Source organism: Mesorhizobium sp. B1-1-1 (genome assembly GCF_006442955.1).
Lineage (GTDB): Bacteria > Pseudomonadota > Alphaproteobacteria > Rhizobiales > Rhizobiaceae > Mesorhizobium.
In genome coordinates this window covers 1-55,375 of the sequence record NZ_VFWW01000017.1, presented here as the reverse complement: position 1 = coordinate 55,375, position 55,375 = coordinate 1, and the positions used below count along the sequence as shown (strand labels likewise).

Genomic DNA, 55,375 nt, shown 5'->3' with positions numbered 1-55,375 from the left:
TAGGCGTCTCCAAGGTGCAGGCGGACGAGTTGCAGGTCGCGCCGGCCTCCGGTTCGGCGGCGGCCGCGGCCAAGGAACCGACCTTCTACACCGTCCAGAAGGGCGACAATCTCTGGAAGATCGCCGAGAAAAGCTATGGCAAGGGCAAGGGCGCCAAGAACACGGTCATCTTCGAGGCCAACAAGCCGATGCTGACCCATCCCGACAAGATCTATCCGGGGCAGGTCCTGCGCATTCCAGACCTCACCTGATCAAGGGAGACGCGAATTTTTCGGGAACGGCGGCTTTCGGGTCGCCGTTTTCATTTTCAGATGGCATGCTCGAACCGACGAAACGGAGCTAGCGACCGACCTCATGCTCGTTCTGCCCAAGGGCGTCCGCCACATGCCGGCCTATCTGTCCCGCGACGTGCAGGAGGCGCTGGTGGAGGATGTGAGAGGCATCGTCCAGCAGGCGCCGCTATTCGTGCCGGCCATGCCGCGCACCGGCAAGGAAATGAGCGTGCGCATGACCAATTGCGGCCCGCTCGGCTGGGTCACCGACAAGGAACGCGGCTATCGCTACCAGCCGACGCACCCCGTGACAGGGACGCCGTGGCCGCCGATCCCGGATGTGCTGATGCGGTTGTGGCGAGAGGTCTCGGCCTACCCGCATCCGCCGCAGGCATGCCTGGTCAATTTCTACGCGCCGGATGCGAAGATGGGTCTGCATCAGGACCGCGACGAGGAGGATTTCTCAGCACCCGTCGTCTCGGTCTCGCTGGGCGACGACTGCCTGTTCAGGGTCGGCCAGACGACGCGCGAGGGGGCGACCCGGTCGTTCCGGCTGAAGAGCGGCGACGTCGTCGTGCTCGGCGGCGAAGGACGCCTCTGCTTTCACGGCGTCGACCGCATCTACCCCTCGACCTCGGCGCTGCTGAAAAATGGCGGCAGGATCAATCTGACGCTGCGGCGGGTGACGAGGGGTCAGTGAGCACTGCTGCGCCGCGCATAGACCTCGATGTAGTCTCCTAGCGCGATCTCTTCGTAATTGCTCATCAAGGCCTGGAAGTCAGCGTTCTGACGCATCCAGGTAGTCCATATTGGAGGATAATTCGCCGCCAACGACAACACGGATTTCTTCTTGTCCAAGCGATCGACAAGGATGATGTCCGGCTTGTTGTCGCGGATCAAGGAGTTGACATAAAGCGTATAGTTGTCGAGGTCGTGCCGCGCTATTCGTTCGTCTTCGCCGTGATAGTTGCCTTTCATCAAACCCCAAAGCGCATGGGCGCCAACCCAATCATGAGCGTAGGCTGAAAGCCAACGGCCATTGACCATCCTCGCCAGCGGATTCCCGACGGAAAGATCCGAACTGACCTGAACAATGGACGGCGAGGAGTATCGGGCCCTGATTGCATCGACCAGGCTCTTTTCCGGCATCTGGTAAAACTGGTGGTGCGTTACCGTGAGAGCGACAACCACAGCAAAGGCGGCGCTAGAATGAAGTCTCGCATTGGCGCGCTCCGAGGCCGCTTCTTCTCCTGAAAGCGCGAGCACTTTTTGCCGTCGCGATGCAACAGCCAACAGCATCGCGACCAGCAACGCAAGCTGATACGGATACTGGTGATTGGGCCAATATTTGCCAAGATATGCCATTGAGACAAAGAAGCCTGCGCCACTTGTTACCGCAATTGCCACATCACTTCGCCAAGCAGATTTCCGCATCTGGAAGGCTATAAAAACGACGAACACCGCAAAGGTCGGCAGCGCCAACAGAATATTTATGTTGGCCCGCAGACTGACATAGTAGCGCATCAGCAAAGGCAAGAATGTATCAAGAAATTCTGGGAACCATATTCGCACGCTGGCGAGATACCCCGTGCAGATCGCGCCTATGACGATATTCTCAACAGTCAGGCAGGCCAGAAGCGACCGCCTTCGCCAGGCGATGACAAGATAAGGCAGTGCGATGCCAAGTGCCCAGTGGGGCTTAACGAGCAGCAACACGCTTGCCGCCAGCCCAACGGTGAATGCAAGTGCAAATGGTATATGCTGGCCTGGACTATCGTTGGAACGCCACATCATCAGGAACAGCATCGGCATGAACAGCATCATACCGATATGCTCGCGTTGTCCGAAAATATTCCCTGGCATGATCAGAAGCAGAACCGCGAGCATGGGATAGACCCACTGGGTTCTGAGATCGACAAAGATCCTGCCTTTCTCGATCACAAGGGCCGACAACAAAATCGAAACGACGAAGATAAGATAGATGAAATATTCGATCGCCAATTCCGGCGAAATTCCCAACCTATGGGACAACCACACTGGTCCGATATACAGAGCGACCGAAAAAGGCGGGTTGGTTTCTAAAATGTCGACATAGAGTTTCTGACCAGAAAAAATCTTCTCGCAGATAATGATTATCCAACTCACATCGGTGTTGTCACCCGCTGTCCAAGGCATGAAAAAGGAGATCACGACGACCAGTCCAACGAGCGAGAATTGCCGCAGACTGCCGATACGGTACTGGGATGCGACCATCGCATCGAACGTTCTTGCGCCCGACAAGCTCATATGATTGCCTCTAAAAGGACGAGCCTCCGCAAAAGATTAAAGGTCATGATCGAAACTGGGACAGAGGCATAGCTGCTTGCGATCCCATTAAGATTGCATCGGAAACTAGCTCGGATAGCCTAAAGTGCCGTTAATCGCGCCAGCTAAAGCTTGCGCAGCGCCACTTCCTCGACCAGGTGGTCGGCGCCTTTGCGTAGGATCAAGTCGGCGCGGGCGCGTGTCGGCAGGATGTTTTCGCGCAGGTTCTTCAGGTTGATGTTGGTCCACAGGCCTTCGGCAATCGCCCGTGCCGAATCCTCCGACAGTTGCGAATAGCGATGGAAGAACGATTCCGGATTGCGGAAAGCGGTCTCGCGCAGCCGCATGAAGCGGGAAATGTACCATTCGTGGATCAGCTTCTCGTCGGCATCGATGTAGATGGCGAAGTCGAAGAAGTCGGACAGGAAAGGCACGATCTTGCCGTCCTGCGGCAGCTTGCCCGGCTGCAGCACATTGATGCCCTCGAAGATCAGGATGTCGGGCCGGTCGATGGTGACGAACTCGCCGGGGATGACGTCATAGGTGAGGTGCGAATAGACCGGCGCGCGGATATCTGGCAGCGCCGACTTGATGCCCGAGAGGAAGCGCAGCAGCGCGCCGACGTCGTAGCTGTCGGGAAAGCCCTTGCGCTCCATCAGGTTTTCGCGGCGCAGTACCTCGTTGGGCAGCAGGAAACCGTCGGTGGTGATGAGATCGACCTTGGGGCTGGACGGCCAGCGCGCGAGCAGCTCCTTCAGCACGCGCGCCGTGGTCGATTTGCCGACCGCGACCGAACCGGCGATGCCGATGATGAAGGGCGTCTTGACCACGTCCGAGGCGTTGAAGAAAGCCTGGCGCTGCCGGAACAGCAGCTGGCTGGCCTCGACATGCGCCGACAGAAGCCGCGACAGCGACAGATAGATGCGCTTGACCTCTTCGAGATCGATTGGATCGTTCAGCGAACGCAGGCGGCGGAATTCATCCTCGCTCAGCGTCAGCGGCGTGTCGGCGCGGAATTGCGACCATTGCTCGGCCGAGAAAAAGCGAAAGGGGGAATATTTCTCGGTCGGTGCGAGCTGATCCATCGAGATTCCTGCCCTCCTCGCGGTCAGCGCTTGGACCGTGACGCCTTCTCGGCGATACCCGAACGCCCGGTGCGGCTTTCGAGCTCCCTAAGCACGTCGTCCAACGGCACACCCGAAATGCCGAGGACGACGAGCCAATGATATATAAGATCGGCACTTTCCGAAACGAGCGCCTGTTTGTCACTCTTGATGGCGGCAATCACCGTCTCGACCGCCTCTTCGCCGAGCTTCTGCGCCGCCTTCTCGATGCCGCGCGCGTAAAGCTTGGCGGTCCACGAGTCCGGATCGCCGGAATGGGCGCGTTCGCTGACGATTGTCTCCAGGTCGGAGAGTGAAAACTCAGTCATGGCGCCTTGGCCCTGTTTCTTAGCCGCAAGCCTCTAGGGCCGATCGCCCGAGGAGTCCAGCCGCATCGGCAGGCCGGCTTGCGCCATATGGGCCTTGGCCTCGGCGATCGTATAGGTGCCGAAATGGAAGATGGAGGCCGCCAGCACGGCACCTGCATGACCGTCGCGAATGCCTTCGACCATATGGTCGAGCGTGCCGACACCGCCCGAAGCGATCACCGGGGCGCGCACCGCGTCCGATACCGCGCGGGTCAGCGCGATGTCGTAACCGGCCTTGGTGCCGTCGCGGTCCATCGAGGTCAACAGGATCTCGCCGGCACCGCGATCGACCATTTTCCGGGCGAATTCGATCGCATCCATGCCGGTTTTTTCCCGTCCGCCGTGGGTGAATATCTCCCAGCGGTCGGCCTCGCTGGCGCCCGACACTTTCTTGGCGTCGATGGCGACGACGATGCACTGGTTGCCGAACTTGTCGGCGGCCTCGGCGACGAAATCCGGGTTCTTGACCGCCGCCGTGTTGATCGACACCTTGTCGGCGCCGGCCAGGAGCAATTTCCTGATATCGGCGACCTGGCGTACGCCGCCGCCGACGGTGAGCGGCATGAAACATTGCTCGGCCGTGCGGGCGACGACATCGAAGATGGTCTCGCGATTGTCCGATGACGCGGTGATGTCGAGGAAGCAAAGCTCGTCGGCGCCGGCCGCGTCATAGGCCTTGGCGGCCTCGACCGGGTCGCCGGCATCGACGAGATCGACGAAGTTGACGCCCTTGACGACGCGGCCGCCCTTGACGTCGAGACAGGGGATGACGCGGGCTTTCAGCATCAGCGGCCTTCTATCGTGGCTATGAGATCGTTGAGCAGCTGCCCGACCAGCGGCGGCACATCGGCCTGCGCATCGAAAGCCGGATCGTAGGCGGAAACGGTGATGCCGACGATCGGCACCGCAAGCGCCATAGCGCAGGTCGCGTCGCGCAATTGTTCCGGGTTCGGCCCGCCCGGCGCTACATAGCGGTTGGCCTGCAGCGCCTCAGGGTCGTGCACGTCGAGATCGAGATGCAAGTGCACGCGTTTAGCGCCGGCGGCCTTGAGTTTTTCGGTTGCCGCTGCCGCTCCCGGACATTCCGTGCGGATCACCGGCAATGCCTCCAGAAGCTGTTTCTCGTCCGGGTCGAGATCGCGAGCGTTGACGAGCACGCAGCGCGACGGATCGATCGGCTGGAAGCCGGGAATTGCCGCCGCCATCGGGCGCCAGCACAGGCCAAGCACGGTGGCCAGCGCCATGCCGTCGAGAAAGCCATATGTGGATGTCTCGGGCGTGTTGAGGTCGCCATGCTGGTCGGCCCAGATGATCGCGTCCGCGCCCTCGCCGGCGACGGCGCCGGCTGATGTCAGGCAGTTTCCGGCGAGCACGATGGGAAAGCGTCCCCTGTCGCGGGCGATGCGGACCTCGCCAGAGACGGCGTTGCAGACGGCGAAGCCGGTGGCGATCTCGCGTTCCTGAATCTCGCCGACCCTGCCGATATCCTCGACCGCGACATCGTGGCCGGCCATGGTCAGGGCTTCGACCAGTCCGCCCGCAATCAGCGCGTCCGGCCCCTGCCCCATGCCGCCATGATAATGGCCGCTGTCATAGGAGGCCAGGATGATCGAGACTTTCAAGATCGCATCTCCACCGGGGGCGCGCCTTTCAGGATCGCCAATGCTTCGGCCGGATCGATGCGGCCGTCGTAAAGGGCGCGGCCGGAGATCGCGCCTTCGAGCTTTTGCGCGTCGGGCATGGTCATGCGCACGATGTCGGCGATCGAGGCGAGGCCTCCAGAGGCGATGACCGGGATCGACACGGCGTCGGCGAGGCTGATCGTGGCATCCCAGTTGATGCCGGTCAGCACGCCATCGCGGTCGATGTCGGTGTAGATGATGGCGGCGACGCCGGCGCCCTCGAATTTCCTGGCCAGTTCGACGACGCCAAGGCTCGACGCCTGGGCCCAGCCCTCGACCGCCACCTTGCCGCCCTTGGCGTCGATGCCGACGGCGACCCTGCCCGGAAAGGCCTTGCAGGCCTGCCTGACCAGGTCCGGATCGCGCACGGCCACCGTGCCGAGGATGACACGGGCCAGTCCGCGGTCGAGCCAGTCCTCGATCTGCTCGAGCGTGCGGATGCCGCCGCCGAGCTGCACCGGGTTCTTGGTCGCCTTGAGGATGGCGCCGACCGCGGCGCTGTTGACGCTCTGACCCTGGAAGGCGCCATTGAGGTCGACGACATGCAGCCATTCGAAGCCCTGCTCTTCAAATGCCTTTGCCTGGGCGGCCGGGTCGTCGTTGTAGATGGTCGCGGTCGCCATGTCGCCGTGCCTGAGGCGCACGCACTGGCCGTCCTTGAGGTCGATTGCCGGAAACAGGATCATTTTCTCAGGCGCCTTCGACAATGACAAAATGGCCGGTCGAGGCGGCAAGCCGGAATTTCGAGGCCTGCTGATATTCCGGCGAATGATAGCATTCGACCGCCCTGGCGTAGGATTCGAACTCGACCAAGACGTGGCGGTTGCCGGTTGGCCCTTCCGGGCTCTCGTGGCGTCCCGCCCGCACGACGAATTTCGCGCCGTACTTGGCGAAGGCAACGGCATTCGCCTCGATATACCGCTTGTACAGATCGGGATCGCGAACATCGATCATCGCCATCCAATAGCCCTTCTTGCTCATGGCTCCTCAAGGCCTCCAGCGCAGGAAATTGGTGATCAGGGCGAGGCCCAGCGCCTGGCTCTTCTCTGGGTGGAACTGCGTGCCGACGAGATTGTCGCGGGCGACGGTCGCCGTTACCGGGCCGCCATAGTCGGCGATCGCCAGCACCTCGTCGGGCTTGCGCGCATCGAGATGATAGGAATGGACGAAATAGGCGTGCAGGCCGGTTGGCCCGGTTGGAACGCCGGAGAACAGCGGATGCTTGCGCATCAGCTCGATCGTGTTCCAGCCGATCTGCGGGATCTTGAGTGCCGGATCGGCCGGCGTGATCTCCTTCACGTCACCTGATATCCAGCCAAAGCCATCGGTGATCGTCTTTTCGAGGCCGCGCTGCGACATCAGCTGCATGCCGACGCAGATGCCGAGGAAAGGACGCCCCTTGGCGATGGCGACTTCCTCGACAGCTTCCCACATGCCGGGGACGGCACGCAGGCCGGCCGCGCAATCGGCATAGGCGCCGACGCCGGGCAGCACGATGCGGTCGGCCGTGCGCACCCGCTCGGCGTCGGCGGTCAGGTCGATGCCGGCGGCGATGCCCGCCTCGCGCGCCGCGCGCTCGAAGGCCTTGGTGGCCGAGCGCAAATTGCCCGAGCCGTAATCGATGATCGCAACGCGCATGTCAGCGCCTTCCCGGAATGTGGGTCAGCCCCAACGCCATGCCCGGCTGCGCCGGGCGCGCCAGGGCGGCGTCCGGCACCATGCGCGGCACAGGCTCGGCTCCATCCGCATGCCGCTCGGCCTCCAGGGCAAAGCGCGCATCGGCATCGTCGAGCCAACCGGCTTCGACCACCCCCCATTCACGCCAGCCGCGGCGGCGGAGCGCCGCGATGCGCAGCGCCTGCCCTTCCAAGCCGACATAGAGCGAGACAAGCAGGGACAGCAGCGAACCAGCCAACCCGAGACCGAGCCTTTCGCCAAGCATCGAAAGCACCGCCATGACAATGAAGGTGAGTGCCGCTTCGATCCACAGCCGATGCCAGGCGAACCACAGCGGCGGCACCAGCAGGCCGAGCCAGGTGAAGCCGTCGCGGACAAGCGCCGTCGCATCTGCCTTTTCGCCAGGGCCCGGCGGTTCCATCACCACATAGCTGGCCATGACCTATCCCTTCAACGATCCCTTGGTGGAGGGAACCGCGTCCGGCTGGCGCGGATCGCGCTCCAGTGCTGTCCGCAGCGCACGCGCCACCGCCTTGAAGCAGGTTTCGGCAATGTGGTGGTTGTTGGCGCCATAGTGATTGGTGACATGCAGCGTGATGCCGGCGTTCTGTGCCAGCGCCTGGAAGAACTCGCGCACGAGTTCGGTGTCGAAGGTGCCGATCTTGGGCGAGGAAAACGAAACGTTCCACACCAGGAAGGGACGGCCGGAGACATCGATTGCCGCGCGCGTCAGCGTCTCGTCCATGGCAAGATCGATCGAGGCATAGCGCATGATGCCGCGCCGCTCGCCCAGCGCCTTGGCCAGCGCCTGGCCGAGCGCGATGCCGGTGTCCTCGACCGTGTGGTGGTCGTCTATGTGCAGGTCGCCCGTGGCCCGAACGGTCATGTCGATCAGCGAATGGCGCGCAAGCTGGTCGAGCATATGATCGAAGAAGCCGACGCCGGTCACGATGTCCGATTTGCCGGAGCCGTCGACATGGACCGACACGGCAATGTCGGTTTCCCTGGTCTTGCGGCTGATTTCGGCGGAACGGGGCGACATGGCCTTGTCCTTGTCCGTGAGTTTAAGCGCTTCAGGCGTTCGCCTGCTTGAAAACGAAAGCCTTCTAGCAGCATGATCCGGCGATTGCCAGTTGCCATCCGGGTCGGTATCGAGCGTTTGCAATCACCGCCCCCATGCATACATATGGGCCGATCAAAGTCACTCGTACTGCGCCAATCGCCTTTTGAGGGATGGCGCGAATCGGAGCAGCAAATGTCCAATGAACTGACCATGCACGCCACGACTATCGTGACGGTGCGCAAGGGCAACAAGGTGGTGATCGCCGGCGATGGCCAGGTCAGCCTTGGCCAGACCATCATGAAGGGCAACGCGAGAAAGGTGCGCCGCATCGGCAAGGATGGCAACGTGATCGCCGGTTTCGCCGGTGCCACGGCGGACGCCTTCACGCTTCTGGAGCGGCTCGAAGCCAAGCTCGAACAATATCCCGACCAGTTGACGCGCGCCTGCGTCGAACTCGCCAAGGACTGGCGCACCGACCGCTATCTGCGCCGGCTGGAAGCGATGATGCTGGTGGCCGACAAGTCGGTCTCGCTGGCGCTGACCGGCACCGGCGACGTGCTCGAGCCCGAGCATGGCGTCATGGCCATCGGTTCAGGCGGCAACTATGCGCTGGCTGCGGCCCGCGCCTTGATGGACACAGACAAGGATGCCGAGGAGATCGCGCGCAAGGCGATGCAGATCGCCTCCGACATCTGCGTCTACACCAACAACAATTTCGTCGTCGAAACACTCGATGCCGCCTGAAACAGGCCGGCGTCCATGATCCCGATCCGAAAGACCGCGCAAGCGAAAAATGGAGGCCGGCTTCGGAGAAGATCATGGAAAGACACGAACATAGCTACGATTTTCGGCCGGTGACCCAGAAGGACCTGCCGATGATCGCCGGCTGGCTCGCCGAACCGCATGTCGCTCAATGGTGGGACGATCCAGAGACGGAAATCGCCGAGATTCGCGATCATATCGATTCAATTTCCGTCGAGCCGCTGATCGTGGAACTCGACGGCACGCCTATCGCTTACCTGCAAAGCTACGATCCACACCTGGAAGAAGACCACCCTTATGCCGACCAGCCGTTCGGGACGCTCGGCATCGACCTGTCGATCGGCCGGCCGGAACTGGTCGGCATCGGCCATGGCTCGGCGATGGTGCGCCAGTTCGTCGAGCAGTTGTTCGAGGAAGGCGTGCCGCGCGTCATCATCGATCCCGACCCATCCAATGGCCGCGCCATCCGCGCCTATGAAAAGGCGGGATTCCGCGCAATTGATCGCCGGCAATCCAGATATGGCGACGTCTTGCTGATGGCAATCGATGCGCACGACACGCAAGCGGACAACGGGGAAGCGGGGAATTAACGGATGAACGCAGTTGGCGAGGACAGCACGCTCTCGGCCTATGAAGACAGCTGGCGGATGGGGCTTCTGCTCGTGCTCGCCCTAGTCATTTTCCAGGCCGGAGCCCTCTATGGCATGGGGCATCCGCCGATCTGCACCTGCGGCTATGTCAAGCTCTGGCACGGCGTGGTGAACAGTTCCGAGAATTCCCAGCATATATCGGACTGGTACACGTTCTCGCACATCATCCACGGCTTCCTGTTCTATGCGCTGGCCAGGTTCCTGTTTCCGCGTTCGCCGGTTGGCTTGCGGCTGGCTTTCGCCGTCTTCATAGAAGGCGGCTGGGAGCTGATCGAGAACAGCCCGTTCATCATAGAGCGCTACCGCGCCGGCACCATCTCGCTCGACTATTACGGCGACAGCATCATCAATTCGGTGTCGGACACGCTGGCCATGGTGCTGGGATTTGTGATGGCGCGAAGGCTACCTATATGGGTGATCGTCAGCCTCGCCATCCTTTTCGAACTGGGTACGGGCTACCTTATCCGGGACAATCTGACACTCAACGTGATCATGCTGCTGCATCCGTTCGAGGCCATCAAGCAGTGGCAAAGTGGAATTTAGTGATATGAGCACATTTTCTCCCCGCGAAATCGTTTCGGAACTCGACCGCTTCATCATTGGCCAGAAAGACGCCAAGCGTGCCGTGGCCATCGCCTTGCGCAACCGCTGGCGCCGCCAGCAGCTGGAAGGCCAGATGCGCGAAGAGGTGATGCCGAAGAACATTCTCATGATCGGGCCGACCGGCGTCGGCAAGACCGAAATCTCGCGCCGCCTGGCGCGGCTGGCCGGTGCGCCCTTCGTCAAGGTCGAGGCAACCAAATTCACCGAGGTCGGCTATGTCGGCCGCGATGTCGAGCAGATCGTGCGCGACCTCGTCGAGGTCGCCATCGGCCTGGTGCGCGAGAAGATGCGTGAGGACGTCAAGGCGCGCGCCCATGTCAACGCCGAGGAACGCGTGCTGGAGGCGCTGGTCGGCAAGACTGCCAGCCCTGCGACGCGCGATTCTTTCCGCAAGAAGCTGCGCGAGGGCGAACTCGACGACAAGGAGATCGAGATCGAAGTGTCCGACACCGGCAATGGCGGCATGCCCGGCTTCGAGATTCCCGGCATGCCGGGCGCCAATATCGGCGTGCTCAATATCAACGACATGCTGTCCAAGGCAATGGGCGGCAAGAAGACCAAATTGCGCAAGACGACGGTGAAGGAATCCTACGACCTGCTGGTCAACGACGAGTCCGACAAGCTGCTCGACCAGGACGAGGTGGTTCGCCGGGCGCTGGACGCCGCGGAAAATGACGGCATCGTCTTCCTCGACGAGATCGACAAGATTGCGGCCCGGTCGGACATCTCCGGCGGCCCTTCGCGCGAAGGCGTGCAGCGCGACTTGCTGCCGCTGGTCGAAGGCACCACGGTGGCGACCAAATATGGGCCGTTGAAGACGGATCACATCCTGTTCATCGCATCGGGTGCGTTCCACGTCTCGAAGCCGTCCGACCTTTTGCCAGAGCTGCAGGGCCGCCTGCCGATCCGCGTCGAATTGCGCGCGCTGGAGAAAGAGGACTTCGTCCGCATCCTGACCGAGACGGAAGCGAGCCTCATCAAGCAGTATATCGCGCTGATGAAGACCGAAGGCGTCGACCTGAACTTCACCGACGACGCCATCGATTCGCTGGCCGGCATCGCCGTCGACCTCAACGCCAGCGTCGAGAACATCGGCGCGAGGCGTTTGCAGACGGTGATGGAGCGCGTGCTGGACGAGATCTCCTACGACGCGCCGGACCGCAACGGCACTGCGGTGACCATCGACGCCGCCTATGTGGAGAAACATGTCGGCGACTTGTCGAGGAACACCGATCTGTCGCGCTTCATTCTTTGAGCAGGCGCGCGCCGGATCGTTCCGGCGCCTGTCGGGCGAATGGATCATGTGTGGCCGGATGGTATCATTCGGCCACCTTTCGTTCTGCCGAGCGCAGGGCCGCTCTCGACTCGACCAGGAGCTTTACCTAGTTTGCGCGGCAATTCTCTAGGCGGCGGGGCGCATGAAAAAACTCATCCCAGTCATTCTCGGCTTGACGCTGGCGGCAACGCTGTTCGGCGCCGACGCGGCAACCCTGGTGCCGCCGGGAAACCGCAATGCCGAGCAGCCCAGCATTCCGGGAGCCTCGAGCCGGCGCACGCAGGCCACCAACACCACGTTCCAGGCAAAATACCGCAAGGTCTATGCGCTGCTGCAGAACGACGCCGACCTGCGCGGCAAGATCAAGAAGGCAGCAAGCGTCTACGGCATCGATCCAATGCACATTGTCGGCGCCATCGTCGGCGAGCACACCTACAATGTCGACGCCTACGACCGGCTGCAGACCTACTACGTCAAGGCGATCTCCTATCTCTCCAGCAAGCTGTCCTTCGCCTATGACGGCGAGGACATCACGGATTTCGTGCAGCGGCCGGAATTCAGGAAATGCGCTGGGATGTCCGACAGTTACGATTTGTGGGAATGCCGCGAGCAGGTGTGGAACCGTTCGTTCCGCGGCAAGACCGTCGGCGGCGAAGACTTTCCCAACGACCGATTCGGCGCCACTTTCTTCCAGCCTTACTATGCCGGCCAGACCTTTGGTCTCGGCCAGCTCAATCCGCTGACCGCGCTCCAGATGAGCGATCTCGTGCACAAGGTTTCGGGCCTGCCGAAGCTCGACGTTGGCGATCCCAATGCGGTCTACAAGACCATCATGGATCCCGACCTGACGCTGCCTTATGTCGCCGCGACGATCCGGAAATCGATCGACGCCTACAAGAGCATTGCCGGCTTCGATATTTCGGGCAATCCGGGCCTGACCGCCACGCTCTACAATGTCGGCAATCCCGAGCAACGCGCCTATGCGCTGAAGGCGGAGAACGACAAGCGCAGCGCCGCCGGCGAGCCTGTGAAGCTGCCGGAGGAGAATTATTACGGCTGGCTGGTCAATGACAAACTGCCGGAGCTGAAGGCGCTTTTCTAAGGGCGGACCCGGCGCGCTGACGTTGATTTGCCAAAGCCGCGCCCCCGATAAAAGCGGAGCTCAGGCCGCCAGCAGCGACTTCAATTTGACGGCCTGCGAACCGAGCGCTTCCGGCGCCGGCCTCGCCCGTTTACCGATCAACATCTCCGCCAGCCTGATGTCGCGGGCGACCGCATTGCCCGGCCCGATGCCGCTGGCGGCCACCAGCCTGCCGTCCTCGGCAAGATGAAAGAGGATGAAGGCGTCCTCGCCGAGATCGCGGCGCACCGTGCTGCGGCCTTCGTCGGAAAGCCCCGCGATCTGCAGGGACAGGCCATATTGATCCGACCAGAACCACGGCACCGCCGCATGTGCCTCGGCGGCGCCGAGCATGTTTTTTGCCGCCAGCGCGCCTTGTTCCTGGGCGTTGCGCCAGGCCTCCAGCCGCACGCGACGGCCGCCATAGACGGCAAGCGGGAACGAACAGCAGTCGCCGGCAGCGAAGATGTCGGGGTCGCTGCTGCGCAGTTCGGCGTCGACTGATATGCCGTTGTCGATGGCCAGTCCCGCTTCGGCGGCAAGAGCCGTCACCGGCACGGCGCCAATGCCGATGATGGCGAGATCGGCGAGGATTTCGCGGCCGCCGGCAAGCGCGATGCGCACCTGCCTGCCGTCGTCGGCGATCGAGGCAATGCCTTCGCCGCACGCTATGTCGACGCCTTCGGCGACGTGGGTGTCATGGACGACCTTGGCGATCTCGGCCGGTACGCCGCGCATCAGGATGCGCGGCTGCGCCTCGATGACGGTGACCGCGGCACCGAGCTTGCGGGCCACCGCGGCGAGTTCGAGGCCGATGAAGCCACCGCCGATGACGGCAATGCGGTTGCCCGCCTTGAGATGGGCGCGGATGGCCAGCGCATCGGCGAAGGTGCGGAGGTAGACGCAGCGCCCGCCAAGGCCGGACATCGGCAGTTTGCGCGGCGTCGAGCCCGTCGCCAGCAGCAGCTTGTCATAGGGCAGGACCGAGCCGTCCGACAGGCGCACAGTATGCGCGGCGCGATCGATCGCTGCAGCCTGAATGGAATGGATATGCCGGATGGACTTTTCGGCGAGGATCTCGTCGCTGGCGATCGCCTTGATCTCGGGCACGCCGCCGGCCATGGCGTCCTTGGACAGAGGCGGCCGTTCATAGGGCAGATGCGGCTCGTCGCCGACCAGCGTCACCGGTCCCTCATAGCCGAGGTCACGCAATGCAAGCGCTGCCCGGCCGCCGCATTCCCCGGCGCCGATGATGACCATTCCGCGCGTCATACCGGTCATCCGATCTGGACGAGGACGCTGCCGGCGTCGACCTTGACCGGATAGGTCCTGAGATTGACGCAGGCCGGCGCGCCCTTGGCCTGGCCTGTCTTGTAGTTGAAGCGGCCATTGTGCTTGGGACATTCGATGATCTCGTCCATGACAAGCCCGTCGGCGAGATGCACCTTTTCGTGCGTACACAGGCCGTCGGTGGCGAAATACTCGTCATCGGGGCTGCGATAGATGGCGTAGCTGCGGCCGCCGTGATCGAACCGCATCACATCTTCTTCGTCGATGTCTCCCACGGCACAGGCCTCGACCCAGTCGCTCATACATTTCTCCCGCGAAATTTCCCGATCGCGCCTCACGGGCGGATATCACTCCGCCGCGGCGTTGAAGGCAGCATTGTCGTTGTGCAGATCCTCGCGATACGGCCTGGCCGTTGGCGGCAGCTCGCGCTTGAGGAAATAATCGTCGTTGCGCAACTGGCGCCAGAAGACAGGCAGCATCTCGCGATAGCCGGCCAGGATCGACGGCGTCGGCGCCGGCAAATCATGCTTGATCAGTTCATGCAGCTTCGGCAGCGCATGGTAGGGCACCATCGGGAACATATGATGCTCGACGTGGTAGTTCATGTTCCAGTAGATGAAACGGCTGATCGGGTTCATGTAGACGGTGCGGCTGTTCAGCCGATGGTCGGTGACGTTGTCGGCAAGGCCGCCATGCTGCAGCAGGCCGACCATGACGTGGTGCCAGGCGCCGTAGAGCCGGGGCAGGCCGACCAGCATCAAGGGCAGGAACGAGCCGGTATAGAGCGCCAGCGCGATGGTAGCGGCATAGATTGCGGTCCAGATGCGTGCAATGCGGATCGCTTTCGGCTGTTCCTGCTCGGGAATAAAGGTCTTTTCGGCCGCGCTGATGTTGCCGGCGGCGTTGCGCAGCATGTCTGACATCGCATGCCAGGCGTCGAGCACACCGACAAAGCCGAGGATGGCGCGCACCAGGTCCGGCGGCCGCATGACCGAGATTTCCGGATCGCGGCCGACGATGATGGTGTCGGTGTGATGGCGCGTGTGGCTCCAGCGCCAGGTCACCGGGTTGCGCATGATCATGAAGCAGGCGACCTGATAGACCCAATCATTCATCCACTGCGTGCGGAAGGCCGTACCATGGCCGCATTCGTGCCAGCGGGAATCCGTGGACGAGCCGTAGAGCACGCCATAGGCGAAGAAGAACGGCACGCACCACCAGGTGCCCCAGAACCAGGCACCGCCGGCGCCGCTGACGATGAGCGCGGCGATCCAGATCGCCGTGTCGCGGAGCGCGGGCGCGTCGGAGCGCTGCATCAGCTCCTTCATCTGCTTGCGGGGAATGTCGGTGTGATACCATTCGGCCGCCGACAGGCCGGTCTCGACGGCCAGCCTGGCGTCGCGGCCGATCAGGCTGTAGTCACGCCGGGACGGCGCAGCATGCATGGTTGCCTCCCTCGGCAAGGGCATCCGCCACGCGAATGCCCGACATTTCCTGACTTCGAGGCTGAAAATAACGCTAGCTCATGATAGACTCAACATCATAAAGATAGTTTCTATCATTTCCTATCATCAAGATGTAGGAAAGATGCACGGTCAAATGAGGACAGACATAGCGAAACGGCCGACCATATCAGATCTGGCGCGCATCTCCGGCGTCAGCGTCGCCACGGTGGACCGGGTGCTCAACAGCCGCCTGCCTGTGCGCGAGGAAACGGCGCGCCGCGTCTATGACGCCGCGACCGAGATCGGCTATCACGCCGCAGGCCTGATCAAGCAGCGTATGCGCCAGGAATTGCCCGAGTATCGGCTGGGTTTCCTGCTGCTTCGGGGCAATGACGTTTTCTATGGCGATTTCGCGCGGGAACTCGAACTCGCGGTCGCACAATCGCAGCGCTTCCGTGGCGTCGCAACCATCGATTTCGCCAGTTCCCTGGCCCCGGATGAGATCGCCGCCCAGATGCGCAGGCTGGCGGCGAAATCGCGGGCGATCGCCGTGGTCGGCCCTGACCATCCGACGCTGACGGCGGTCGTGGAGGCGCTAAAGGCCAGGGGGCAGCCGGTCTTCTCCCTGCTGTCCGACTTCGCCGCCGGCATCCGCGAAGGCTATGTCGGGCTCGACAACCGCAAGGTCGGCCGCACCGCCGCCTGGATGATCTCGAAGGCTGCGAGGAAGCCCGGCAAGGTCGCCCTTTTTGTCGGCAGCCATCGCTTCCACGGCCATGAGCTGCGTGAGATCGGCTTCCGCTCCTTCTTTCGCGAGCATGCGCCGGACTTCAACGTGCTGGAGACGCTGGTCAATCTGGAGGCCAACCAGGTGACCCATGATGCGACGATCGATCTTCTGGGGCGATATCCGGATCTTGTCGGCTGCTACGTCGCCGGCGGCGGCATGGAGGGCGCCGTCTCGGCGCTGCGGACAGCGAAGCCCGCAAGCATGCCGGTGGTCGTCTGCAACGAGATCAACGCCGAATCGCGCGCCGCGCTTGCCGACAACATCCTGACGATGGTGATCTCGACGCCCCTTGCCGCGCTCTGTCGCGAGCTCGTCGATCGGATGGCGCATGCCATCGAAACCGGTGCGGCCAATGCGCCGGGCCAGACATTCCTCCCCTTCGAGATCTATTTGCCGGAAAACATCTGAAGCCATTTCAGGAATGCGCAGCGGTTTTCCGTCCAGGTCGCGTCAGGACGGAAGGTAGGGCGTTTCCATGAAACGATAAAACCCTCGGGCAGCCCGGTCTGCCGCAAACCAGCCGCCTGAAATGATAGAATCCATCAGAGACAGCCGAAAATCGCACGCCCGGATTCGGAATTTCCCTTGACGCCCCGATTCGAAATGGAATAAATATTTCACTGACTGTACATTTTGGTTCTTTCGTTCCGACAACACCTGGTTCGAGCAGGCAGTTCGGCGTTCCAGCCAGTGGTGAACCGCGTTGGAACGAAATGATATCAGGGAGAGATTCCCCGGGGAGATCGGGGATTCCGGATAGATCGGTGCGACCGGACACCCAAAGTGGAGGAGAGATACAATGAAGAAAATGATTTTGGGCGTCGCTTTCGCGGCGCTGATGAGTTCGTCCGCCATGGCCGCCAAGATCGGCGTGTCGATGGCCAAGTTCGACGACAATTTCCTGACCGTGCTGCGCAACGGCATGATCGAGCAGGCCAAGGGCATGAGCGGCGTGGAGCTGCAGGTCGAGGACGCGCAGAACGACGTCGCCAAACAGCTCGACCAGATCAAGAACTTCGCCGCATCAGGGGTCGACGCCATCATCGTCAATCCGGTCGACACCTCGGCCACGCAGGCGATGTCGGATGCCGCGGCCGCCGCAAAGATCCCGCTGGTGTATGTCAACCGTGAACCGGTGAATGTCGACACGCTGCCTGACAACCAGGCCTTCGTCGCTTCGAACGAGGCCGATTCCGGCACGCTCGAAACCAAGGAGGTCTGCCGCCTGTTCAAGGAAGCCGGCAAGAAGGAAGCCAATGTCTATGTGATCATGGGCGAGCTTTCCAACCAGGCAGCCGTGCAGCGCACCAAGGACATCGAGGAGGTGATCGCAACGCCGGATTGCAGCTTCATCAAGATCATCGACAAGCAGACGTCGAACTGGAACCGCGACGAGGCCCAGAACCTGATGACCAACTGGCTGTCGACCGGCAAGCCGTTCGACGGCGTCATCGCCAACAATGACGAAAGCGCCATCGGCGCCATCCAGGCAATGAAGGCCGCCAATGTCGACATGAAGACGGTTGTCGTCGGCGGCGTCGACGCCACGCAGGACGCGCTCGCCGCCATGCAGGCAGGCGACCTCGACGCCACCGTGTTCCAGGACGCGGCCGGCCAGGGCGCCGGCGCGCTCGACGCGGCATTGAAACTGTCCAAGGGCGAGAAGGTCGAACACAAGGTCTACGTGCCCTTCCAACTGGTGACGCCGGCCAACATCGACAAGTTCCTGAAGAAGAACTGAGCGGCGGAACGGTTCACCTCGGGGCGGCGCTCAAAGGACCGGGCGCCGCTCCTCCTCTCGGCGCTTTCATGGCGCCAGGGGCGACCGCGGCTGACGGAGGATAGACGAGTGGCACAGACATCTCATGGCGTCGGCGGGGTCAGCTATGATGCGAAGAAGCGCATATGGCCGGCGGAATTCAACGTCTTCCTGGCGCTCGTCATTCTTGTCGTCATCTTCGAATTGATCGGCCGCGTCTTTCTCGGCGACAGCTTCCTGTTCAACACCCGCAGCAATGTCGGCGGCCTCTTCAACGAGGCGCGGCTACAGATCATCATTCTGCAAGTATCGATCGTCGGCATCATCGCCATCGGCGTGACGCAGGTTATCATATCGGGCGGCATCGACCTGTCGTCGGGCTCGATCGTCGGCGCCACCGCCATGATCGCCATGAGCTTCGCCCAGGTGGCGACGGTCAACGGCAACCCCAATCCCAAGGCGATGTTCCTGGCTCAGGGCTGGACCGACCTGCCGGTCATCGTGCCGGTGCTGGTCGCCATCGGCTGCGGGCTGCTGGCAGGCCTGGTCAACGGCGCCCTGATCGCCTACACGCGCATTCCGCCCTTCATCGCCACGCTAGGCATGATGGTGACCGCGCGCGGCATCGCCAAATGGTGGTCCAAGGGGCAGCCCATCTCGTTCCCGACCGAGAGCTTCGCCGCCATCGGCAAGGGCCTGATGCCCGTCATCATCTTCCTGTCGCTGGCCGTGCTGTTCCAGCTGATCATGACCTACACACGATACGGCAAGCATTGCTACGCGATCGGCTCCAACGAGGATGCCGCGCGCATGTCCGGCATCAAGATCGCCAACCACAAGATCCTGGTCTACGTCATCGCCGGCATACTCGCGTCGCTCGCCGCGGTGGTGCTGTCTTCCAAGAACCTCACCGCCCAGGCCGGCATGGGCGTGATGTACGAACTCGACGCCATCGCCATGGCGGTCATCGGCGGCGTATCGCTGTCGGGCGGCCGCGGCTCGATCATCGGCACGGTGATCGGCGCGCTGATCTTCGGCGTCATCATCTCCGGCTTCACCTTCCTGCGCCTCGACGCCTACTACCAGGAGATGGTCAAGGGCGTGATCATCGTCGGCGCCGTCGTTCTCGACCAGTGGCGCCAACGCCTGCGGGCATTGAGGGCTTGACCATGTCAGACATCGTCCTGAAGACCGAAAACCTGACCAAGCGCTATGGCGGCGTGCAGGCGCTGGAAGGCGCGAATTTCGAGCTGCGCAAGGGCGAACACGTCGCCATCATGGGCGACAATGGCGCCGGCAAGTCGACTTTCGTGCGCCAGATCACCGCCGTCGAGCAACCGACCAGCGGCCAGATCTGGTTCGACGGCAAGCAAGTCAATTTTTCGGGCCCTATCGAGGCGCGCGAGGCCGGCATCGAGACCGTGTTCCAGAACCTGGCGCTGGCCGACGACCTCGACGTGCCGTCGAACCTGTTCCTTGGCCGAGAAAAAGTGCTGTTCAATCTGGGACCGTTTTCGATCCTGGACCGCCGGGGGATGCGCAAGGCGACCGAAGCGGCGCTGGTGCGCACGGCGGTGAAAATCCCCAACCTGTCGAACACCATCCGCCATATGTCGGGCGGCCAGCGGCAATGCGTGGCGATCGCCCGGACCGCGACCTTCGCCTCCAAGCTGATCATCATGGACGAGCCGACGGCGGCACTCGGCGTGCAGGAGACCGCGCAGGTCGAGAACATCATCCGCACGCTGAAGGACAATGGCGAGCCGCTGATCCTGATCAGCCACAATATGCGCCAGGTGTTCGACCTTTGCGACCGCATCGTCGTCTTCCGGCGTGGCCGCATCGTCGCCAATTTGCGCAAGGAGAACACCGACGGAAACGATATCGTTTCCTACATCACCGGCGCCAAGACCGGAGAGGCCGAACTCGCGGCCTAGGCCGGGCGCGGAGGCGGCGGTCATCGCCTCCCTGTCGATCTTGTCTTGACCGGAAAAACACCTGCGCGCATGACCGGCGCCCCGCCAACCTTCGAACCATTCCCCAGAGGAAATTTCCATGACTCTCCGCTTCGCCCTCCTCGGTGCCGGCCGCATCGGCAAGGTCCACGCCCGCGCCGTCGGCTCCAATCCGCAGGCCAAACTGGTCGCCGTTGCCGACGCTTTCGAGAAGGCGGCGAGCGAACTCGCCACGGCCTACGGCGCCGAGGTGCGCACCATCGATGCCATCGAGAAATCCGGGGACATCGACGCGGTCGTGATCTGCACGCCGACCGACACCCATGCCGACCTGATCGAGCGCTTCGCCAAGGCCGGCAAGGCGATCTTCTGCGAGAAACCGATCGACCTCGACGTCAAGCGGGTCGAGCAGTGCCTGGCCGTGGTCGAGAAGGCCAAGGCGACGCTGATGGTCGGCTTCAACAGGCGCTTCGACCCGCACTTCGCTGCGGTGCGCAAGGCAATCGATGACGGCGCCATCGGCACGGTCGAGATGGTGACCATCACGTCGCGCGATCCGGGCGCACCGCCGATCGACTACATCGCGCGCTCCGGCGGAATCTTTCGCGACATGACCATCCATGATTTCGACATGGCGCGCTTCCTGCTCGGCGAAGAGCCGGTGGCGGTCAGTGCGCATGCCTCGGTGCTGGTCGACAAGAAGATCGGCGAGGCCGGCGATTTCGACTCGGTCAGCGTCATCCTCGAAACCGCGTCGGGCAAGCAGGCCGTCATCTCCAATTCCCGCCGCGCCACTTATGGCTACGACCAGCGCATCGAGGTGCATGGCTCGAAAGGCATGGTCGCGGCCGAAAACCAGCGGCCGGTGTCGATCGAACTGGCCAATGAAAAGGGCTATACCCGCCCGCCGCTGCACGATTTCTTCATGACCCGCTACCTCGACGCCTATGCCATCGAGATTGCGTCCTTCATCGCCGCCGCGACGTCGGGCAAGAAGGCGGCACCGAGCGGGACGGACGGACTCATCGCACTTCGGCTGGCGGATGCGGCGCTGAAATCGGCGACATCAGGCCAGACCGTCCGCCTCGACAAGTAACGACTTAAAGCACAGGAGCAGAGCGATGAGCGCATCAGCCGATCGCAATTCACAAACGCGCGCCATCGTCACCGGCGGCGCACAAGGCATAGGCTTCGCGGTCGCCGAGGCATTGGCGGACGAAGGCTGCCGGGCGCTGGCCCTGATCGGCCGCTCGCAGGAAAAGGGCGGCAAGGCAGTCGCCAGCCTCAAGAAGTCGGGCGTCGACGCGATCTTCATCAGCGCCGATGTCTCCAAGGTGGCCGACTGCAAGCGCGCCGTCGCCACCGCGCTTTCGCATTTCGGCACCATCAACGCCCTGGTCAACGCCGCCGCCACATCCGCGCGCGGCTCGCTGGTGGAGACCAGCGAGGAGCTGTTCGACACTATCTTCGACACCAATGTGCGAGGACCCTTCTTCCTGATGCAGGGCGTGGTGGCGCATCTGCTTGAGAAAAAGGCCCCCGGATCGATCGTCAACGTGCTGTCGATGTCGGCGCATACCGGCCAGTCGTTCCTGACACCCTATTCGACCAGCAAGGGCGCTCTGATGACGCTGACCAAGAATGTCGCCAACGCCTATCGCTTCAATCGCATCCGCTGCAACGCCGTGCTGCCCGGCTGGATGGACACCGAGGGCGAGGATATCGTGCAGAAGAAATGGCATGACGCACCCGACGACTGGCTCGAGAAGGCCGAGGCCGCGCAGCCGATGGGGCAGCTGGTGAAGCCGGACCAGCTTGCCCGGCTGATCAGCTACATGGTCAGCCCGCAATCCGGCGTGATGACCGGCTCGCTGGTCGACTACGACCAGAGCATCGCTGGGGCGTCGCCGGAATAGCGGCCGCGTAAGCGAAACCGTTAACCAGGTCGTCATCCACGGGCGGAGCAAGGAGCGCAGCGACGCGGCGCAGACCCGAGGATCCATGCCGCGACTTCCGGGCCGTCGCTACGGCGCAAGATTCTGCACCGCAGCACTCTCCCGTCTAGGTCGCGGCATAGATCCCAGGGTCTCCGCGACGGAGCTTCGCTCCTGCTTCGCTCTAGAATGACGAAATCGCAAAGGCTCGGCCCTCACCTGAAATTGCTTGCTACCAGGGTACGTGACAAAACCCGCCGCTTCGACTATATGAGCCGCATGATCCACCTGACCGCCACCTATTGGTACTTTAGCAGCTCGCTGGCGGCGGGAGGATTGCGCTCGATCTGAAGATTGCAGCAAACAGTCCGACAAGCCGCCAGACCTGGCGGCTTTTTTGTTTTCAGCCGGCAGGTCTCCCAACCAGGAGCAGAAGCCGTGTTGACCACCACAGACGACCTTCGGGTCAAGGAACTGAGACTGCTGAGCACGCCGGAAGAGGTGATGCGCGAGATACCGCGCTCACTCACGGCGACGCGCACCGTTGCCGCCTCGCGCAACGCCATCCACTCCATCCTGACCGGGGCCGACGACCGACTTGTTGTCATCGTCGGCCCTTGTTCCATCCACGATCCGGTCGCGGCCGTTGACTATGCCAGCCGTCTGGCGGCGCTGCGCGAAGCTCTGTCCGACCGGCTCGAGATCGTGATGCGGGTCTATTTCGAAAAGCCGCGCACGACGGTCGGCTGGAAGGGCCTGATCAACGACCCCGACCTCGACGGCAGTTTCAACATCGACAAGGGGCTGCGGATGGCCCGCAATGTGCTGTCGGCCGTCAACAATCTGGGCCTGCCGGCGGCGACCGAATTCCTCGACATGACGACGCCGCAATACATCGCCGACCTCGTCGCCTGGGGCGCGATCGGCGCGCGCACGACCGAGAGCCAGATCCATCGCGAGCTGGCCTCGGGCCTGTCCTGTCCGGTCGGCTTCAAGAACGGCACCGACGGCAATCTCAGGATCGCCGCCGAGGCGGTGAAGTCGGCCGCGCAGCCGCATCATTTCATGGCGGTGACCAAGGGCGGACGCAGCGCCATCGCGGCAACGACCGGAAACGAGGATTGCCATGTCATCCTGCGTGGCGGCGTTCAGCCCAACTATGACGCGGCAAGCGTCGAGGCCGCCTCGGTCGAACTCGCCCGCATCGGTATCGCGCCCCGCCTGATGATCGATGTCAGCCATGCCAACTCAGCCAAGAAGCCGGAGATCCAGCCCAAGGTCGCGGCTGACGTGGCGGGACAGGTCGCGGCGGGGGACGAGCGCATTATCGGCGTCATGATCGAGAGCAATCTCGTCGCCGGCCGGCAGGATGTCGTGCCGGGCAAGCAGCTCGTCTACGGCCAGAGCATCACCGATGGCTGCATCGACTGGGCGGCCACGGAGACGGTGCTGCACGGCCTTGCCGGCGCCGTGGAATGGCGCCGGTCGGCGCGCCGCGCCTTGATGGAGAGCCGGCAGGGCGCCGCCTGATCCGGTTGGAGCATAAGGGCGGCGTTTCCGGTTTCAGCCCAGGACCACGCCGCCCTAGGGCCCGCAGCGCTCCACCTCACTTGCACGCCTCCGACCCGCGTGTTACATACTGAACCAAATGGTTCAGTATTCCGCGACCCGCCTGGATGCCTCGTTCGCCGCGCTTTCGGACGCCACCCGGCGCGGCGTTCTGGAGCAGCTCGGCCGTGCGGACGCTTCGATCACGGACTTGGCCCAGAAATTCCACATGACCCTCACGGGCATGAAGAAGCATGTCGGCGTCCTGGAGCAGGCGGGACTCGTCACGACGCGGAAGGTCGGGCGCGTGCGGACCTGCAAGCTGGGCCTGCGCCGCCTGGAGGATGAGGCGGAATGGATCGAGAGATACCGGCAGCTCTGGGCCGCACGCTTCGACGAGCTGGACAAGGTTGTCGAGGAATTGAAACGCAAGGAGGAAGTCGATGGACGCAGGAAGAGCGAGTGAGGCCAAACGCACGACGGTGGAACGGAGGTCCGACCGGGAGTTGGTCGTTACGCGAAGCTTCGACGCGCCTGCGCGCGTCGTGTTCGAGGCGTGGACCAAGCCTGAGCTGTTCAAGCAGTGGTGGGTGCCGAAGTCGATGGGCATGTTCCTGCGTTCCTGCGAGATGGATGTTCGTGTGGGAGGCGGGTACCGTTTGGTGTTCGGGCATGACGGCTCGAACCCTGCCGAGTTCTTCGGCAGGTATCTCGAAGTGACACCGCACTCGCGCCTCGTCTGGACCAATGACGAAGGGGGTGAGGGTGGACCCGTCACCACGGTGACCTTCGAGGAAAAAGGCGGCAAGACGCTGCTGGTCATGCGCGAGCTCTATCCCTCGAAGGAAGCCCTCGACGCCGGCGCCGGGGCGGCGGATGCGATGTCCGAGCAGTTCGAGCAGCTGGACGAGCTTCTCGCCACGCAGCAGGGCGCCGCCTGATTCGGCCGGAGTCCCAGGTGAAGGGCGGCGGGTCGGGTCCAACCCAAGACTACGCCGCCCTCAGCCCTTCCCATGCGGTGAACACGGACACCGCGAAGAGCAGCAGCCCAGCCGCCCGGCCGGCAAGGATGGTCGCCCGCGGATTGGCGATCAGCAACTTGCGGCTGCGGCCGGCCGATATTGCGAGCCCGCCATAGATCGCGGCCTGCGTCAGCACGGTCAGCAGGCCCATCACCGTCGCCTGCATCCAGATCGGGCCGTAGTCCGTTCTCAGGAACTGCGGATAGACGGCAAGGACGAACAGGTAGGCCTTCGGATTGATCAGGCAGGTCACAAGGCCTTGGCGAAACGCCTTCCATGCCGAGCGGCTGCCGGCGGGCCCGTCGCGACCGACAGTGATGGAGCTGCGCATCAGCGTGATGCCGATGAAGGCCATGTAGGCGGCGCCTGCAATCAACAGCGGCTTGAACAGGATCGGCAAAAAATGCATCAGCAGGCCGACGCCGATCGCGCCGTTCAGCGTGTGCACCATGCCGCCGACCATGATGCCGCCGGTCGCGGCAAGGCCCCTGTCGCGCCCGCCCGTCAGCGCATTGGCCAGCACGAACAGCATGTCCATGCCCGGAACGGCGATGATGCCGAACAGCAGGATAAAGAACAGCCAGAGATTTTCAGCATAGCTCATGTCAGTAGCCTGTCGCCTCGCTCGGCCCAGCCGCAGCGGAACCTGTTGATTTTCAAAGGTGACGATACGCTCGATCTATCGCGACATCGCAGCGCTTCAGGCCATGCGCGTGCCGATCGAGGGCGGGAGGAGCATCGGCTATATCCTGCGCCCCGGCTTCGACTTGCCGCCTCTGATGTTTTCGATCGAGGAGATGGAGGCGATCGTGCTGTCACTGGCGCTGCTGGAGCGCACGGGCGACGACGAGCTCAAGCAGGCAGCCAGCGCGTCGGCGCCAAGATCGCCGGCGCGGTACCGCCGCCTTTGCGCCAGACCCTCGACGGCAATGCGCTGCATGCGTGGGGATTCGCCGCGCCCTCTGCAGGTGCGATCGACCTGGCGCTGGTGCGCCGCGCCATACGCGACGAGGATTACCGGCCGACAGGACTCCGCTTCAAGGATCATGCGCCTTATTCTCGGTGAGCTTCACGACCAGTCCTCCCACTTGGCGAGCGAGGCATAGTATTCGTTCAGGCGGGTGGCGCTATCGGCGGTAAGAAACCGTAGCCGGCCGTCAGGGTAGCTCATCGCTTCGGCACCGCCCTTACAGCGGCGATCCGGCCCCAGCTTGCAACGGGTTGCGGCCTCTTCATCGGTAAGCGATCCACACACAGAGCAGGCCCGGTGCTCGTATTCGAGTTCGGGCCTCGGCGTGCGAGGAAGCAGAGACGGGAAGTCGTTCATAGAGAGCATGCGCTTTCTCCAAAATTGCCACCACTGGCGGCGCGGCGGTCTAGCCGGGCCGGGATGCGGTTCGTAGTGCTTGGGCAGCACAAAGAGGCGCCCGCCATTGTGGTTCTTCAGGATTAACATACCCCTCTCCCAGCCGATCACTTCGTAGAAGGCATCGGGGTTTCGCACCGGAGAGATCGGAGAAACGTATCTCGTGATCTGGGCACTCTCATTCAAGAACGCCGTCACGAGGGCATCCTTGACCGGATTTTCGTATTCAGGGTAGATGAAGTCTTTGATTGTCTGAAAAGCCGCGTGCGTCGCTGCTTCAGCACGCCATAGGCTTGCTGATAGCCGTTCATTTGCCACTGGTAGTTCCCCCTTATTTAAGCCCCGGGGCTTTGTATTGTTTTGCCGGCGCCAATTCAACATTTGCGAGCCGACACACTGCCGCACGTCGCGGCGAAATGTGCGGTTTTGATTAGGCCAGAGGGACTCGCCGACCCCAACCATCAGTCAGCGCCCCCTGTTCACGCGAGTAGCGCAGAAACTTCTCGACCTTTGTCTTCTTTTCCGTCTTCCACTGCTCATCGAAGGGCTCGAAGGGCACGGGAACTAAGCCCTCGTCGATCGCCGTCTCCAAACGGCGACCAGATCCAGGAATTCCTCGTAGATGCGGAATGCGTTGTCGATCTGCTGCCCCGGCTGGACCTCCTTAAGGCCGAAGCGCAGCGCCTTTGAGCAGCGTTGCGAGACTTCGACGCCTTCCTCGCCAAGGATGGTCACAAGATGCTCGTGCCGGTTCATGTCAGAATCCGAAGTTGTTGAACGGATTTGCCGGACTGGTCGGGTTGAGGGGATTGGTCGGGTTGAGCGGCGAGAGGGGGTTCGCCGGGTTCACCAGGCTATTGTCCCACTCGCGCCGGCGGCGCTCCTCTTCCTCGTTGCGCCTACGCCGCTCGTCGTCTTGCTTATGCTGCCATCTCCGTTACCTTCGTCGTCTTGTTGGGCATCTTCTCGATCAGCATCACCTGCTTGACGTGATCCCGCATTTCATTGTGGCTGATGACGAACACCGAGCCACGCTCGCGCGCCTTCTCCTCAAGGATCATCGTCAGCCGCTCCAGGCCGGCGGGGTCGAGCGCGTCGTCAATCTCGTCGCCGATGAACAGGTCGATCGGCTTGGACGCCCTGGTCGCCACGAGATCCTGGAGCGCCAGCGCGGTCGCGATCCGGACCTTGCGCTTCTCACCGCCCGACAGGCCCTTGAAAATCTTGCCGCCGGTCGCATTGGTGACGGAACGCGATCGGTTGCGGCAGATCTGGGTCAATGGGTGGGAAGTCAACGCAGCGGCCGTCGGCTAAACCGACCAGCGGAGCGAACCTTACCTTACATCCACCCAGCGCTTCTCCTCGAACGATCGCGCCATCGCATGCACGGTGCGCTCGATCTCCAGACCTTCGTCGAATTCGATGAGCCGCGCCGGTCTGCCGGCGAGCCGGGTCAGCAGTTCATGGCATTCGATGATCTTGAGATCGTTGAAGCCGAGGCTATGCCCGGGCGCGGGCACGAACAGATCGTAGGGCTTGTGCTGTGGCGACACGAGGATGGTGCGATAGCCCTGTTCGGTCGGGCGATCCGATGTGAGGTAGAGCTGGAACTCGTTCATCCGCTCCTGGTCGAACAGGATCGAGCCCTTGGAGCCGAAGATCTGGACGGCGATGCGGCCCTTGCGGCCCCAGGCCGAGCGGTTGACCAGAAGCGTACCGGCGATGCCGTTCTCCAGATGCATCAGCACGGAGGCAATGTCGTAGGTCTCGACCGCGCGGCGGCCGCCGGCGGCCAGCTTGCGGTCGGCATAGGGCTTGGCCATGTCGCAGATGACGCTGGCGACGCGGCCGAACAGGGCCGACACCAGCGACAGCGGATGCACGGCGAAATCATCAAGCGCGCCATAGCCGGAAGATGCTTCGTGCTTCCAGAAGAACAGCGCCTCGGGATCGGCCATGAAATCCTCGTCCATCTCGATGCGCAGATGGTTGACCTCGCCGATGATCTTTTCGTCCAGCAGCGCGCCGATATGGCGGATGGCCGGGCTCTGGATGTAGTTGTAACCGAGCGCCGCGACCTTGTCGGATTTCTTCGCCGCGGCCGCCATCGCCTCGGCTTCGGCGAAGCTCGGCGCCATCGGCTTTTCGCACCACAAATGCTTGCCGGCCTCGAGAACTGCGATGGCCATTTCCGGATGGAACTGGTTGGGCGTGGTGAGCGAGACGACGTCCACTTCGGGATCGTTGACGACGGCGCGCCAGTCACCGGACGCCCTGGCGAAACCGAACTCGCCGGCCTTGCGCCTGGCGAGATCCTCATTGACCTCGCCGAGATGGACAAGCCGCGGTTTGGTCATGTCGGGAAAGACGGCGCCGACGGCACTCCACGCGATGGCGTGGCACTTGCCCATAAATCCCGTGCCAATAAGACCGACGCCGACCATTTTCCGTTCCTCCACCGTCATAGATGCTACGTGGATGAATTAGTCCATTTTTGTTCGGAATGGAATGTCTGCCTCATTTTTTATGGTGTTCTTGCGCAGCCTCGCTATGATGGGGCAGAGAGGACGCTTCACCGATGAGCTTGGACGGGCCGACGATGGACGAACGGGTACCTCGCGACTTCGAGACGCTGCGCGCCACGATCCTCGATCGGCGCGAAAGCCTGCCCAAGCGCATCGCCCAGATCGCCGCTTATGCGCTCGACAATCCCGACGATATCGCCTTCGGCACCGCCGCCAGCATTGCCGCCTCGGCCGGCGTGCAGCCCTCGACGCTGATCCGCTTTGCCCAGCAGCTCGGCTTTGACGGCTTCACCAGCCTGCAGCAGGTGTTTCGCGAACGGCTGCGCGAGCGCAACTCCTCCTATGACGAACGGCTGCAGGCGCTGCGCGCCAAGGCCGAGGGCGGCGCCGGCCACCGGGCGATCTTCGACGGCTTCGTCGCCGCCGCCAGCACCTCGCTCAACGACATTTCGCGCACGCTGGACGACGCGCATCTGGAAGAAGCGATTTCCCTGCTGGCCAAGGCACAGACCATCTATGTGCTGGCCAAGCGGCGCTCCTATCCGGTGGCGTCCTACATCGCCTATGCGCTTGGCAAGCTGAAGATCCGCAACCAGCTGATCGAATCAGCCGCCGGCCTCAACGCCGAGATGGTCAGCTTTGCGACGCCCGCGGATGCCGTCGTCGCCATTTCCTTCTCGCCCTATGCGCCGGCCACGATCGAGGAGGCGCGCACGATTTCGGAACAGGGCGTGCCGATCATTGCCATCACCGACAGCTCGTTTTCACCGCTTGCTCAGTTCGCCAGCGTCTGGTTCGAGGTTGCCGAGGCGGATTTTGCCGGCTTCCGCTCGCTATCGGCGACGATGGCGCTGGCCATGGCGCTGACCGTTGGCGTCGGCGAGAAGCGGCGCAACCCCGGCAAAGGGCGCAAGGCCTGAGTGGAAGGCAAAAGGCGATTTTAGATCGGGGAATGCTCATTCCATATTGACTATGGATTGGAATTATTATTTCATATTTTTCGGCGCCACGCTGCCGCTCGCGCGTGTACCCCAACATAACAGGCCCGACGGGAGGTTCCAATGAGCGAAGCCGTGGACGCGAAATACGCTGCGCTCGACGTCATCACCATCGGGCGGGCTTCCGTCGACCTCTATGGCCAGCAGATCGGCTCGCGGCTGGAGGACATCACCTCCTTCGCCAAGTCGGTGGGCGGCTGCCCGGCCAACATCTCGGTCGGCACGGCGCGGCTCGGCCTGCGTTCGGCGCTGCTGACGCGGGTCGGTGACGAGCAGATGGGCCGCTTCATCCGTGAACAATTGAAGCGCGAAGGCGTCAACACCGACGGGCTGAAGACCGACAAGGAGCGATTGACCGCGCTGGTGCTGCTTTCGGTCGAGAGCGAAGGCGTTTCGCCGATGATCTTCTACCGCTCCGACTGCGCCGACATGGCGCTGGCCGAGGAGGACATCGACGAGACGTTTATTTCCTCGGCTCGCGCGGTCGTCGTCACCGGCACGCATTTTTCCCGGCCCAACAGCGATGCCGCCCAGCGCAAGGCGATCCGCATCATGAAGGCCAAGGGCGGCAAGGTCGTGTTCGACATCGACTACCGGCCGAACCTCTGGGGCCTGGCCGGCCACGCCGAGGGTTTTGAGCGCTACGTCAAGTCCGACCGCGTCTCGGCGCAGTTGAAGACGGTGCTGCCCGATTGCGACCTCGTCGTGGGCACCGAGGAAGAGATCATGATCGCCTCGGGCGCCGACGACTGCCTGAGCGCCCTGAAGACGATCCGTTCGCTGTCCCCGGCCACCATCGTCTTGAAGCGCGGCGCCATGGGCTGCATCGTCTATGACGGGCCTATCAGCGACGATCTCGAGGACGGCGTGGTCGGCAAGGGTTTTCCGATCGAGATCTACAACGTGCTTGGCGCCGGCGATGCCTTCATGTCGGGCTTCCTACGCGGCTGGCTGGGCGGCGAAAGCCTTGCCACGGCGGCGACCTGGGCCAATGCCTGCGGCGCCTTCGCCGTGTCGCGGCTGTTGTGTGCGCCGGAATATCCGACCTTCGAGGAATTGCAGTTCTTCCTCAAACACGGCAGCAGGCATCTGGCCTTGCGCAAGGACGAGGCGATCAACCACATCCACTGGGCAACGACGCGCCGGCACGACATTCCCTCGCTGATGGCGTTCGCCTGCGATCACCGGGTGCAGCTCGAGGACGTCGCGGCCAAGACCGGCGCCGATGCCTCGCGCATCGAGGATTTCAAGGTGCTGACGGTGAAGGCGGCGGCCAAGGTCGCCGCCGGACGCGACGGCTACGGCATGCTGCTTGACGAGCGACATGGCCGCGAGGCGATGTTCGAATTCGCCAGGCATTCCTTTGCCTGGCTCGGGCGGCCGGTGGAGTTGCCGGGCTCGCGGCCGCTGCGTTTCGAATTCTCGCAGGATATCGGCTCGCAGCTCACCGAATGGCCGGTCGAACACTGCATCAAATGCCTGTGCTTCTATCATCCCGACGATCCGCCGGGCTTGAAGGAGGAACAGCAGCAGAAATTACGCACTCTGTTCGAGGCCGCGCGGAAAGTGGGCAGGGAGCTTCTCATCGAGATCATCGCCGGCAAGCACGGCAAGCTCGACGACACGACCATCCCGCGTGCGCTTGAGGAACTCTATGCGCTCGGCATCAAGCCGGATTGGTGGAAGCTCGAACCGCAGGCATCCGCAGGCGCGTGGACGAAGATCGAGGCCGTGATCCTGAAGAACGACCCCTGGTGCCGCGGCGTCGTGCTGCTCGGCCTGGAGGCGCCGCAGGACGAGTTGGAGGCCGCCTTCGCAGCGACGGCCAAGGCGCCTATCGTGAAGGGTTTCGCGGTCGGCCGCACCATCTTCATCAACGCCGCCGAACAATGGCTTTCCGGCAGGATGTCGGACGACGAAGCGGTTGCCGACATGGCATCGCGCTTCGAGCAGCTGACCGAGGCATGGCTTGCCGCGCGCGGCCGTAAAGCAGCATAAGAAGGCACGGGCACTGGGACTGCGGAGGAAACCAATGAGCAAGACAATCCGCCTGACGATGGCGCAGGCGCTGACCCGTTTCCTGAGCAAACAGAAGACCGAGATCGACGGCGCAAGGGTACCGATCTTCGGCGGCGTCTGGGCCATCTTCGGCCACGGCAATGTTGCCGGCATCGGCGAGGCGCTCTACCAAGTGCGCGACGAACTGCCGACCTTCCGCGCCCACAATGAACAGGCGATGGCGCATGCGGCGATCGCCTATGGCAAGGCCAATTTCCGTCGCCGCTTCATGGCCGCCACCTCTTCGATCGGACCCGGCGCGCTCAACATGGTGACGGCGGCGGCACTTGCGCATGTAAACAGGTTGCCTGTCCTGTTTCTGCCGGGCGACGTCTTCGCCAACCGCATTCCTGACCCGGTGCTGCAGCAGGCCGAGGATTTTTCCGACGGCACGGCGACGGTCAATGACTGTTTTCGTCCGGTGTCGCGCTATTTCGACCGTATCACGCGGCCGGAGCAGATCATCCCGGCGCTTAACCGCGCCATGGCCGTGCTGACCGATCCGGCCGAATGCGGGCCGGTGACCTTGTCGCTCTGCCAGGACGTGCAGGCCGAGGCCTATGACTATCCCGAGAGCTTCTTTGCCGAACGGGTCTGGCGCCAGCGCCGGCCGCGCCCGGATCGGGCTGAATTGGCGGCTGCGGTTGCAGCGCTGAAGAGCGCAAGCAAGCCGCTGGTGATCGCCGGCGGCGGCGTGCTCTATTCTCGGGCCTCGGACGAACTGGCGAAATTCGTTGAAGGCGCCGGCATTCCGGTCTGCGAAACGCAGGGCGGCAAATCCTCGCTGCCGGACGATCATCCGCTCAACATGGCGGCGATCGGCGTCACCGGCACGCCGGCCGCCAACCGGCTGGCGGAAGAGGCCGATGTCGTGCTCGCCATCGGCACGCGCCTGCAGGATTTCACCACCGGCTCCTGGGCGCTGTTCAAGAATTCGGGCAAGACCATCATCGGCTTGAATGTGCAGCCTTTCGATGCCGGCAAGCATCGGGCATCGCCGCTGGTCGCCGACGCGGCCGAAGGCTTGGCCGAACTCGGTGCCGCGCTGAAGGGTTGGAAGGCGCCATCCGCCTGGACCGACAATGCGGCAGCCGGCAAGAAGGAATGGCAGGCCGAAGCCGCCAAGGTGACGGCGTCGACCAATGCCGCCTACCCTTCCGACGCGCAGGTGATCGGCGCCGTGCAACGCGCCATGGGCTCCGGCGTGACGCTGCTCAACGCCGCCGGCGGGCTGCCGGGCGAATTGCACAAGCTTTGGCAGGCCGGCGCGCCCGGCTCGTATCATGCCGAATACGGCTTCTCGACCATGGGTTACGAGATTGCCGGCGGGCTCGGCACCAAGATGGCCAAGCCCGGGGAAGAGGTCGTCGTCATGATCGGCGACGGCTCTTATCTGATGCTCAATTCCGAGATCGCCACCTCGGTGATGCTCGGCCTGAAGCTAACCATCGTGCTGCTCGACAACAGGGGTTTTGGCTGCATCAACCGGCTGCAGATGGCGACCGGCGGCGCCAACTTCAACAATCTCCTGAAGGACGCGCGCCACGAGGTGCTGCCCGACGTCGACTTTGCCGCGCACGCCGCGAGCATGGGGGCGATCGCCGAGAAGGTCTCGTCGATCGCAGGGCTGGAGACGGCGCTGGCTCAGGCGAAAGGCAACGACCGCACCACGGTGCTGGTCATCGACACCGATCCGCTGGTCTCCACCGATGCCGGCGGCCACTGGTGGGACGTGGCGGTGCCGGAAGTCTCCGAGCGCAGCCAAGTGAACGCGGCGCGCAAGGTCTATGACGAGAAGCGGCGGATGCAGAGCGTCGGCGATTGATCTCGGCGCTGCCCACCCCCTACCTCTCCTTGTGGGGAGGTCGGACCGAAGGTCCGGGTAGGGTCTGGCGCCGCACCCCCACCCCGCTGCTTCGCAGCGACCCTCCCCACAAGGGGGAGGGTGAACAAGAACCGGAGTGACGACTTGAAAGCCAAACTGGGCATGTCCCCCATCGCGTGGTGGAACGACGATCTTGCGGAACTCAGCGACGACGTGTCGTTGGAGGAGTGCCTACGCCAGTCGCGTTCGGCCGGCTTCACCGGCATGGAGATGGGACGGCGCTTTCCCAAGGACCCCAAGGTGATGCTGCCGATCCTGAAGGCGGCTGACGTCACGCTGTGCGGCGGCTGGTTCTCGGGCACGCTGGTCGACGAGGAGATGAGCAAGAACAAGGATCGCATCCAGCCGATGATCGACCTGTTCAAGGCGGTCAACGCGCCTTGCATCGTCTATGGCGAGGTTGGCCGTTCGATCCAGGGCGACCGCTCGAAGCCGCTCGCCACCAAGCCGAAACTCTCGAGCGACGAGATGAAGGCCTATGCCAGGCGCCTGACCGAATTCGGCGAATGGTGCGCCGAGCAAGGCATGCCGCTTTCCTATCATCATCACATGGCGGCGGTGGTCGAGACCGAGCCGGAGCTCGACGCCTTCATGCGCCATTCCGGAGCGGGCATTCCGCTGCTGCTCGATGCGGGCCATCTGGCCTTTGCCGGCGGCGATGTGCTGCGCGCCATCGACAATCACCACAAGCGCATCAGCCATGTGCATGTGAAGGATGTGCGCATGGGCGTGATCGAGAAGCTCGACCGCACGAAGCAGTCCTTCCTCGACGCGGTGGCGCTTGGCGCCTTCACCGTGCCGGGCGACGGCTCGCTGGATTTCGGCGCCATCGTGCAGCGTTTCGCCGACCACGGCTATGAAGGCTGGTTCGTGGTCGAGGCCGAACAGGACCCGAAGAAGAACCCGCCGCTCAAGATGGCGCAGGTGGGCCACAAGGAGTTGATGCGGGTGATGACGGCGGCCGGCTATACGGTCGAGACGCAGGGCTTCCCCGATGTCTGATCGGGTTCTCGCCAGGCCGGGCTTGCTGTAGGTTGCCGCGATGAAAGATTCCGAGCACCCCTTCTTCCGGCCATTGTGGCGGCGTGTCGCCGTCGTCGCGGTGTGCGTCATCTGGTCGATCATCGAATTCGCGAGCGGCACGCCGTTCTGGGGCGTGATCGCGCTGGGCTTCGCCGGCTATGGCGTCTGGCAGTTTTTTTATCTCTACAAGCCGGCCGACGAGAACAAGGCGCCCGCCGAAGTCGAACCGAAGGAGTAACCGGATGTCGAAGCTGCTGGTCAAAGCCGACAAGGGCCATGGCCGTGTCGCGCACGTCACGCCGCAAAGCGCCGGCTGGACCTATGTCGGGTTCGACCTGCATCGGCTGAAACCGGGCGAAACGGCTTCGGGAACAACGGACGATCGCGAAGTCTGCCTGGTGTTCGTCACCGGCAAGGGCACGGTCGCGGCCGGCGGCAAGGATCTCGGCCTGCTCGGCCAGCGCATGTCGCCCTTCGAAGGCAAACCATGGTCGGTCTATGTGCCGCAGGGATCGGACTGGTCGGTGACGGCTGATAGCGGACTGGAACTGGCGGTCTGCTCGGCGCCGGGATTGAGCGGCGGCCTGCCGGTTCGCGTCATCGGGCCTGACGACCTCGGCCAGGAGGTGCGCGGCAAGGGCACCAATACGCGCTACGTCACCAACATCCTGCCCGAGGGCAAGCCGGCCGATTCGCTGCTGGTGGTCGAGGTCATCACGCCCGGCGGCCATACGTCGAGCTATCCGCCGCACAAGCACGACCAGGACAATCTCCCTAACGAATCCTATCTCGAGGAAACCTATTATCACCGCCTCAACCCGCCGCAGGGCTTTGCTTTCCAGCGGGTCTATACCGACGCCGACAAGGACGGCTCCCGCGCGCTGGACGAGGCGATGGCGATCGAGGACGGCGACGTCGTGCTGGTGCCCAAGGGCTATCACCCCTGCGCGGCTTGCCATGGCTACGACCTCTACTATCTCAACGTCATGGCCGGCCCGAAGCGGACGTGGAAATTCCACAATGCGCCCGAGCACGAATGGCTGATGAAGGCCTGACCGTTGCGCGTTCACGGCTGAACCTGTTGGTCCAGATCAGAAAAATCGTCGGCTAAGGACCGGCGGGGTCGATTTGCCTTCGAAAACCCTTCAAAGCTTCGTCAATCCGTCATGGAAATCACCTATGGCAACGGGCTGACGAGGATTTTCGATGCGCTACGCCATCTACTTCACCCCCCAACAGGACGAAAAATTGGCGCGGATCGCCGCCAACTGGCTGGGCCGTGACCCGTTCGGCGCCGCGACGCGACCGGTGGAGGCGGTGGGCGATTTGTCGGCGGCGGAAGTCGCCTTCCACACCGCATCGGCACGGCGCTATGGTTTTCACGCAACGCTGAAAGCCCCTTTCCGGTTAGCGGCCAACGAAACCGAAGCCTCGTTGCGCGCAGCGCTCGACGCCTTTGCCCAGGCGACGCCCGTTGTGATGATCCCGCGTCTCGTCGTCAGCCAGATCGACGGTTTCTTCGCACTGGTGCCGGAGGCGCCATTGCCTCCGCTCAATCGCTTCGCCGATGATGTGGTGCGCGATTTCGACCGCTTTCGCGCGCCGTTGACGGAGGCCGAGATCGAGCGGCGCAGCCCGGACTCGCTGAAGCCGGGCGAATTCCGCAATCTCTGCCAATGGGGCTATCCTTACGTCTTCGAGAGCTTCCGCTTTCACATGACGCTGTCCGGCAGGGCCGGGCCACAGGAAAGCCCTCGTCTTCGCCTGGCAATCGAGGGCCTGTTCACCGAGGTGCTGCGCCAGCCGGTTCCGGTGGACGCGCTGACGTTGTTCATCGAGCCCGAACCCGGCGCCCCGTTCATGGTGCTTTCCCAGCACGCGCTCGGGCGCCGTCCGGCCAGAAAAACCGCCTGAAGCAACAAGCCGCAAAGGCGAGAAAAAACCAAGGACTGCCTAAGATGACCGCCGACACCATTCTGAGCAACGCCCGCATCGTTCTTGCCGACGAGATCATCGACGGTTCGCTCGTGATGCGTGACGGTCTGATCGCCGACATATCCGCCGGCGTCGTGCGAGCCGGCGAGGACATGGCTGGCGACTTCATCATTCCGGGACTGGTCGAGCTGCACACCGATCACCTGGAAGGCCACTATGCGCCGCGGCCCAAGGTGCGTTGGAACCCGATCGCCGCCGTGCTCGCCCATGACGCGCAGGTGGCGACGGCAGGCATCACCACCGTGCTCGACGCCTTGCGTGTCGGCATGGACGAGGATGCCGATCTCAACGCCGCCGACATCCGCAAGCTCGCCGATGCGATCGAGGACAGCGTGCGGATGGATCGATTGCGGGCCGATCATTTCATCCATCTACGCTGCGAGGTCTCGGCGCCGGATTGCCTCAGGGCCTTCGCCAATTTCGAGACGGACGAACGGGTGAAGCTCGCCTCGCTGATGGACCATGCGCCAGGCCAGCGCCAGTTCGTCAACCTCGAAACCTACGCCTACTACTATCAGCGCAAGCTGAAGCTGACCGATCACGATTTCCAGAAATTCTGCGAGAAGCGGATGGGCGAATCGGCCCGGAATTCGGCCCCGAACCGCGTCTTCATCGCCGCCGCCTGCCACGAGCGCGGCATCGTGCTTGCGAGCCATGACGATGCGACGACGGGCCATGTCGACGAAGCCATCGAGCAAGGCGTGCGCGTTGCCGAATTCCCGACCACCGAGGAGGCCGCCAGAGCTTCGAAGGATGCCGGGCTCGGCGTGCTGATGGGCGCGCCCAATGTCATGCGCGGCGCCTCGCATTCGGGCAATGTCTCGGCGCGCACGCTGGCCAGCGACGGCCTGCTCGACATATTGTCGTCCGACTACATCCCCTTCAGCCTGATCCAGTCCGCCTTCTTTCTCGGCGACGTCGTCGATAGCATTTCCCTGCCGCAGGCGGTGGCAATGGTGTCCAAGAACCCGGCCGAGGCCGTCGGTCTTTCCGATCGCGGTGTCATCGAAGAGGGCCGCCGGGCCGACCTGGTGCGCGTGCGCCTCGACGACCACGTTCCGGTGGTGCGCACGGTCTGGCGGCAAGGGCGGCGGGTCGCATGATGGTCTCGGCGTTGATCGAGCGTGAACTGTCGGCCGAGGCGTTTCCGATACGCGACGGCGTCTTTGTTGCCGTGGTGGGCCCGAGCGGCGCCGGCAAGGATACGATCATCGGCCATGCCAAGGCGCTCTTCGCCGACGAGACGCGGCTGGAATTCGTGCGCCGCGTCATCACCAGACCGAGCGACACGGCAAGCGAGGATCACGACACGCTGGCCGATGCCGCCTTCATCGAGGCCGAAGCCGACGGCGCCTTCGCCGTTTCCTGGGAAGCGCACGGCCTGCGCTACGGCCTGCCGGCCGAGGTCGATTGGGCAGTGGCCAACGGCCATGTCGCTGTCGCCAACGTATCGCGCGCGATCATTCCTGCCTTGCGGGAGCGCTATGCCAATCTGGCCGTCGTCGAGATCACCGCTTCGCCCGATGTGCTGGCCGGGCGGCTGGCGATGCGTGGCCGCGAGTCGCGCGGGGAGGTTCTGGCACGCCTGGCGCGCAGCGCCCCTGTGACGCTCTCCGGACCCGGCGTCACCTCGATCGACAATAGCGGTTCGCGCGAAGCGGCAGGCGAGCGCTTTGCCGAGGTGCTGCGCAAGGCGATGGCGTTCTCCGACATGTCGGGGCTGATCGACTAAAGGTGTTGATGGTCAGGTGGCGCTCGCCTGACCTGAACATCGAAACACCTTCCTTTTATGCCGCGTGCCGGTCGTGATCGGCACGACGCGTGCTGGCCGACGGCGTTGCCGAAGGTTGTGTCGGCGCGTCCAGAACCGCGACGTGATGACGGTACACCATTTCCCAGCCTTTCCAGCCGGTAAACAGCAGGATGCAGACAACGATCAATGAAAGCAGCACTCCCCATGGGCGAACTGCCGCTTCGGCGCCTTGGCTGTAGCGAAGATAGAAATTGATCAGCGCCAGAACGACGGCGGTCAAATTGCCGACCATGTGATACCAGGCGTCCGTCAGAGCGCGGATGCGCGGCTCGCTCAGGAAATCGATAAAGCCGGCAATCGCCGCCAGGAGAGCCATGACGATGGCTGCTCCAATCAGCCACATCGACGCGCGTGCCCAAAAGACGTCGGCAGTGCCCCAGAACATCAGATCGGTGAGAAACGCGCCGACAAGGAACGCGACAGGAAAGGGAATGAGCATCGGATGGATGGGATGACCTCCCACCTTGGCGGTGCTTAGCGGATTCGCAGCCATGACCATGCCTCCGAATAGAAAAGCTTTGAACAACGCCCAGATAAGGGTTTCGTTCCAATCCGGATGGAAGCTCGCAAGACCGTTTTCGCGATGCCGCCCCCCTTTTGCACTCAAGTCACTTGGGGCCGCACAGATACGGCCGACAACAGATCGAGCGGAATTGCGGGGCGGGCGAGATAGAGCGGCGTTATCTTTCGACGGCCACGGCGGACGGCGGCTTTTTGCCCCTGACTATTCCGCCGCTGCCCCGGCGATGCTCTTGCGGCTGGCGTCGACCATGCGCCGCCGCGCGCGGAACACGCCCCACTGCTGGTCGATCAGCACGCCGATGAGGATGACGCCGCCCATCACCGCGAAGTTGAGCGAGGACGGGATGCCGAGCAGATTGACGAGGTTCTGCAGCTCCTGCAGCAGCACGGTGCCGAGGATGACGCCGATCAGCGAGCCCTCGCCGCCGCGCAGCGAGAAGCCGCCGAGCACGGCCGCGGCAATGGCGTAAAGCTCGTAGAACTGGCCGTGGCTGGCCGGCGAGATGGATCGCGTGTACATGGCGAAATAGATCGCCGACAGCGCCGTCAGTACCCCGCAGATGACGTAGGCGGCCATGACGACACGCCCGGTGCGGATGCCGGAATATTTCGCCGCTTCCTCGTTCTTGCCGATGGCGTAGAGATAGCGGCCGAACACCGAGCGGTGCAGCACCACCCACATGACGATGGCGATGACCATCAGCGCGAAGAAGGAGTTCGGCACGCCCCAGGAGCGGCCGGCGGTCAAGAATTCGAGCTCCGGGAAATTCTGGCCGAAGGCGAAGCCGGCGGTGCCGTCGGCGGTGTAGAAGCGGGCGACGCCGCGATAGATCAAAAGGCCGCACAAGGTCACCACGAAGGGCTGCAATTTGAGCCGCGTGATCAGCCAGCCATGCGCCAGGCCGATGATGGCACCGAGCACCAGGATGAGCACGAAGGCCAGCGGCCATTCCATGCCGCGCACGGCGATGAAGTCGATGAAAAGCGTTCCCAGCAGCGCCACCAGCGAGCCGACCGACAATTCGATGCCGCCGGTGATGATGACGAAGGCCTGGCCGATCGACAGGATGCCGAACAGTCCGATCAGGTTCGAGGTGTTGGCGAGATTGATTGGCAGCAGGAAGCGCGGATTGATGATGGCGACGATGGCGCCGACCACCAGGATCAGGATCAGCAGGCCGAGATCTTTCTTGCTCATCATCTTCTCCCCAATGCCGGCCCGAGCGCTTCCGCGGCGCGGCGGCAGAATTATTTCGGCTGCTTGCCTACCGCCAGCAGCAGCACGTTTTCCTGGCTGAACTGGTCCTTGTCCAGAATGCCCGAGATCTGGCCCTCATGCATGACGGCGATGCGGTCGGACACGCCGATCACCTCCTCCATGTCGCTGGAGATCATCAGCACGGCGACGCCGGCGTCGGCCAGCGCACGCATCAGCCCGTAGATCTCCGCCTTGGCGCCGATGTCGATGCCGCGCGTCGGCTCATCGAGGATCATCACCTTGGGGTTCATCGCCAGCCATTTGGCCAGCACGACCTTCTGCTGGTTGCCGCCCGACAGCGTGCCGGTGCGCGTCTGCACCGAGGGCGCCTTGATGCCGAGATCTTTTTTCTGCTTCTCGGCGGTTGCCGTTTCGGCGCTGGTCGACACCAAGGAGCGCTTGGCATGCGCCGGCAGGTTGGGCAGCGAAATGTTCTGGGCGATCGAAAGGTCGAGCAGGATGCCGGTCAGCTTGCGGTCCTCCGGCACTAGGAAGATGCCGTGCGCGACGGCATCGGCCGCCGAGCCCAGGGAGAGCGGCTTGCCGGCGAGCTCGAGCGTGCCGCCGAGGCTGCTTTCGATGCCGAAGAACACCCGCGCCAGCTCGGTTCGGCCGGAACCGACAAGGCCGGCAAGGCCGAGGATTTCACCGCGCCTGACGTCGAGATCTACCGGGCGGCCGGGATAGGTCGGGGTGCGGATGGCCTTGGCCGACAGGGCGACGGCGCCGGGGGCGCGGGCCGCCTCGGAAGCCTTCTCGCGCTCCTTCAGCATGCGGCCGATCATCAGCTTGACCATCTGGTCGTGGTTGATGTCGCGCTTGGGCAAGGTGCCGGCCAGCATGCCGTCGCGCAGCACGATGACGCGGTCGGCGACGCGCTCGACCTCGTGCAGGCGATGCGAAATGAAGATGACGCTGATGCCGTCCGCCTTCAGCGCCCTGATGACGTCGAGCAATTTGTCGGTCTCGGCGATCGGCAGGCTCGACGTCGGTTCGTCGAGGATGACCAGCCTTGCCTTGATCGACAGCGCCTTGGCGATCTCGACCATCTGCTGCTGCGCGAGCGACAGTTCGGCGACAGGCGTGTCGGCGGAGAAATTGGCTCCGACGCGCTTTAGGAGCGGCGCCACCATGGCGCGCAGCCTGGCGCGGTCGACGAGCCTGAGCGGCCCGGCGCGAAGCGGTTCGCGGCCGAAGAAGATGTTGGCAGCGACGTCGAGATTCTCGAACAGGTTGAGTTCCTGATGGACGAAGGCGATGCCGGAGCCCAGGCTGCCCTCGACGCTCAGGCCGTCATGGGCGGTGCCGTCGACGGTGACGGTGCCGCTGTCCGGCCGCGTCACGCCGCCGAGGATCTTCATCAAGGTGGATTTGCCGGCGCCGTTCTCGCCGACGAGGCCGATGACCTCGCCCGGCCTGACCTCCATCGAGAAGCCATCGAGCGCGACGACGCCCGGATAGGTCTTGCGCACGTTCTCGAGGCTGAGGAACGGGGTGGTCGCGGCGATGGATGTGTCGGAATAATTCATCATGCCTGACAGCGTTGGCGGGCCGACCTCTTGGCAGACTGACTGGCCTCGAAGGGTTCGTCAATGCGAGAGCAGCCGGCTCAAGCGACGTTGAGCCGGCTGAACTGCCTTCGGTCTTAGTTTCCAGCCATCGCCTTCAGATTGGCGGCGTAGGCGTCGACGTCATCCTTGCCGATGATCTTGGTCGGGATGATGATGAGGCCGTCGGCCGGGATGCCCGACTTGTCGCCCTTGAGATAGGATGCCATCAGCTTCATGCCCTGATAGGCCCACTCGAAGGGCTGCTGCACGACGGTGGCGGCAATTGTGCCTTCCTTGACGCCGCCCAGGGTGATCGGATCGTCATCGAAGCCGACGACGGTGATCGAGCCGAGCTTGCCGGCATCGCGCAGCGCTTCATAGATGCGCGGCGTGTTGTAGGAGTAGAAGCCGACCATGCAGGTGACGTCGGGGCTGGCGACCAGCGCGTCCTCGACATTCTTCTTGGCGCGGGCCTGGTCGATGTCGTCGCCGCGCACGTCGACGAGCTCGATCTTGGTGCCGGCGAGGCCATCCTTCATGCCCTGGATGCGCTCCTTGGCATTGTCGGCGCCGAGCAGGCCGACGAAGCCGAGGCACTTGCCGCCGTCCGGCATCGCCTTCTTGGCGATTTCGGCCGCCTGCTTGCCGGCATCGACATTGGACGAGCCGATATAGGCGACGCGCTTGGTCTGCGGAGCGTCGCTGTCGGTGGTGAACAGCGCCGTTTCCGAGGCGATCTTGTTCAGCCCGTCGGTAGAGGTCTTGGGATCGACGGCCGAAACCATGATGCCCTTGACGCCGGCGGTGACCAGATCGTCCATCAGCCGCTGCTGGATGGCGACCGAGGACTGCTCGGGATATTTCAGCTCGAGATTGTAGTCGGGCAGTTCGCCCTGCGCCTTCTTGACGCCGGCTTCGGCCGCCTTCCAGAAGTCGGAAGCGCCGTTGACCACGAAGGCCAGCGTCGGCTTGTCGTCGGCGCGCGCGATCGTGCCCGCCGTCAGGCCAAGCAGCAGCGCCGCGGTGGCCACGGATGCATTGCGTATCAAGGATTTCATGTTCAACCTCCCGTTTTGGCCGGTCGTCGGACCGGCCGATCCTGCACTTGTCTGATTTGCCGTTCGCGGCTTGGACGCCCTCCTCCTCAAGGGTTCCCGGCACTGAAGATGGCGTCGTTCCAGCCACGGCGACGGACTTTAGAGACTCATCCCCCGTTCGTAAATAGTCCGATTTGTCTGACATATCACATGTCCGCGACAAGGCTTCGCGGGGTACTATCCGCTTGCCATCGGGCCATTCGCATGCACCGCGCCCCAGGGAAAACGGACGCGACGGACCGACGTTACAGCGCATTTTCGTATTAGTAAACGGTATTAGTTGCGTTCGATGGACGCGCCGGCGGTGACGCCGTTGGCTTTGCCGAGAACGCAAGGGTTTGGCGCAAAAGGGATAATCGGCTCATATGCTGTGATTTTAAGCTGCCCGAGCCCCTTAGCCAGTAGACCGGTCGCCTGCTAATAGATATAAGTCAGCCGATATTTCTATAAACCGGCGCGGCCTTGATGGTCGCCGGGCAGGCCGGACAGGCCGGGGAACACGAACAGCATGAGCGAGACCACCGATATCCCGACGGCAAGGCGCCGCAAGGCGCCGGTGAAGCCCAAGGGCCGGGTCACCATGACCGACATTGCGCGCGCCGCCGGCTGCTCGCAGGCGACTGTTTCCTTCGTGCTCAACAATTCGCCTGGCATAAAACTGTCGCGGCAGACGCGCGAGCGGGTGATCGAGGCGGCGCGCGCGCTGGGCTACAGTGCGCCGGCCTTTTCGGCGCTGAAGGCGCCGGCCACCGCCTTCGACGGGCTGGACGGGGTGATCGGCTTCGCCGTCGACCAGCTCGCCACCAGCCCGGAAGCCGTCGTCGCCATCGAGGGCGCGCGCCAGGCCTCGTGGAACGCCGGCAACGTGCTTCTGGTGGCGCAGACCATGGGCGACGCCGTGATGGAGCCGCGCGCCATAGAGGCGCTGACCAGGCGGGGCATTTCGGCGCTGATCTACATGACCATCTTCACCCGCGAGATCACGGCGCCCGACTTCCTCTACAGCCTCGACATCCCGGTGATCCTGCTCAACTGCTACACGTCGGATTACGCCTTCCCCGCCGTGGTGCCCTCCGAGATCGCCGGCGGCCAGAACTCCACCCGGCACCTGATCAGCCATGGCCACCGCCGCATCGCCACCATCACCGGCGAGCCCTGGATGCAGGCGGCACAGGACCGCCTGAAGGGCTACCGCCGCGCGCTTGCCACCGCCGACATCCCCTTCGATCCCGAACTGGTGGTCGAGGGCGACTGGTCGGCAAGTGCCGGCTATGCCGCGACCGTCAAGCTCCTGGCGCTGAAGGACCGCCCGACCGCCATCTTCTGCCAGAACGACCGCACCGCGATCGGCTGCTACGAAGCGCTGAAGGAAGCCGGCCTGCACATCCCGCAGGACATCTCCGTGGTCGGCTACGACGACGAGGAAATCGCCCGGCATCTGTTCCCGCCGCTGACCACCTCGATCCTGCCGCATATGGCGATGGGCCAATGGGCGATCGAACAGCTCGAAGCGCCGGCGACGGTGGGACGGGGGCGCTATCCCATCACCAAGCTGGAATGTCCGCTGGTGGAGAGGGAGAGCGTACGGGCCGTGGCAGGCTGACCGACCGGCCGACAAGGCAAGCATTCGGGCGATGAAAACCGGCGCCGCGAGCGGCGGCAGGCCACGGACTTTCCCGTCGGACTTTTCCGCTGTCGGGCCAGCCAGGCGTGCCCTTTCAATTGGCACAGCAAGTGGTCTGGCCGCCGGCCCCGAGGCCGCGAAGGCGTGAAAAATGCCGGCCAGCGACGCCGCGAGAGCCCTATTGCGCCAAGATTCGAGGACATTTGTTCCAAGCGCGGCGTGTTGGTTGAACAGATTGGGTTGCAGGCATAGCCTTGCGTCGTCCACCGGGGCTCGCCTCGAGCTTGCGGGGGCAACAGGCGGCGGATCGCGGCGTGCCGCTGATCGAGGAGACGAACATGCAGCTCGAACAATCCCTTGCCGGCATGCGCCGGCGCGACCTTCTCAAAATGATCGGCATTACGGCGGGCAGCGCCGCAATGTACCAGGCCATGACCAGCATGGGGCTGGCGGCAGAGTCCGATTACAAGGGACCGATCAAGCTCGAAGGCGACCCGAAGGGCGCTTCGGTGCTCGTCCTGGGCGCCGGCCTGGCCGGCATGCTGGCGGCCCTGGAACTGCGCCAGGCCGGCTACAAGGTGAAGATCCTCGAATACAATGCCCGCGCCGGCGGCCGCAACTGGACGATACGCGGCGGCGACACCGTTACCGAACTTGGCGGCTACACGCAGAAATGCGAGTTCGACGAGGGGCTCTACCTCAATCCCGGCCCCTGGCGCATCCCTTACCATCACAACGGGCTGTTGGCCTACTGCCGGAGGCTCGGGGTGACGCTGGAGCCGTTCCAGCAGACCAATCACAACGCCCTGCTGCACTCGACCGAGGCCTTCGGCGGCAAGCCCAAGCGCGTGCGCGAGATCGAGACCGACTTCAAGGGCCACACGTCGGAGTTGCTGGCCAAGGTGGCCAAGAAGGGCCAGTTGGAAGGGCTCGTCTCCAAGGAGGACCAGGAGGTGCTGCTCGAGGCGCTGCAGTCCTGGGGCGCGCTGGACAAGGACTACAGCTACAAATCCAGCCTCGCGACCGCCGAATTCCGCGGCTACGAGAAGGAGCCGGGCGGCGGCATCGGCGCCGAGCCGGTGGCGGGTCAGATCATCGGCGCGTCCGACGTGCTGAATTCGCGCCTGTGGGGCAGCCTCGCCAACTTCTCGCTCTACGAATTCCAGACCACCATGTTCCAGCCGGTCGGCGGCATGGGCAGGATCGGCGAAGCCTTCGCCAAGCAGGTCGGCGACCTCATCACCTACAATGCCAAGGTCACCAAGATCGCCCAGAACGACAAGGGCGTGACGGTGACCTATGAGGACGCGAAAAACCCCGGAACCGCCCAGGAAGCCAGCGCCGACTGGTGCGTGTGCACCATTCCGCTCACCATCCTCAGCCAGATCGAAATCCAGGTCGGCGGCGCCATGCAGGCGGCGATCGGGGCGGTGCCCTATGCGTCCTCGGTCAAGGTCGGCCTGCAGATGAAGCGCCGTTTCTGGGAGGAGGACGAATCGATCTTCGGCGGCGTCAGCTACACCAACTTGCCCATTTCGCAGATCTCCTACCCCAGCACCGGCTTCAACGCCGGCGGCAAGGGCGTGCTGCTCGGCTGCTACACATGGAACGGACCGAACTCCTACGAATTCACCGCCATGACCCCGCAGGAGCGCGTGCAGAAGGCGGTGGAATACGGCGCGCAGCTCCACCCGCAATACAAGCAGGAATTCGAGACCGGCGTTTCCTGGGCATGGCACCGCTCGCCCTTCACGCTTGGCTGCGCGGGCGACTGGACCGAGGAGGCACGCAAGGAGCATTACGACAATCTGTGCCAGATCGACGGCCGCATCGTGCTGGCCGGCGAGCATGCCTCCTACATTCCCGCCTGGCAGGAGGGCGCGATCCTGTCCTCGCTCAACGCCATCACCCGCCTGCACCAGCGCGTCATGCAGGGATGAGGCCATGCCGATTCCTTCGTTCACCCCGTATCCCGCGAGGCATCCCATCATGAGCAGCTCCTTCAAAAGACCCTGCGGTCTCATCGCCGCCATGGCCGTCGCCATGGCGTTCACGGCCCCCGGCGCGTTCGCCGATTCGGCCGGCGTCACGTTCAGCCAGGGCGATAATTTCACCGAAAAGGACGGCGCGGCGCTCTATGCCAATGTCTGCGCCGCCTGCCACCTGGACAAGGGGCAAGGCGCGGTCGGCGCCGGCCACTATCCGGCGCTGGCCAAGAACAAGAACCTGGAGACCGGCGGCTATCCGGTAAGCCTCGTCCTGCACGGGCAAAACGGCATGCCGCCGGTGGGGCAGATGATGAGCGACGACCAGGTCGCGGCCGTGGTCAACTATGTCAGGACGCATTTCGGCAACGACTACAAGGATGCCGTGACGGCGCAGGACGTGAAGGATGTCCGCTGATTGGCGGATGTCGCCCGCACATGCGGCAACGCACACCGCGCGGCGGGCATTCCGGCGCTCGCCGCCCTCTCGAACAGAAGGAAACGGGTCATGAAACCATCGATCGGGAAATCATGGATTGGGGCCGCCGTGCTGGCGGCGGGAATGCTGGCGGCCGGCGCGGCCGTGGCCGACGACGTCGTTCGCCACAAGATTCCGAATTCGGATTTTCCGATCCTGCGCGCCGTCGAGGTGCCGGCCGGCAAGACCACGGTCTATCTCAGCGGCGCCGTGCCGTCGGTCATCGACGAGAAGGCGGACAAGGCGACGGTCGCCGCCTATGGCGACACCGAGGCCCAGACCGGCTCGGTGCTGAAGTCGATCGACAAGACGCTGGCCGATCTCGGCCTGAAGATGGGCGACGTCGTCAAGATGCAGGTCTTCCTGGTCGGCGATCCCGCCAAGGGCGGCAAGATGGATTTTGCCGGTTTCATGAAAGGCTATACGAAGTTTTTCGGCACAAAGGACCAGCCGAACCTGCCGACGCGTTCGGTGGTGCAGGTCGCGGGCCTCGCCGGCCCCGGCTTCCTGGTCGAAATCGAAGTGACCGCCGTGCGGCCCTGAAGCCGGGGCGTTCGGCCAGCCCGTTGCGCCAGGATGCCGAACGGGCTGGCGAGGCGCGGATCTGGCGGGCCGGGAACCGGCGCGGTCGAAGCGGCCTCGCTCGCCCAGGCACCCACCGAAAGGCGGAGCCGGGCGATGTTGACCCGCCAGTGAGGGCTAAACCGCGCGGAGCCCACGCCCATGCACTAGCCATTCGTCGAAGGCAGGTTGCGGGATCGCGGACGGAAAACCGCCTCACGCTTTTCCCGGAATTGCCCTAGCCTCGCCTCTTCAGCGCAGGGAGAGCGAGATGACCTCAAGTTTCACCGTTCATGACGCCAGCGGATATGAGCAGCTCATGGGCCGCTGGAGCCGCAAGCTCGCGCCCAAATTCATCGACTTCGCCGGGCTTGCCCGCGGCGAAAAGATCCTCGACGTCGGCTGCGGCACCGGCAGCCTGACATTCGAGCTGGCCAAATCCGCCGACCTCGCGGCGATCGCGGCAATCGACTTTTCGCCCGTCTTCGTCGAGGCGGCGAAGCGGCGCAACACCGACCCGCGCATCGAAATCCAGCAAGCCGACGCCACCGCCTTGCCGTTCGCCGACGACAATTTCGACCGCGCGCTGGCGCTGCTCGTGCTCCACTTCGTGCCGGAGGCCGGCAAGGCGGTGGGCGAGATGCGCCGCGTGGTGCGGCCGGGCGGCGTGGTCGCGGCCGTGGTGTGGGACCATCTCGGCGGCATGCCCGGCATGCGCATGATGATCGACACGGTGGCCGCGCTCAGCGAAGGCGGACGCCAGATGCGCAGCCGCTATTGCTTCCAGCCGATGATGCAGCCGGGCGAAATGAAGCGGACTTTTGTCGAGCAGGACCTGGCCGATGTGACCGAAACCGAGCTGATGATCCGCATGGACTACCGGGACTTCGACGACTATTGGGCGCCGATAGCGGCCGGCGAAGGTCCGCTCGGCAAATACATGATGACGCTCGATCCAGCCGAGCGGACGCGCAGCGAGGCCGCCGTCCGCGATGCCTACGAGGCCGGCCGGCCGGATGGGCCGCGGTCGTTCGCGAATGTTGCCTGGGCCTGCAGGGGCGTGGTGCGGTAGGGGGCGCCGAAGAACCTCCCATCCGCCATCTTCCGCCCAGGCCGGTCTCCATGAAGACGCACCGGCACTATTGCGGCAGACCGGCGGCCTGCAGCGCCTCGCCGAGGCATTGCGCCAGCGCCGGGGCGCAGTGCACGGCCGCGAACTGCCGGCCGTAGCGAAACGTCGGATGCAGCTCACGCACCCGCGCGGCCGCCGCCGCCGCCTCGTCCAGCCGGCCGAGCTTGGCCAAAGCGGCGGCCAGTTGCACATAGGTGATGCTGTGGGCGGGATTGGCCTGAACGGACCTGTATGCGGCGCGGCAGGCCTCGTCATAGCGGCCGCGCAGCAGATGACTCATCGCCTGTGCGTCGAAGGCGGCGAAAGCCCATGGGTCGAAGGGGCTGAGCCGCATCCCGCGCTCGCTCCACGCGATGGCCTGCTCCGCTTCGCCGCTCCAGCCGAGAATGACGCTGCCCAGAATGTAGGTCAGGGCGGATGACGGGCTGACGGCGAGCGCGGCTTCCAGGGCGGTGAAGGCGGCCTTGCGGTCATGTCCATCCATGCCGATCGAAAACCCGGCAAGGGTAAGCGCCGAGGCGTCGTCCTGCCCGTGCAGGATGGCCAGGCGGGCGTGGCGTACCGAAGCCTCGCGATCGGCTTCCTGCAAGCCGGCGCGAAGGAACAGGCAATGGTGGCACATGGCGGCGTTGCCATGGGCAAGCGCATAGGTCGGCTCGAGTTCGATGGCGCGTTCGAGCAGCACAAGCGCCTGCGTCACCCGTTCGGGCATGCCGGAATCCACGTCCGGCTGGGCCCGCAGCACGAGATCGTAGGCATCGAGACTGTCGGGGCGCTTGCGCCTCACCCTCTCGATCTCGACGCGCCGCAGGCTCGGCGCGATCGCGCCGACGGCCGCGAGCGCGATCTCATCCTGCAGCGCGAAGATATCGGCGGAGGCGCGGTCGAAGCGCTCGGCCCATATGTGGGCGCCGGTCGAGGTGTCGGTCATCTGGCCGGTCACGCGCACGCTGCCGCCGGCCCTGCGCACGCTGCCTTCGAGCACATAATGGACGCCGAGTTCGCGGCCGACCTGCTTCACGTCCACGGCGCGCCCCTTATAGGTGAAGGAGGAGTTGCGGGCGATGACGAACAGCCAGTTGATGCGCGCCAGGCCGGTGATGATGTCGTCGACGATGCCGTCGGCGAAATAGTCCTGCTCCGGATCACCGCTGAGGTTCGAGAACGGCAGAACCGCGATCGAAGGCTTGCCGGGCCAGGTGAGCGTTGCCGCCTCGGGGCCCAGACCACCGATCGCGACCTCGGGCCCGACATAGCGGTAGCCGTGCCGCGGCAGCGTCTCGATCCAGCTTCCGCCGCCGGCCGTGCTCTCCAGCATGCGCCTGGCCGCCGCGATCTGCACCGTCAGATTGCTGTCCTCGATCGCTTGCCCCGGCCATGCGGCGTCGATCAGCGCCTGTTTGGGAACCGGCTTGCCCGTGCGTTCGACAAGCAGCGCCAGCAGCGCGACGGCCCGTTGGCCGAGCGGCGTCGGCTGGTCGCCGTGGAACAGGATCCCGGCTTCGCCGTCGATGCGAAAGGGACCAAAGGCGAGGCTCGTTGCCATTCCCGAAGGAGATACCGTTTGCAATCTTTTCGCAATGATTTCGCAACGGCTTCACGACTGGCCGGCCGGGTAGAGGCATCCTGTGCCGGTGGCTGCGGGAAAAGCAGCGAACCGATGGAGGATCAAATGAGCGCCGCCGCTGTCATCCGGATGCCCGACGAGACCAAGGGGGTCATGCTGCGTGGCCAGCCGATGGTGTTTCTCGTCACCGGTGGGGATACCAGACACACGAGCATGTTCGACTGGACCATACCGGCCGGCTTCGCCACCGGCCTGCATGTCCATCGCGTGCAGGAAGAAACCTTCTATGTGCTTGACGGCGAATGCGTCTGGCACGTCGGCGCGCAGGTGATCCGGGCGACGCCTGGCACCTTCCTGTTCATTCCGCCTGGCGTGCAGCACAACATCACCAATGTCGGCGAAAGACCGGCCCGCGTGCTGATGACCGTCTCGCCGCCCGGGCATGAGCACTATTTCGAAGAGCTTGCCAGGCTCGCCGCAAAGGGCTCCCCGGATCCGAAGGCGCTCGCCGAACTGCGGAACCGCTACGACACCGACCAGCTCTCCACCCTGACGGCAAGTGCGTAGGTGTGGTTGGTGTATAGGCGTGATCGGCATGCTTCCGGCGCAACGGCGGCCTTCGGTGCCTCGGATGCCTAGACACAGCAAAGATCATCGCTGCGGCCGAGAGCCGGCCGCCCGACCCGGAGACCCCTGCATCTGGATAAAAGCGGGTAGTGGTCTAATCTCCCTCGCGCTTCCGACGTCTTTCACAGGAGATTCCCGAATGGCACTTAGCGGACCGCCCGACCTGGCTTACTTTCGACTGCTACGGAACGCTGATCCAGTGGGATGAAGGGCTGATGGCCGCGATGGAGACGATCCTGTCGCGCAAGGGCCGCAGGATCGAGGCCGGGACATTCATCCCGGTCTACGACCGGCACGAACACCAGCTCGAGCATACCAAGCCGCACCTCTCCTTCGCCGAGGTGACGGCCAAGGCGCTGCATCTGGCGATGCGGGATTTTTCGCTGGAGGCGGAAGCCGGCGACGCCGAACTGCTGACATCCTCGATCGGCCGCATGCCGCCCTTCCCGGAGGTCGTCGCGACGCTGCAAAAGCTGAAGCAAGCCGGCTTCAAGCTGGCGATCGTCTCCAACACCGACGACGCCATCATCGCCGGCAACGTCGCGCAGCTTGGCGGCGCCATCGACCAGGTCATCACGGCGCAACAGGCGCAGGCCTACAAACCATCGCGGCAGATCTTCGAACACGCCTGGCGCAGCCTTGGCGTGACCAGGGACGAGCTGGTCCACATCTGCGCCAGCCCGCACCTCGACCTGACCGCAGCCCGCGACCTGCACTTCCGCGCGGTGTGGGTCGACCGCGGGACGGGACGAAGGCCGCCGGCGGACTATGAGCCGGACGCGGTGGCGCACGGGCTGGATGAGGTGCCTGGGTTTTTTGAGGCGGCTGGGTGGGTTTGATATCGGAGCGATGGGCGCGCAGCCTCGAACCACTCCAAAGCCCTTTCGGGCCAAAGCGTCACCCATGTCTCCGGTATAAACCGTAACGCCCGAAACCCCACAAAGTGATTGAACCAACAGGATTTTTTGACCAGCCAACTAGGCGTTGTGTACCACGGTCACAGCCAGTGGGGAAGGCATGGCAGAATTCGTCATATCCCATCGGCCGGCGAGCCGCCGTCGATGAAAATTTGAGGCACACCTTTGAGAGGTCCCGTGACAAGAGGGATCGCCCGTGATTTTCCCCCCCCCCCGGCCATCCATCTGGGGCCCCAAAAGGAAACTAATGAGCGTTTCACTACGCGGCCAGTTGTTCACTGAGCCTTAGAACGGACAAAGGTCCTAGGGACGCGAAAGACCGAGCAGGCTTTGGAGATCGGTCTCTCATCCTCGTCAGAAGCGTTCGACACAACGCTACCACGAATGCGCAGGCGACGACGAACTCACCGATCTGCCCTCCGGCCCCCGTGCCTACATCGATTTCCATAGGATCGCGCTTCCATTGTGCGCCTAGACGCGACAGAGTTTCGCGATGATGTTTCTTGATGTCGACAGGCAACCAAGCGCCGTAGCCGTTACGGTATTGGACTTCATTTCTGACAGCGCTGAGCCAGCTTCCAGATGTCAACCCGCCCGACGTAATCGACTTCTGAAAGCTGTCGAGTTTTACATATACCGATTGGGCTTCGATCTGGCTTAGCGGACCATGAAGGACGCGGGCAGCTAAATCTTTCATAAGCTCAGAAAACGCCTTCCAGAAAGTCTCGTGAGTTCCGCCGTTATTGAGTTGAATGGCTTTCATGTTGATCGCCGTCGAGGCGTTGAAGGCCGCGCACTGGTATAGCCCTGAGTTAAATTGGAAGGTTGGTCTTTTGCCGTAAGCGAGGCCTAGGTTTATGATGAACGCAACGTGGTTTCTGTCAAAGTGCGAGCAACTCGTGCCAAAGATGCGCATCAGCGAATGCCCGGCGTAGAATGAGGCGTAATAGGAGCGGATTAGACCCCACGCGACCTCTTCGCTTGACGCTATCAAATCTGGCAGCGAGCGCATTGATTGAAAGGCCGAAGCCGCCAATCGCGAGCAATCGTAGGCGTAGCTGTTCAGGACGGGCTTCGTATCTCGAAAGTCGGCCAAAACCGCCTGAGCCGCATTGTCAAAATCGAGATCAAATCCAATTTTTCGTTGCTTGCCAACAAGGTCCGCAAGCGGGGTCGGGTCAGGCCGCCCTTCTACATTGATGAGGCCCGGAACAAAAAAGGGTTGAAGCGCGTCCGCCGCCAGCGACATTAGAGAACGGCTTTTCCCAGCGAGAAGCCCGAACTGAGTGCCTTGCGGAATGTTTCATGAAGTGCCTTGTGGCTGGCTCCCGGTTTCTGAAAGTCAGCCTTCTTCGTGTTTCTGAACAGCGGCGCAAGGACTTTCTCGAAGTTCGCGATAGTATATTCTCCCTCAAATCTATCCGCGACCCGCTGCGCTACGTTAGGAAAAGTTAGCATGAGGGCTTTTATCAGCGTTGGATTGGTAATCCTGTCCGCCGCCCCGTGACCCCGTAAACCAGCTAGGCAGGCGTGAAGATAGGCGCTCAAAACAACATAAACAGATTGGGCGTCACTGTCGGAGAAAGTCGACCAAATTGGCTTCAACGCCTGATTAAAAGTTACACGGGATATCTTCCCGGCCGACTTTTCTGAGGGACTGAGGAGGGCAAACAGCGGACTATTTCCATCTGTATTGAAGGCGTCGAACACGTCTGTAAGTAGCGCCTCAATGTCATTTTCTGTCTCCGCCAGCCGCTTAATGTCAAGTATCAACTCGGGAGGTACGGGACGCTGTTTTGTGTTGATGTCCATAAAGAGCCGAGCTTCTTCAGCGCGGGTAAGTTTGTTGTAGATAACTACGGGGACGCGAAGCGTCTCTTTGGCCATTTTGAAGCCAAAAACTCGATGTTGCCCGTCGATTATCAGAAAGGAGCGCGGCGTTTTCTTGAAGCGGATTGTTCGCGCTTTCCGCACATATTCCAATTCAGCTTCTGGCTGCGCTGATAAGACGATTGAGCCCGGTATGGTTCCTAGCCCCTTGTCGATGTACTCCGCAATGTCCTGAGCACGGCGTCTGTCCAGAACGCGCTGGAAACCACTCAGCGGGTTCTCGTCGCGCGGATCGACCACGCAAGTTTCCGCTAACATTTGGCTTGGCATAGCCAGGGTGTAGAACCTGTGTGATCCTTGCGAAAGCAGCACTGCGGTGTAGCTGACAAGCCCATTGTCGCCTTCCTCTGCGGGTTCACTTTGGGTCTCCTCCGCCTCGTCCGCAGGTCTTTTCGCCATTTCCTGTCCCCCAAAGCAACGACTTCTCCGGCGTAGCATACTGGCGGGGCTTTTCGGAAACCAGCACATACTTGCTGCACAAGTGGCATCTTCACAAATCGGCGTCGGCGTTCTTCACCCAGCCGAGGATGGGCTCGATATAGACACCGCCCGCCAATTCGAGTGGCTCGGTGATCGGAGGCGGCTCCAGCCAGTAGTTCCTCGCGATTGAGCATGCATACCACATTTGCTTTCTCTGCTGGCAACAACGCCGAACGAGGAACATAGTTGTCCGCCTCAATCTGTTCGGCTGAAGGGATGCCGTGATGGCCTGCCCCTTCGTCCAGCGCCCCGCCATTCATGAGGCGCAAGGCCAAGGCTAGGAGGTCAGTGACCCGCACCGCCTCCCTCAGGTCGAGCCGCTTGGCCAGCTTGTAGTCTACCGTCTTGAGGGAAACCGTAAGCTCCCGCTTGAAGAGGCCGGTGGTGGGGTTGACCAGTTCGGCCAGTCTGGGGCGGAGATGAGAGGGCACGGGCTTTGCGGCAAGCTCTGAAGGGAGCCGCTTGCGAAACTCGTAGATGCCTGAAGACCGCCGTTGCATGTAGCTCAAAGCCGCCATGATGAACCGCCCAAGTGGGATCCCTGTGTGTACAAGGCGGCTTTGTCTAAGGTCCTGAAACCTTATACCTTTTGAGTTTTCAATGCGCTAGGGTGAGCGACCCGAGACATAGGTGAGGTTTTGTACCGGACACATGGGTAACACTTTTGGCTTTTGGCCGGAGGTGTTGATGCCGTGGAGAGAGTGTTCGGTGATGGAGGAACGTCTACGCTTCGTGGCCCGTCTTCTGGACGGGGAAGGCATGAGCGATGTGTGCCGGGAGTTCGGCATCTCGCGCAAGACGGGCTACAAGATCTTCAATCGCTACAAGGATGAGGGCCTTGAGGCCCTGACGGACCGCTCTCGGCGGCCGGTGCGCTATGCCAACCAACTGCCGGTCCAGATCGAGCGGATGATTGTGGAAAACAGGCAAGAGAAGCCGCACTGGGGCGCCAGGAAGATCAGGGAGTTGCTGATCAGGAAACTGGCCGGCGACGTGCGCATTCCGGCCAAGAGCACGGTTCATGCCGTGCTCGACCGCCACGGCCTTGTGAGCCAGGCCCGCAAGAGGAACCGGGCGAACAAGGCCGCGGGCACGCAACTGTCACAGGCGATGCAGCCCAACGATCTCTGGTGCGCCGATTTCAAGGGCGAGTTCAAGCTCGGCAACGGCCGCTACTGTTACCCCCTGACCGTCACCGACCAGGCTTCACGCTATCTGCTGGCCTGCGAAGCCCTTGAAGCGACAAAGGAGGTTCCCGTCATCGAGGCTTTCGTCCGGCTCTTCAAGGAACGTGGCCTGCCGGAAGCGATTAGAAGCGACAATGGCCTTCCCTTCGCAAGCCCCAACGGCCTCTACAATCTATCGAGGCTGTCGGTGTTCTGGCTGAGGCTCGGCATCGCC

At 63.2% G+C, this 55,375-nt stretch carries 59 protein-coding genes and 2 pseudogenes (1 of these 61 cut by a window edge); 34 read left to right on the top strand and 27 right to left on the bottom strand.

Features of this window, described 5'->3' with window-relative positions:
* Together lysM and FJ986_RS27980 are read left to right on the top strand one after the other, a co-directional pair.
* Window positions 1-251, top strand: the 3' portion of a protein-coding gene (gene lysM, locus FJ986_RS27985; protein ID WP_140491191.1) for a peptidoglycan-binding protein LysM. 223 nt of this gene lie to the left of the window's left edge; only the last 251 of its 474 coding nucleotides appear in the window; the start codon falls outside the window, past its left edge; the stop codon is at window positions 249-251.
* A gap of 103 nt (window positions 252-354) precedes the next feature.
* Complete coding sequence (locus tag FJ986_RS27980) at window positions 355-972, top strand: alpha-ketoglutarate-dependent dioxygenase AlkB (protein ID WP_140524103.1); 618 nt, start codon at window positions 355-357, stop codon at window positions 970-972.
* Here the strand turns inward: FJ986_RS27980 and FJ986_RS27975 are convergent.
* From FJ986_RS27975 to hisB, 10 genes are all read right to left on the bottom strand, one after another.
* Window positions 966-2,558, bottom strand: coding sequence for a hypothetical protein (locus FJ986_RS27975; RefSeq protein ID WP_140676540.1), 1,593 nt, complete (start codon window positions 2,556-2,558; stop codon window positions 966-968). The genes FJ986_RS27980 and FJ986_RS27975 overlap by 7 nt on opposite strands.
* 143 nt (window positions 2,559-2,701) lie before the next feature.
* Entirely contained in the window at window positions 2,702-3,661 is a 960-nt protein-coding gene (gene coaA, locus FJ986_RS27970) for a type I pantothenate kinase (RefSeq protein ID WP_140491197.1), read from the bottom strand.
* Between the two features lie 23 nt (window positions 3,662-3,684).
* Entirely contained in the window at window positions 3,685-4,008 is a 324-nt protein-coding gene (locus tag FJ986_RS27965; protein ID WP_140582992.1) for a phosphoribosyl-ATP diphosphatase, read from the bottom strand.
* Between the two features lie 33 nt (window positions 4,009-4,041).
* On the bottom strand, window positions 4,042-4,836 hold the full coding sequence (gene hisF, locus FJ986_RS27960) for an imidazole glycerol phosphate synthase subunit HisF (RefSeq protein ID WP_181170860.1): 795 nt from the start codon (window positions 4,834-4,836) through the stop codon (window positions 4,042-4,044).
* Window positions 4,833-5,669 carry an arginase family protein gene (locus FJ986_RS27955; protein WP_140561765.1) on the bottom strand — a complete coding sequence of 279 codons (837 nt, stop codon included), beginning with the start codon at window positions 5,667-5,669 and terminating at the stop codon, window positions 4,833-4,835. Before FJ986_RS27955 ends, hisF begins: the two co-directional genes overlap by 4 nt.
* A complete protein-coding gene (gene hisA, locus FJ986_RS27950; RefSeq protein WP_140676537.1) occupies window positions 5,666-6,415 on the bottom strand; it encodes a 1-(5-phosphoribosyl)-5-[(5-phosphoribosylamino)methylideneamino]imidazole-4-carboxamide isomerase in 750 nt (249 codons plus the stop codon). The genes FJ986_RS27955 and hisA overlap by 4 nt, the downstream gene beginning before the upstream one ends.
* A gap of 4 nt (window positions 6,416-6,419) precedes the next feature.
* Window positions 6,420-6,710 carry a DUF1330 domain-containing protein gene (locus FJ986_RS27945; RefSeq protein ID WP_140524112.1) on the bottom strand — a complete coding sequence of 97 codons (291 nt, stop codon included), beginning with the start codon at window positions 6,708-6,710 and terminating at the stop codon, window positions 6,420-6,422.
* A gap of 6 nt (window positions 6,711-6,716) precedes the next feature.
* Window positions 6,717-7,367 carry an imidazole glycerol phosphate synthase subunit HisH gene (gene hisH / locus FJ986_RS27940; RefSeq protein ID WP_140491209.1) on the bottom strand — a complete coding sequence of 217 codons (651 nt, stop codon included), beginning with the start codon at window positions 7,365-7,367 and terminating at the stop codon, window positions 6,717-6,719.
* A gap of 1 nt (window position 7,368) precedes the next feature.
* Window positions 7,369-7,845: a DUF2628 domain-containing protein gene (locus FJ986_RS27935; RefSeq protein ID WP_140524116.1), complete on the bottom strand. Its 477-nt coding sequence runs from the start codon at window positions 7,843-7,845 to the stop codon at window positions 7,369-7,371.
* A 3-nt stretch (window positions 7,846-7,848) separates the two neighbouring features.
* Window positions 7,849-8,448, bottom strand: a complete 600-nt coding sequence (hisB, locus tag FJ986_RS27930; protein ID WP_140625509.1) for an imidazoleglycerol-phosphate dehydratase HisB — start codon at window positions 8,446-8,448, stop codon at window positions 7,849-7,851.
* Between the two features lie 213 nt (window positions 8,449-8,661).
* Here hisB and hslV point away from each other — a divergent pair, with 213 nt between their 5' ends.
* From hslV to FJ986_RS27905, 5 genes are all read left to right on the top strand, one after another.
* Window positions 8,662-9,213: an ATP-dependent protease subunit HslV gene (gene hslV / locus FJ986_RS27925; RefSeq protein ID WP_140582985.1), complete on the top strand. Its 552-nt coding sequence runs from the start codon at window positions 8,662-8,664 to the stop codon at window positions 9,211-9,213.
* A 74-nt stretch (window positions 9,214-9,287) separates the two neighbouring features.
* Window positions 9,288-9,821 (top strand): GNAT family N-acetyltransferase, encoded by a 534-nt coding sequence (locus FJ986_RS27920; protein WP_140676534.1) that lies wholly within the window; start codon window positions 9,288-9,290, stop codon window positions 9,819-9,821.
* 3 nt (window positions 9,822-9,824) lie between these two features.
* On the top strand, window positions 9,825-10,424 hold the full coding sequence (locus FJ986_RS27915) for a DUF2585 domain-containing protein (protein ID WP_140517739.1): 600 nt from the start codon (window positions 9,825-9,827) through the stop codon (window positions 10,422-10,424).
* Between the two features lie 4 nt (window positions 10,425-10,428).
* Entirely contained in the window at window positions 10,429-11,739 is a 1,311-nt protein-coding gene (gene hslU / locus FJ986_RS27910; protein WP_140676531.1) for an ATP-dependent protease ATPase subunit HslU, read from the top strand.
* 163 nt (window positions 11,740-11,902) lie between these two features.
* The gene (locus FJ986_RS27905) at window positions 11,903-12,862 is read left to right on the top strand and encodes a DUF1402 family protein (protein ID WP_140676528.1); all 960 of its coding nucleotides are present in this window, start codon (window positions 11,903-11,905) and stop codon (window positions 12,860-12,862) included.
* A gap of 60 nt (window positions 12,863-12,922) precedes the next feature.
* On the opposite strand, the gene FJ986_RS27900 is transcribed toward FJ986_RS27905, so the two are convergent.
* From FJ986_RS27900 to FJ986_RS27890, 3 genes are read right to left on the bottom strand one after another with little or no spacing between them, the layout of a single operon-like run.
* On the bottom strand, window positions 12,923-14,161 hold the full coding sequence (locus tag FJ986_RS27900; protein WP_181181931.1) for an FAD-dependent oxidoreductase: 1,239 nt from the start codon (window positions 14,159-14,161) through the stop codon (window positions 12,923-12,925).
* Window positions 14,158-14,472, bottom strand: coding sequence for a MocE family 2Fe-2S type ferredoxin (locus tag FJ986_RS27895; protein WP_140662341.1), 315 nt, complete (start codon window positions 14,470-14,472; stop codon window positions 14,158-14,160). The genes FJ986_RS27900 and FJ986_RS27895 overlap by 4 nt, the downstream gene beginning before the upstream one ends.
* 45 nt (window positions 14,473-14,517) lie before the next feature.
* Window positions 14,518-15,615, bottom strand: coding sequence for a fatty acid desaturase family protein (locus FJ986_RS27890; RefSeq protein ID WP_140676522.1), 1,098 nt, complete (start codon window positions 15,613-15,615; stop codon window positions 14,518-14,520).
* Between the two features lie 166 nt (window positions 15,616-15,781).
* On the opposite strand from FJ986_RS27890, the gene FJ986_RS27885 reads away from it, so the two are divergent.
* From FJ986_RS27885 to FJ986_RS27845, 9 genes are all read left to right on the top strand, one after another.
* Entirely contained in the window at window positions 15,782-16,813 is a 1,032-nt protein-coding gene (locus tag FJ986_RS27885) for a LacI family DNA-binding transcriptional regulator (protein WP_140676586.1), read from the top strand.
* A 391-nt stretch (window positions 16,814-17,204) separates the two neighbouring features.
* Window positions 17,205-18,146, top strand: coding sequence for a sugar ABC transporter substrate-binding protein (locus tag FJ986_RS27880; RefSeq protein ID WP_140491233.1), 942 nt, complete (start codon window positions 17,205-17,207; stop codon window positions 18,144-18,146).
* A 108-nt stretch (window positions 18,147-18,254) separates the two neighbouring features.
* A complete protein-coding gene (locus tag FJ986_RS27875) occupies window positions 18,255-19,331 on the top strand; it encodes an ABC transporter permease (RefSeq protein WP_140491235.1) in 1,077 nt (358 codons plus the stop codon).
* 2 nt (window positions 19,332-19,333) lie between these two features.
* The gene (locus tag FJ986_RS27870; protein WP_140491237.1) at window positions 19,334-20,101 is read left to right on the top strand and encodes an ATP-binding cassette domain-containing protein; all 768 of its coding nucleotides are present in this window, start codon (window positions 19,334-19,336) and stop codon (window positions 20,099-20,101) included.
* Window positions 20,102-20,219: 118 nt separating this feature from the next.
* Window positions 20,220-21,215 (top strand): inositol 2-dehydrogenase, encoded by a 996-nt coding sequence (gene iolG, locus FJ986_RS27865; protein WP_140563543.1) that lies wholly within the window; start codon window positions 20,220-20,222, stop codon window positions 21,213-21,215.
* Window positions 21,216-21,240: 25 nt separating this feature from the next.
* A complete protein-coding gene (locus FJ986_RS27860; protein ID WP_140582962.1) occupies window positions 21,241-22,035 on the top strand; it encodes an SDR family oxidoreductase in 795 nt (264 codons plus the stop codon).
* A gap of 456 nt (window positions 22,036-22,491) precedes the next feature.
* Window positions 22,492-23,583, top strand: a complete 1,092-nt coding sequence (locus FJ986_RS27855; RefSeq protein ID WP_140676519.1) for a 3-deoxy-7-phosphoheptulonate synthase — start codon at window positions 22,492-22,494, stop codon at window positions 23,581-23,583.
* A 118-nt stretch (window positions 23,584-23,701) separates the two neighbouring features.
* Complete coding sequence (locus FJ986_RS27850) at window positions 23,702-24,067, top strand: metalloregulator ArsR/SmtB family transcription factor (protein WP_140676516.1); 366 nt, start codon at window positions 23,702-23,704, stop codon at window positions 24,065-24,067.
* Window positions 24,045-24,542, top strand: a complete 498-nt coding sequence (locus FJ986_RS27845) for an SRPBCC family protein (protein ID WP_140676513.1) — start codon at window positions 24,045-24,047, stop codon at window positions 24,540-24,542. The genes FJ986_RS27850 and FJ986_RS27845 overlap by 23 nt, the downstream gene beginning before the upstream one ends.
* A 49-nt stretch (window positions 24,543-24,591) precedes the next feature.
* On the opposite strand, the gene FJ986_RS27840 is transcribed toward FJ986_RS27845, so the two are convergent.
* The gene (locus tag FJ986_RS27840) at window positions 24,592-25,227 is read right to left on the bottom strand and encodes a LysE family translocator (protein ID WP_140563550.1); all 636 of its coding nucleotides are present in this window, start codon (window positions 25,225-25,227) and stop codon (window positions 24,592-24,594) included.
* Window positions 25,228-25,285: 58 nt separating this feature from the next.
* On the opposite strand from FJ986_RS27840, the pseudogene FJ986_RS27835 reads away from it, so the two are divergent.
* Window positions 25,286-25,635 (top strand): annotated as a pseudogene (locus tag FJ986_RS27835) (transcriptional regulator); the annotation flags it as partial.
* Window positions 25,636-25,692: 57 nt separating this feature from the next.
* Here FJ986_RS27835 and FJ986_RS27830 read toward each other — a convergent pair.
* The 4 genes from FJ986_RS27830 to FJ986_RS27815 form a co-directional block, all read right to left on the bottom strand.
* On the bottom strand, window positions 25,693-26,307 hold the full coding sequence (locus FJ986_RS27830; RefSeq protein ID WP_140676510.1) for a hypothetical protein: 615 nt from the start codon (window positions 26,305-26,307) through the stop codon (window positions 25,693-25,695).
* 246 nt (window positions 26,308-26,553) lie between these two features.
* On the bottom strand, window positions 26,554-26,745 hold the full coding sequence (locus FJ986_RS27825; RefSeq protein ID WP_140676507.1) for a hypothetical protein: 192 nt from the start codon (window positions 26,743-26,745) through the stop codon (window positions 26,554-26,556).
* A 164-nt stretch (window positions 26,746-26,909) separates the two neighbouring features.
* A complete protein-coding gene (locus tag FJ986_RS27820) occupies window positions 26,910-27,269 on the bottom strand; it encodes a hypothetical protein (RefSeq protein WP_210241344.1) in 360 nt (119 codons plus the stop codon).
* A 54-nt stretch (window positions 27,270-27,323) separates the two neighbouring features.
* Window positions 27,324-28,433, bottom strand: coding sequence for a Gfo/Idh/MocA family oxidoreductase (locus FJ986_RS27815; RefSeq protein WP_140676504.1), 1,110 nt, complete (start codon window positions 28,431-28,433; stop codon window positions 27,324-27,326).
* Between the two features lie 155 nt (window positions 28,434-28,588).
* On the opposite strand from FJ986_RS27815, the gene FJ986_RS27810 reads away from it, so the two are divergent.
* From FJ986_RS27810 to phnN, 9 genes are all read left to right on the top strand, one after another.
* A complete protein-coding gene (locus tag FJ986_RS27810) occupies window positions 28,589-29,434 on the top strand; it encodes a MurR/RpiR family transcriptional regulator (protein ID WP_181165350.1) in 846 nt (281 codons plus the stop codon).
* A 141-nt stretch (window positions 29,435-29,575) separates the two neighbouring features.
* Window positions 29,576-31,510 carry a 5-dehydro-2-deoxygluconokinase gene (gene iolC / locus FJ986_RS27805; RefSeq protein WP_140662359.1) on the top strand — a complete coding sequence of 645 codons (1,935 nt, stop codon included), beginning with the start codon at window positions 29,576-29,578 and terminating at the stop codon, window positions 31,508-31,510.
* Between the two features lie 34 nt (window positions 31,511-31,544).
* Window positions 31,545-33,395: a 3D-(3,5/4)-trihydroxycyclohexane-1,2-dione acylhydrolase (decyclizing) gene (gene iolD, locus FJ986_RS27800; protein ID WP_140671620.1), complete on the top strand. Its 1,851-nt coding sequence runs from the start codon at window positions 31,545-31,547 to the stop codon at window positions 33,393-33,395.
* A 144-nt stretch (window positions 33,396-33,539) separates the two neighbouring features.
* Complete coding sequence (gene iolE / locus FJ986_RS27795; protein WP_140671618.1) at window positions 33,540-34,457, top strand: myo-inosose-2 dehydratase; 918 nt, start codon at window positions 33,540-33,542, stop codon at window positions 34,455-34,457.
* A gap of 40 nt (window positions 34,458-34,497) precedes the next feature.
* Window positions 34,498-34,716 (top strand): DUF3329 domain-containing protein, encoded by a 219-nt coding sequence (locus FJ986_RS27790; protein WP_140491266.1) that lies wholly within the window; start codon window positions 34,498-34,500, stop codon window positions 34,714-34,716.
* A gap of 4 nt (window positions 34,717-34,720) precedes the next feature.
* Window positions 34,721-35,533 carry a 5-deoxy-glucuronate isomerase gene (gene iolB / locus FJ986_RS27785; RefSeq protein ID WP_140671616.1) on the top strand — a complete coding sequence of 271 codons (813 nt, stop codon included), beginning with the start codon at window positions 34,721-34,723 and terminating at the stop codon, window positions 35,531-35,533.
* Window positions 35,534-35,684: 151 nt separating this feature from the next.
* Entirely contained in the window at window positions 35,685-36,392 is a 708-nt protein-coding gene (locus tag FJ986_RS27780) for a DUF1045 domain-containing protein (protein ID WP_140563563.1), read from the top strand.
* Window positions 36,393-36,436: 44 nt separating this feature from the next.
* The gene (locus tag FJ986_RS27775) at window positions 36,437-37,576 is read left to right on the top strand and encodes an alpha-D-ribose 1-methylphosphonate 5-triphosphate diphosphatase (RefSeq protein WP_140676501.1); all 1,140 of its coding nucleotides are present in this window, start codon (window positions 36,437-36,439) and stop codon (window positions 37,574-37,576) included.
* Window positions 37,573-38,205 carry a phosphonate metabolism protein/1,5-bisphosphokinase (PRPP-forming) PhnN gene (gene phnN / locus FJ986_RS27770; RefSeq protein ID WP_181167588.1) on the top strand — a complete coding sequence of 211 codons (633 nt, stop codon included), beginning with the start codon at window positions 37,573-37,575 and terminating at the stop codon, window positions 38,203-38,205. Before FJ986_RS27775 ends, phnN begins: the two co-directional genes overlap by 4 nt.
* A gap of 55 nt (window positions 38,206-38,260) precedes the next feature.
* Here phnN and FJ986_RS27765 read toward each other — a convergent pair whose 3' ends face one another.
* From FJ986_RS27765 to FJ986_RS27750, 4 genes are all read right to left on the bottom strand, one after another.
* On the bottom strand, window positions 38,261-38,779 hold the full coding sequence (locus tag FJ986_RS27765) for a DUF2231 domain-containing protein (protein ID WP_140517718.1): 519 nt from the start codon (window positions 38,777-38,779) through the stop codon (window positions 38,261-38,263).
* A 231-nt stretch (window positions 38,780-39,010) separates the two neighbouring features.
* On the bottom strand, window positions 39,011-40,006 hold the full coding sequence (locus FJ986_RS27760) for an ABC transporter permease (protein WP_140491276.1): 996 nt from the start codon (window positions 40,004-40,006) through the stop codon (window positions 39,011-39,013).
* A gap of 50 nt (window positions 40,007-40,056) precedes the next feature.
* Window positions 40,057-41,595: a sugar ABC transporter ATP-binding protein gene (locus tag FJ986_RS27755; protein ID WP_140676583.1), complete on the bottom strand. Its 1,539-nt coding sequence runs from the start codon at window positions 41,593-41,595 to the stop codon at window positions 40,057-40,059.
* Window positions 41,596-41,711: 116 nt separating this feature from the next.
* Window positions 41,712-42,674 (bottom strand): sugar-binding protein, encoded by a 963-nt coding sequence (locus FJ986_RS27750; protein WP_140676498.1) that lies wholly within the window; start codon window positions 42,672-42,674, stop codon window positions 41,712-41,714.
* 547 nt (window positions 42,675-43,221) lie between these two features.
* On the opposite strand from FJ986_RS27750, the gene FJ986_RS27745 reads away from it, so the two are divergent.
* The 5 genes from FJ986_RS27745 (at window position 43,222) to FJ986_RS27725 (ending at window position 48,433) form a co-directional block, all read left to right on the top strand.
* Window positions 43,222-44,316 (top strand): LacI family DNA-binding transcriptional regulator, encoded by a 1,095-nt coding sequence (locus tag FJ986_RS27745; RefSeq protein ID WP_181181930.1) that lies wholly within the window; start codon window positions 43,222-43,224, stop codon window positions 44,314-44,316.
* A 359-nt stretch (window positions 44,317-44,675) separates the two neighbouring features.
* On the top strand, window positions 44,676-46,277 hold the full coding sequence (locus FJ986_RS27740) for a flavin monoamine oxidase family protein (protein ID WP_224681940.1): 1,602 nt from the start codon (window positions 44,676-44,678) through the stop codon (window positions 46,275-46,277).
* Window positions 46,278-46,326: 49 nt separating this feature from the next.
* Window positions 46,327-46,740 (top strand): cytochrome c, encoded by a 414-nt coding sequence (locus FJ986_RS27735; RefSeq protein ID WP_140561729.1) that lies wholly within the window; start codon window positions 46,327-46,329, stop codon window positions 46,738-46,740.
* A 90-nt stretch (window positions 46,741-46,830) separates the two neighbouring features.
* Complete coding sequence (locus FJ986_RS27730; RefSeq protein WP_140517715.1) at window positions 46,831-47,343, top strand: RidA family protein; 513 nt, start codon at window positions 46,831-46,833, stop codon at window positions 47,341-47,343.
* 289 nt (window positions 47,344-47,632) lie between these two features.
* On the top strand, window positions 47,633-48,433 hold the full coding sequence (locus tag FJ986_RS27725; RefSeq protein WP_140676496.1) for a class I SAM-dependent methyltransferase: 801 nt from the start codon (window positions 47,633-47,635) through the stop codon (window positions 48,431-48,433).
* Between the two features lie 67 nt (window positions 48,434-48,500).
* On the opposite strand, the gene FJ986_RS27720 is transcribed toward FJ986_RS27725, so the two are convergent.
* On the bottom strand, window positions 48,501-50,039 hold the full coding sequence (locus FJ986_RS27720) for a winged helix-turn-helix domain-containing tetratricopeptide repeat protein (protein WP_140676493.1): 1,539 nt from the start codon (window positions 50,037-50,039) through the stop codon (window positions 48,501-48,503).
* Between the two features lie 126 nt (window positions 50,040-50,165).
* On the opposite strand from FJ986_RS27720, the gene FJ986_RS27715 reads away from it, so the two are divergent.
* Both FJ986_RS27715 and FJ986_RS27710 read left to right on the top strand, forming a co-directional pair.
* Window positions 50,166-50,627: a cupin domain-containing protein gene (locus FJ986_RS27715; protein WP_140676490.1), complete on the top strand. Its 462-nt coding sequence runs from the start codon at window positions 50,166-50,168 to the stop codon at window positions 50,625-50,627.
* A gap of 275 nt (window positions 50,628-50,902) precedes the next feature.
* Complete coding sequence (locus tag FJ986_RS27710; RefSeq protein ID WP_246681843.1) at window positions 50,903-51,526, top strand: HAD family hydrolase; 624 nt, start codon at window positions 50,903-50,905, stop codon at window positions 51,524-51,526.
* 337 nt (window positions 51,527-51,863) lie between these two features.
* On the opposite strand, the gene FJ986_RS27705 is transcribed toward FJ986_RS27710, so the two are convergent.
* The 4 genes and pseudogenes from FJ986_RS27705 to FJ986_RS31215 all read right to left on the bottom strand — a co-directional run.
* Window positions 51,864-52,853, bottom strand: a complete 990-nt coding sequence (locus FJ986_RS27705) for a hypothetical protein (protein ID WP_140676484.1) — start codon at window positions 52,851-52,853, stop codon at window positions 51,864-51,866.
* Complete coding sequence (locus FJ986_RS27700) at window positions 52,853-53,893, bottom strand: DGQHR domain-containing protein (protein ID WP_140676481.1); 1,041 nt, start codon at window positions 53,891-53,893, stop codon at window positions 52,853-52,855. Before FJ986_RS27700 ends, FJ986_RS27705 begins: the two co-directional genes overlap by 1 nt.
* Before the next feature lie 91 nt (window positions 53,894-53,984).
* Window positions 53,985-54,119, bottom strand: coding sequence for a hypothetical protein (locus FJ986_RS31125; protein WP_281406983.1), 135 nt, complete (start codon window positions 54,117-54,119; stop codon window positions 53,985-53,987).
* 142 nt (window positions 54,120-54,261) lie between these two features.
* Window positions 54,262-54,474: pseudogene (locus FJ986_RS31215) on the bottom strand (DUF6538 domain-containing protein); the annotation flags it as partial.
* Window positions 54,475-54,661: 187 nt separating this feature from the next.
* On the opposite strand from FJ986_RS31215, the gene FJ986_RS27695 reads away from it, so the two are divergent.
* Window positions 54,662-55,375 (top strand): helix-turn-helix domain-containing protein (locus FJ986_RS27695; RefSeq protein ID WP_140676478.1); only part of this gene is annotated, 714 nt, incomplete at its 3' end.

Coding starts and splice junctions, on each gene's coding strand:
- FJ986_RS27980 (WP_140524103.1), top strand. CDS start 355: ATGCTCGTTCTGCCCAAGGGCGTCCGCCACATGCCGGCCTATCTGTCC.
- iolG (WP_140563543.1), top strand. CDS start 20,220: ATGACTCTCCGCTTCGCCCTCCTCGGTGCCGGCCGCATCGGCAAGGTC.
- FJ986_RS27850 (WP_140676516.1), top strand. CDS start 23,702: ATGGTTCAGTATTCCGCGACCCGCCTGGATGCCTCGTTCGCCGCGCTT.
- FJ986_RS27840 (WP_140563550.1), bottom strand. CDS start 25,227: ATGAGCTATGCTGAAAATCTCTGGCTGTTCTTTATCCTGCTGTTCGGC.
- FJ986_RS27890 (WP_140676522.1), bottom strand. CDS start 15,615: ATGCATGCTGCGCCGTCCCGGCGTGACTACAGCCTGATCGGCCGCGAC.
- phnN (WP_181167588.1), top strand. CDS start 37,573: ATGATGGTCTCGGCGTTGATCGAGCGTGAACTGTCGGCCGAGGCGTTT.
- FJ986_RS27775 (WP_140676501.1), top strand. CDS start 36,437: ATGACCGCCGACACCATTCTGAGCAACGCCCGCATCGTTCTTGCCGAC.
- hslU (WP_140676531.1), top strand. CDS start 10,429: ATGAGCACATTTTCTCCCCGCGAAATCGTTTCGGAACTCGACCGCTTC.
- FJ986_RS27815 (WP_140676504.1), bottom strand. CDS start 28,433: ATGGTCGGCGTCGGTCTTATTGGCACGGGATTTATGGGCAAGTGCCAC.
- FJ986_RS27755 (WP_140676583.1), bottom strand. CDS start 41,595: ATGAATTATTCCGACACATCCATCGCCGCGACCACCCCGTTCCTCAGC.
- FJ986_RS27745 (WP_181181930.1), top strand. CDS start 43,222: ATGAGCGAGACCACCGATATCCCGACGGCAAGGCGCCGCAAGGCGCCG.
- FJ986_RS27735 (WP_140561729.1), top strand. CDS start 46,327: ATGAGCAGCTCCTTCAAAAGACCCTGCGGTCTCATCGCCGCCATGGCC.
- FJ986_RS27895 (WP_140662341.1), bottom strand. CDS start 14,472: ATGAGCGACTGGGTCGAGGCCTGTGCCGTGGGAGACATCGACGAAGAA.
- FJ986_RS27700 (WP_140676481.1), bottom strand. CDS start 53,893: ATGGCGAAAAGACCTGCGGACGAGGCGGAGGAGACCCAAAGTGAACCC.
- FJ986_RS27780 (WP_140563563.1), top strand. CDS start 35,685: ATGCGCTACGCCATCTACTTCACCCCCCAACAGGACGAAAAATTGGCG.
- iolD (WP_140671620.1), top strand. CDS start 31,545: ATGAGCAAGACAATCCGCCTGACGATGGCGCAGGCGCTGACCCGTTTC.
- FJ986_RS27705 (WP_140676484.1), bottom strand. CDS start 52,853: ATGTCGCTGGCGGCGGACGCGCTTCAACCCTTTTTTGTTCCGGGCCTC.
- FJ986_RS27720 (WP_140676493.1), bottom strand. CDS start 50,039: ATGGCAACGAGCCTCGCCTTTGGTCCCTTTCGCATCGACGGCGAAGCC.
- coaA (WP_140491197.1), bottom strand. CDS start 3,661: ATGGATCAGCTCGCACCGACCGAGAAATATTCCCCCTTTCGCTTTTTC.
- hisA (WP_140676537.1), bottom strand. CDS start 6,415: ATGATCCTGTTTCCGGCAATCGACCTCAAGGACGGCCAGTGCGTGCGC.
- FJ986_RS27945 (WP_140524112.1), bottom strand. CDS start 6,710: ATGAGCAAGAAGGGCTATTGGATGGCGATGATCGATGTTCGCGATCCC.
- FJ986_RS27825 (WP_140676507.1), bottom strand. CDS start 26,745: ATGAACCGGCACGAGCATCTTGTGACCATCCTTGGCGAGGAAGGCGTC.
- FJ986_RS27920 (WP_140676534.1), top strand. CDS start 9,288: ATGGAAAGACACGAACATAGCTACGATTTTCGGCCGGTGACCCAGAAG.
- iolB (WP_140671616.1), top strand. CDS start 34,721: ATGTCGAAGCTGCTGGTCAAAGCCGACAAGGGCCATGGCCGTGTCGCG.
- FJ986_RS27935 (WP_140524116.1), bottom strand. CDS start 7,845: ATGGCCAGCTATGTGGTGATGGAACCGCCGGGCCCTGGCGAAAAGGCA.
- FJ986_RS27760 (WP_140491276.1), bottom strand. CDS start 40,006: ATGAGCAAGAAAGATCTCGGCCTGCTGATCCTGATCCTGGTGGTCGGC.
- hisH (WP_140491209.1), bottom strand. CDS start 7,367: ATGCGCGTTGCGATCATCGATTACGGCTCGGGCAATTTGCGCTCGGCC.
- FJ986_RS27715 (WP_140676490.1), top strand. CDS start 50,166: ATGAGCGCCGCCGCTGTCATCCGGATGCCCGACGAGACCAAGGGGGTC.
- FJ986_RS27870 (WP_140491237.1), top strand. CDS start 19,334: ATGTCAGACATCGTCCTGAAGACCGAAAACCTGACCAAGCGCTATGGC.
- FJ986_RS27790 (WP_140491266.1), top strand. CDS start 34,498: ATGAAAGATTCCGAGCACCCCTTCTTCCGGCCATTGTGGCGGCGTGTC.
- FJ986_RS27740 (WP_224681940.1), top strand. CDS start 44,676: ATGCAGCTCGAACAATCCCTTGCCGGCATGCGCCGGCGCGACCTTCTC.
- FJ986_RS27845 (WP_140676513.1), top strand. CDS start 24,045: ATGGACGCAGGAAGAGCGAGTGAGGCCAAACGCACGACGGTGGAACGG.
- FJ986_RS27900 (WP_181181931.1), bottom strand. CDS start 14,161: ATGACCGGTATGACGCGCGGAATGGTCATCATCGGCGCCGGGGAATGC.
- FJ986_RS27860 (WP_140582962.1), top strand. CDS start 21,241: ATGAGCGCATCAGCCGATCGCAATTCACAAACGCGCGCCATCGTCACC.
- FJ986_RS27710 (WP_246681843.1), top strand. CDS start 50,903: ATGGCCGCGATGGAGACGATCCTGTCGCGCAAGGGCCGCAGGATCGAG.
- hisB (WP_140625509.1), bottom strand. CDS start 8,448: ATGTCGCCCCGTTCCGCCGAAATCAGCCGCAAGACCAGGGAAACCGAC.
- FJ986_RS27730 (WP_140517715.1), top strand. CDS start 46,831: ATGAAACCATCGATCGGGAAATCATGGATTGGGGCCGCCGTGCTGGCG.
- FJ986_RS27880 (WP_140491233.1), top strand. CDS start 17,205: ATGAAGAAAATGATTTTGGGCGTCGCTTTCGCGGCGCTGATGAGTTCG.
- FJ986_RS27915 (WP_140517739.1), top strand. CDS start 9,825: ATGAACGCAGTTGGCGAGGACAGCACGCTCTCGGCCTATGAAGACAGC.
- hslV (WP_140582985.1), top strand. CDS start 8,662: ATGTCCAATGAACTGACCATGCACGCCACGACTATCGTGACGGTGCGC.
- FJ986_RS27810 (WP_181165350.1), top strand. CDS start 28,589: ATGGACGAACGGGTACCTCGCGACTTCGAGACGCTGCGCGCCACGATC.
- FJ986_RS27905 (WP_140676528.1), top strand. CDS start 11,903: ATGAAAAAACTCATCCCAGTCATTCTCGGCTTGACGCTGGCGGCAACG.
- FJ986_RS27765 (WP_140517718.1), bottom strand. CDS start 38,779: ATGGCTGCGAATCCGCTAAGCACCGCCAAGGTGGGAGGTCATCCCATC.
- FJ986_RS31125 (WP_281406983.1), bottom strand. CDS start 54,119: ATGTGGTATGCATGCTCAATCGCGAGGAACTACTGGCTGGAGCCGCCT.
- FJ986_RS27965 (WP_140582992.1), bottom strand. CDS start 4,008: ATGACTGAGTTTTCACTCTCCGACCTGGAGACAATCGTCAGCGAACGC.
- FJ986_RS27975 (WP_140676540.1), bottom strand. CDS start 2,558: ATGAGCTTGTCGGGCGCAAGAACGTTCGATGCGATGGTCGCATCCCAG.
- FJ986_RS27725 (WP_140676496.1), top strand. CDS start 47,633: ATGACCTCAAGTTTCACCGTTCATGACGCCAGCGGATATGAGCAGCTC.
- iolC (WP_140662359.1), top strand. CDS start 29,576: ATGAGCGAAGCCGTGGACGCGAAATACGCTGCGCTCGACGTCATCACC.
- FJ986_RS27750 (WP_140676498.1), bottom strand. CDS start 42,674: ATGAAATCCTTGATACGCAATGCATCCGTGGCCACCGCGGCGCTGCTG.